Here is a 57,671-nt window from a genome sequence, read left to right as displayed (position 1 = left end):
GTGCTCGGCACCGGGGGGCCGATGCCAGGCAGCCGCCGCGGGTGCGGGAGAATCTGAGCGTGCAGATCATCCACGTGACCGACCCCGCCGACCCGCGCCTCGCCGACTACACGAACCTCACGGACGTCGAGCTCCGCTCGAAGAACGAGCCGGAGAAGGGCATGTACATCGCGGAGAGCACCACGGTGATCCACCGGGCGCTCGCGGCAGGGCACCGGCCCCGCTCCTTCCTCATGGCGGAGAAGTGGCTCCCCGGGCTCGAGGAGGCGATCTCCGCCGTCGGGCTGGACGACGGGCCCGGCGGGACGGGCGAACCCGTGCCCGTGTACGTCGCCGAACCCGCCGTCCTGGAGTCGATCACCGGCTTCAACCTGCACCGCGGCGCGCTCGCGGCCATGCACCGGCCGGTCCTGCCGAGCGTGCACGAGCTGCTCACGACCGCCCGTGACGGGCAGGGTGCGCGGCGCGTGGCGGTGCTGGAGGACATCGTCGACCACACGAACGTCGGCGCGATCTTCCGCGGGGCGGCCGGCCTCGGGGTGGACGCCGTGCTCGTGTCGCCGCGGTGCTCGGACCCGCTGTACCGGCGCAGCGTCCGCGTCTCGATGGGGACGGTGTTCCAGGTGCCGTGGACGCGGCTCGAGTCGTGGCCGGGCGGCGTCGAGGAGCTGCGCGAGCACGGGTTCACCGTCGCGGCGCTCGCGCTGTCGGACGACTCGCTCACCCTCGACGAGTACGTCGCGCGGGGCGACGAGAAGTCGGCGTTCGTGTTCGGGACCGAGGGGCACGGGCTGCACCGCTCGACGCTCGCGGCGGTCGACCACGTCGTGAAGATCCCGATGGCCGGGGGAGTGGACTCGCTCAACGTCGCGGCGAGCGCTGCGGTGGTGTTCTGGGCGACGCGGGCGTAGCCGTCCCCAGCGCGCAGTGGTCGACCGGCTGAACGACCGGCTGCCTCTCGACCCTCGAACGACCGACTTTGTGACGGAAAGCACAAAGTCGGAGCCCCGGCGCTCCGCACCAGACCAGCGCCCCGTTCTTCGGGCGAAACGACCCCTGCCCGCCGCCGCCCGCGCGCTTGCCGCAGCCCGCCGTCGGGCGCCCCGGGCCTCGCGGGCCACGGCCCGCCCGAGTTGATCCGCAACAACGCCCCGAACCTCCAAAGCAGCAGGTCAGCGGCCCTTCCTGGCCCGTGTCCCGGTTCGGGACCAACGTCGCTGCGACGGGACCTAGGTCCCGGTACGCACGAGTGAACTCGTCCATATGTTGTGGGTGCCCCAGCCCCACTTCTCGGACGGAGACACCCGGTGGTCACAGCCGACGTAGCCCCCAGACCAGCACACCAGGTGAGCACCGACGCGCGCCGCGACCTTCTCGACTGGGACCCCAACGACCCCCAGCGCTGGGACTCGAAGGTCGCCTGGAGCACGCTCTGGGTCACGACGTTCAACCTCATGCTCGCGTTCATCATCTGGTACCTGCCCGGGGCGCTCATCCCCACCCTCGGCACGGTCACCGGGTGGGACCTGAGCGAGAGCCAGTCCTACTGGCTGCTCGCCATGCCCGGCCTGACGGGCGGCCTGCTCCGCATCGTCTGGATGATGCTGCCGCCCATGCTCGGCACCCGCAAGATGCTCACGCTGTCCGCGCTCCTCATGATCATCCCGTTCGTCGGGTGGACCTGGGTCGTGATGCTCCCGACGCAGCCCTCGTACGCGCTGCTCGTCGCCCTGGCCCTCGCGGCCGGGCTCGGTGGTGGTGTCTTCTCGGGGTACATGCCCTCGACCTCGTACTTCTTCCCCAAGAGCAAGCAGGGCACGGCCCTGGGCCTGCAGGCCGGCATCGGGAACTTCGGCGTCTCGGTCGTCCAGTTCGTCGTGCCGTGGGCCATCGGGTTCGGGATGTTCGGCCTCGCGGGCCAGCTCGCGCACCCGCAGAACGCCGAACCCCGCCAGGTCTGGCTGCAGAACCCCGGGCTGATCTTCATCCCGTTCGCAGTCGTCGGCGTCGTGCTCGCCTGGACTCTGCTCAAGTCGGTGCCCGTCAAGGCCAACCTCAAGCAGCAGTTCGACATCTTCCAGAACAAGCACACCTGGCTCATGACCATGGAGTACGTCCTGACGTTCGGGATCTTCTCCGGCCTCGCGGGCACGTTCGGCATGCTGCTCAAGCAGCAGTTCGGCCCCGAGTACCTGACGTGGGTCTTCCTCGGCGCGCTCGTCGGCTCGCTCGCCCGCATGTGCTGGGGTCCGCTGTGCGACCGCTTCGGCGGCGGCGTGTGGACCGTGGTGTCCGGGATCGGCGTCGCGGCCTCGGCCGGTCTCGTCCTGTTCGGCCAGGTCACCGCGACCGACGGGGAGACGCCGAGCCTGCCGATCTTCATGACCGGGATGGTCCTGATCTTCTTCTTCTGCGGGATCGGCAACGCCGCGACGTTCAAGCAGATGCCCATGATCTTCCCGGCGCGTCAGGCAGGCGGAGTGATCGGCTGGACCGCCGCGATCGCCGCGTTCGGACCGTTCCTGTTCTCGATGCTGTTCAACTACCTGCCGAGGACGGCCGTGTTCGGCGGGATCATCGCCTACGCCCTGCTCTGCGCAGGCATCGCCTGGCACTTCTACGCACGCCCCGGCGCCGAGGCCAAGAGCTGATCATGAGATCGCCCGCAGCACCCGCCGCAGGCCCCCGGGCCCGACGCTCAGCAGGCGTCGGGCGCGGGGCCGGCGGCCCCGAGAACCCCCGGACCCGCGCCCCCCGGCGCCCCGGACACGACGATCGGGATCGGCGCGGCCTCGTCGTGACGCCCCCGGTCGACGGTCTCGAGCCGCGCGACGCAGTGGTGCTGACCGAAGTTCGGCACCAGGGCCGTGGCGCGCAGGTCCGAGCCGAGCTCGGCCAGGGTGCCGTTGATGAAGCCCGCGTGCAGGGAGCACACGACCTGCGGGGTGCTGCGGGCGGTCGCCACGAACGGGCAGTTGTTGAGCACGAGCGCGTCCATGCCCTTGCCGGGCGCGGAGACGTGCGCGGACGGCTCGCCGCGCGGGGTCGGCGCGAACCACAGCGCGTCGAGCTTGGACACGAGCAGGGTCGAGACCTCGTCCTCGGTGAGCACCTCGCCCGGGGCGGGGCAGTCGGCGAGCTTCTGCCCCCACGTGCGGCCCACGGTGTACGTGAGGGTCGCGGCCTCGGGCACGTTGGCGGCGACGGCGGTCGTGAGCGCCTCGGCCAGGAGCCGGTAGGCCTGCGCGCGCTCGTGCGTCTGGTTGGGCAGGGTGCCGCGGTAGAGCACCTTGGGCCGCCCGGGCGTCGTCCGGGTCTGCTGGGTGCGCTCGGCGAGCCCGGCGTCGACGAGCGACTCCAGGTGGAAGCGCGCGGTGTTCTGGTGGATGCCGACCTCGTCGGCGATGTCCTGGACGGACACCGGCGCCTTGGAGTCGCGCAGCAGCTGGATGATGTGCGTGCGCCTGCCGCCATGGTCGCTGCGACCCGTCGTGCCGTCGAACCCTCCGTAGACCTGCTGCCTGGGCACCTGCTCGCCCCACTTCTTCCCGCTCGTGGACCACTGACGTCGAGGCGTCCGGCTGCCCCCGGCCGACGTCCTCACCATGACAACCATCGCACGAACGCCCCCCACGCCGTTCCCGAGGAGCACTCGCCATGACCATCGACGACCCGGCGACGATGTCGCCCCTGATGAAGAAGCTGCTGAAGACGCGCAGCCACTTCCCGCAGACCGAGGTGTTCGACTCGGCGCACGCCATGATCGAGACGGACCCCTCCGAGTGGGACCGGTTCTACCGCGACCGGTGGGCGCACGACAAGGTCGTGCGCTCGACGCACGGCGTGAACTGCACGGGGTCGTGCGCGTGGGACGTGTACGTCAAGGACGGTCTCATCACGTGGGAGCACCAGGGCACGGACTACCCGACGACGGGGCTCGACAGCCCCGAGTACGAGCCGCGCGGCTGCCCGCGCGGGGCCTCGTTCTCCTGGTACACGTACTCGCCGTCGCGCGTGCGGTATCCCTATGTGCGCGGGGTCCTGCTCGAGATGTACCTCGACGCACGCTGCCGCCTGGGCGACCCGGTGCTCGCGTGGGCCGAGGTCGTCGAGAGCCCGCTCAAGGCGACGCTCTACAAGCGGGCCCGCGGCAAGGGCGGCCTGGTCCGCGCGGACTGGGAGCTCGCGACCGAGATCATGGCCGCGGCCCACGTCTACACGATCAAGGCGTACGGGCCGGACCGCTGCGTCGGGTTCACCCCGATCCCCGCAATGTCGATGGCGAGCTTCGGCGTCGGGACGCGCTTCCTGTCGATGATCGGCGGGACGCTGCTGAGCTTCTACGACTGGTACGCGGACCTTCCGCCCGCGAGCCCGCAGATCTGGGGTGACCAGACCGACGTCCCGGAGTCGGGCGACTGGTGGAACTCGAGCTACATCATGATGTGGGGCTCGAACGTCCCCGTGACGCGCACGCCCGACGCGCACTTCCTGGCCGAGGCCCGCTACAAGGGGACCAAGGTCGTCGCGGTCAGCCCCGACTACGCGGACAACGTGAAGTTCGCCGACGACTGGCTCGCCCCCGCCCCGGGCACGGACGGCGCGCTCGCGCAGGCCATGGGCCACGTGCTGCTCACCGAGTTCTACCGCGACCGCCAGGTGCCGTACTTCGAGGCGTACTCGCGCACGTACACGGATGCGCCGTTCCTCGTCACGCTCGACGAGTCCCCGGGGGCGCGTGCGACGGCGGAGGGCACAGTGCCCGACGGCGCCCCCGCCCCGGTCTTCCGGCCCGCCAAGTTCCTCACGGCAGCCGACCTGGACGGGCTGCCCGTCGCGGGGGCGACGGGGCAGCGCCCCGAGTTCCGCCCGGTCTTCCTCGACACGGCCGCCGACGCGCTCACGGTGCCGAACGGCACGCTGGCCGACCGGTGGACCGAGGACGGCGTGGGGCGCTGGAACCTCGACCTCGAGGACCACGACCCGGCGCTGAGCCTGCTGGGCCTGACGCACGCGGGAGCCGAGGCGCAGGGGGTCGTCGTCGAGCTGCCGCGCTTCGACGTGGGGGAGACCGAGGGCGGCTCCTCGGTCCTGCGCGGCGTCCCGGCGATCCGCGTGGGCGACCGCCTCGTGACCACCGTGTTCGACCTGCTCATGGCGCAGTACGGCGTGGGCCGCGACGGACTGCCCGGGACGTGGCCCACGGGCTACGACGACCCGACGTCGCCCGGGACGCCCGCGTGGCAGGAGTCCCTGACCGGGGTCCCGGCCGAGCAGTGCACCCGGATCGCGCGCGAGTTCACGCGCAACGCCGAGGTGAGCAAGGGCAGGTCCATGATCATCATGGGCGCGGGCACCAACCACTGGTACCACGCGGACACCATCTACCGGACGTTCATCGCGCTCCTGACCCTCACCGGGTGCCAGGGCGTCAACGGCGGCGGCTGGGCGCACTACGTGGGCCAGGAGAAGGCCCGGCCCGTGACGGGGCAGCAGCACATGGGCTTCGCGCTCGACTGGCAGCGCCCCACGCGTCACATGGCCGGCACGGCGTTCTGGTACACCGCGACGGACCAGTGGCGCTACGAGGGCTTCGGCGCGGACGAGCTCGCTTCGCCGACCGGTCCGGGCACGCTCAAGGACCGCAGCATGATGGACTGCCTGACCCAGGCGGCCCGCATGGGCTGGACGCCCTCGCACCCCGGGTTCGACCGCAACCCGCTCGACCTGTGCGACGAGGCCGCGGCCGCGGGCGTGCCGGTCGCGGACCACGTGGTCTCCGAGCTGCGCAGCGGTGCGCTCAAGTTCGCGGTCGAGGACCCCGACGACCCGCAGAACTTCCCGCGCGTCCTGACGGTCTGGCGGGCGAACCTCATCGGCAACTCGGCCAAGGGCAACGAGTACTTCCTCAAGCACCTGCTGGGCGCCGACTCGTCGCTGCGGGCGCACGAGACCCCGCCCGAGCGCCGCCCCGAGGAGGTCGTCTGGCGGGACGAGGCCCCCGAAGGCAAGCTCGACCTGCTGACCAACATCGACTTCCGCATGACCTCGACGTCGCTGTTCGCCGACGTGGTCCTGCCCGCGGCGACCTGGTACGAGAAGCAGGACATCTCGACCACGGACATGCACCCGTTCGTGCACGCCCTCAACGCGGCGATCGCACCACCGTGGCAGGCCAGGACCGACTACGACGCGTTCCTGGGGCTCGCCGACAAGGTCTCCGAGCTCGCCAAGATCCACCTGGGCACGCGCACCGACGTCATCGCTGCGCCGCTCACGCACGACACCCCGGACGAGATGGCCCAGCCCGGAGGCGTCGTCCTCGACTGGCGCAAGGGAGAGTGCGAGCCCGTCCCGGGCGTGACCATGCCCCGCCTCGTGGTGGTCGAGCGGGACTACACCCAGATCGCGGAGAAGATGCGCGCCGTCGGGCCGCTGATCTCGACGGTCGGGACCACGACCAAGGGCGTCACGGTCGTGCCCGAGCAGGCCGTCGAGTTCCTCGCGAAGGCCAACGGCGTGCGCAAGGACGGCGTCGCGAAGGGACGTCCGTCGCTCGAGACCGCGGCGCACTTCTGCGAGGCGATCCTCGCGCTGTCCGGCACGACCAACGGCGCCGTGTCGGTCGCGGGCTTCACGGCCCTCGAGAAGCGGGTCGGCAAGCCGCTCGCGGACCTGGCCGAGGAGAACCACGACCGCCAGGTCACGTTCGCCCAGACCCTGACCGGGCCGCAGAACGTCTTCACGAGCTACGAGTGGTCGGGCTCCGAGCAGGGCGGGCGGCGCTACTCGCCGTTCGTGGTCAACGTCGAGCGGCTCAAGCCGTGGCACACGCTCACGGGTCGCCAGCACTTCTTCGTCGACCACGACTGGATGACCGAGCTCGGCGAGCAGCTCCCGGTCTACCGGCCGCCGCTCGACATGGCACGCCACTTCGGCCACCAGGGCTTCAGCGAGCCCGGCTCGACCGAGGTCACGGTGCGCTACCTGACGCCGCACTCCAAGTGGTCCATGCACTCGCAGTTCCAGGACAACCCGTACATGCTCGCGCTCTCGCGCGGGGGCCCCACGATCTGGATCTCCGAGGGCGACGCGGCGACCGCGGGGATCGCGGACAACGACTGGATCGAGGCGGTCAACCGCAACGGCGTGGTCGTGGCCCGGGCCGTGGTCTCGCACCGCATGCCCACGGGCACGGTCTACATGTACCACTCGAAGGACCGCAACATCGACGTGCCCAAGGCCGAGGCGTCGGGCAAGCGAGGGGGCATCCACAACGCGCTGACGATGATCATGATGAAGCCCACGCACCTCCTGGGCGGGTACGGCCAGCTCACCTACGCCTTCAACTACTACGGGCCGACCGGCAACCAGCGCGACGAGTACACGGTCATCCGTCGGCGCAACCAGGAAGTGGAGTACTGAGATGCGGGTCATGTCGCAGGTCGCGATGGTCATGAACCTCGACAAGTGCATCGGGTGCCACACGTGCTCGGTCACGTGCAAGCAGACGTGGACCAACCGCGACGGCGTCGAGTACGTGTGGTTCAACAACGTCGAGACCAAGCCGGGAACGGGGTACCCGCGCGGGTACGAGGACCAGGACCGGTGGCACGGCGGCTGGGAGCTCGACCGCAAGGGACGGCTCCGGCTCCGCTCGGGCGGGCGGTTGCGCCGCCTCGCGTCGATCTTCGCGAACCCCGACCTCCCGGGGCTCGACGACTACTACGAGCCCGCGACGTACGACTTCGACCAGCTGATCTCCGCGCCGGCGAACTCGCCGCAGATCCCCGTGGCCCGGCCCAAGAGCGCGATCACGGGCAAGGACATGAAGATCACGTGGGGACCCAACTGGGACGACGACCTGGGCGGCTCGCCGCAGATCGCGTCGAAGGACCCCAACCTCGCGTCCATGGTCGACAAGGTCCAGCTCTCGTTCGAGCAGACGTTCATGTTCCACCTGCCCCGGATCTGCGAGCACTGCCTCAACCCGGCGTGCGTCTCGGCCTGCCCGTCGTCGGCCATGTACAAGCGCGTCGAGGACGGGATCGTGCTCGTGGACCAGGACGCGTGCCGCGGCTGGCGCATGTGCGTCTCGGCCTGCCCCTACAAGAAGGTCTACGTCAACCACCAGACGGGCAAGGCCGAGAAGTGCACGTTCTGCTTCCCGCGCATCGAGGCGGGGCAGCCGACCGTGTGCGCCGAGACGTGCGTGGGCCGCCTGCGGTACATCGGCCTCGTGCTCTACGACGCCGACGCGGTCGAGGCCGCGGCGTCCGTCGAGGACCCCCAGGACCTGCTCGACGCCCAGCGCTCGGTCTTCCTCGACCCCACGGACCCCGAGGTGATCGCGGCGGCACGGGCGGCCGGCATCGCCGAGGACTGGATCGGCGCGGCCCAGCGCTCGCCGATCTGGCAGCTCATCCAGAAGTTCAAGGTCGCCCTGCCGCTGCACCCCGAGTACCGGACCATGCCCATGGTCTGGTACGTGCCGCCGCTCTCGCCCGTCCTGGACGTGACGACCGAGCTCGGCAAGGACGACGCGGACGCCGACGACGTGTTCCACACCATCGCGTCGCTGCGCATCCCGCTCGAGTACCTCGCGAGCCTGTTCTCGGCCGGGGACGTCGACGTCGTCGCGGGGGTCCTCATGAAGCTCGCCGCGATGCGCAGCCACATGCGTCGGCGCACGCTGACGGGGGAGGTGGACGAGGCGTTGCTCGCCCAGGTCGGGTACTCGTCCGAGGACGTCGAGGAGCTCTACCGGCTCCTGGCCATCGCCAAGATGGAGGACCGCTACGTCATCCCCGCGGCGCACAAGGAGGACGCGGCCGAGATGGCCTCATGGGCCTCGGGCTGCTCGCTCGACAACCCGGGCGGCCCCGGCATGAGCGCGGCCTCCACGCGCGGCGGCCCCGTCTCCGTCCCCCTGCAGGTCCGGAGGCCGTCATGACGGCCCAGGCTCCGGCGTCGGGCAGGCGCGCGTTCGTCCCGCTCCTGCGGCGCTCGCGGCGCAAGGACCTCGTCGAGGTCCCCGCCCGGTCCGACGTCCTCGCGCTCGCCAGCATCCTGCTGGCCTACCCCGACGACGCCTGGTACGCCGACGCCGACGAGCTCGCCGCGGCCGTCGCAGCCCTGCCCGACTCGGCCCCGGCCGCGCACCTGCGCGCGTTCTGGGACCAGCACGCGCGGACGGAGCCGCGCGCCGCGCGGGCCCACTACGTCGAGACCTTCGACCTGCGCCGCAAGTCGTCGCTGTTCCTCAGCTACTACCTGCACGGCGACACGCGCCAGCGCGGCATGGCGCTCCTCGCGCTCAAGCAGCGCTACCGCGCGTGCGGGTTCGCGCCCGACGACGCCGAGCTGCCCGACTACCTGCCCATGGTGCTCGAGTTCGCCTCGCGCGCCGGGACCGGGGCGGGGGAGGCGCCGCTGCGGACCCACCGCGGCGGGATCGAGCTCATCCGCCGTTCGCTCGCGGACCGCGGCTCGCACTACCGCGAGATCCTCGAGGCCGTGAGCGACCTCCTGGGGCCCGTGTCCGAGCGCCAGCGCGGCGAGGTCGACCAGCTCGCGCTCACCGGCCCGCCCAGCGACGACGCGGGGCTCGAGATCGCCTCGATGCCCTACGGGGGAGCGAGCTGGACCGACACGCCCGGCGCGCCCTTCGGCCCCCCGGAATTCACCTGCGCCCCGGAAGGACGCTGACACATGGACACCCTTCTCTTCGTGGTGCTGCCGTACGTCTGCCTCGCGATCTTCGTCGTCGGGCACGTGTGGAGGTACCGCAACGACCAGTTCGGCTGGACGACCCGTACGAGCCAGGTGCTCGAGAAGCGCTGGCTCGCGTGGGGCTCGCCCCTGTTCCACTTCGGGGCGCTGTTCGCGATCCTCGGGCACGCCGCGGGGCTCCTGATCCCGACGTCGTGGACCCAGGCCCTCGGGATCTCCGACCACGCGTACCACGTGGTCGCGGTCGCGGCCGGGACCGTCGCGGGCGTCGTGCTGTGCGCGGGGCTCGTGATCCTGCTGCTGCGCCGGTTCTACGTCTCCGACCGCATCCGCGTCGTCACGACGCCCATGGACCGGGTCCTGTACCTCCTGCTCACGGTCGAGATCGGGGTCGGCATGTGGCAGACCGTCGCGATCAACGTGTTCGGCTCGGGCTACGAGTACCGCGGGACGGTCTCGGTCTGGTTCCGTCAGCTGTTCGTCCTCCAGCCCGACCCCTCGCTCATCACCGCGGCGCCCGCGGTCTACGGCTGGCACGCCGTCCTCGCGTGCCTGCTCCTCGCGATCTGGCCCTTCACGCGGCTCGTGCACGTCTGGTCGGTGCCCGTCGCGTACCTGGCCCGGCCGTACGTGGTCTACCGGCAGCGCTCCGCGGCGCCGGGGCGCGGCAAGGTGCGGGCATGAGTGCGGTCCCCGCCGTCCCCGCCCCGGTCGCCCGCGTCGTCCTCGCGGGCGTGGGGGAGACCGCCCTGGACGTGGCCGCGCACGAGCGCGCGGTGGCCTCCGTGCACGCCGGGGCCGTCGTGACCTTCGCGGGCGTCGTCCGCGACCACGACGGCGGGAGGTCCGTGGCCGCGCTCACCTACGAGGCCCACCCCGACGCGGACCGGATCATCCGCGAGATCGCGGCCCGCGTCGCGGCCCGCTCGGGCGAGGTCCGGGTAGCCGTCACGCACCGCGTGGGCGACCTCGCGATCGGCGACGTCGCGCTCGTCGCGGCAGTGTCCTCGGCCCACCGGGCTCAGGCCTTCGCGGCGTGCGGCGACCTCGTCGAGGAGGTCAAGGCCTCCCTGCCCGTGTGGAAGAGGCAGGTCTTCACCGACGGCACGCACGAGTGGGTCGGGGCGCTGTGAGCGTCGCGCCCACGCTCGAGCGCGCGCTCGTCGACCGGTTCGGACGGCGCCACCGCGACCTGCGCATCTCCCTGACCGACCGCTGCTCCCTGCGGTGCACCTACTGCATGCCCGCCGACGGCATGCCCTGGCTGCCCTCCGACGAGCTCCTCACGGTCGCCGAGATGACCCGCGTCGCGGCCGTCGCGGTCCGGCACGGCATCCAGGAGATCCGCCTCACGGGCGGCGAACCGCTCCTGCGCCCCGACATCGTCGAGATCGTGGCCGAGCTGGCCGCGCTCCCCGGCGCCCCCGAGGTGTCGATGACGACCAACGGACTGCGCCTGCCGGCGCTCGCGGTCCCGCTGCGCGACGCGGGGCTGAGCCGGCTCAACCTGTCGCTCGACACCCTGCGCCGCGACCGGTACGTGCGGTTGACGCGGCGCGACCGCATGGACCAGGCGCTCGACGGGCTCGCGGCCGCCGACCGGGCGGGCTTCACCGGGACCAAGCTCAACGCCGTCCTCGTACGCGGCGTCAACGACGACGAGACGGTCGACCTGCTCCGGTTCGCGCTCGACCGCGGATACGAGCTGCGGTTCATCGAGCAGATGCCGCTCGACGCGGGCCGGACGTGGACGCGCGAGGGCATGGTCACGGCCGACGAGGTGCTCGCGTCGCTCAGCGGATCGTTCGACCTGGTCCCCGTGCCGACGCGCGGCGCTGCCCCGGCCGAGCGATGGACGGTCGACGGAACCGACGCGGTCGTCGGGATCGTGGCCTCCGTGACGCGTCCCTTCTGCGGGGCGTGCGACCGGATCCGGCTCACGGCCGACGGGCAGCTCCGCAGCTGCTTGTTCGCGCGCGAGGAGACCGACCTGCGGACCCTCCTGCGCGCAGGAGCCGACGACGACCGGATCGCGGCAGCGCTCGGTCTCGCGGTCCGCACCAAGGCCGCCGGGCACACGATCGGCAGCCCCTCGTTCCGGCAACCCGACCGCGGCATGTCCGCGATCGGGGGATAGCCCCCACCCGAGACCGCACCGACCCCGTACGACAAGGAGTGACGAGATGCCCGCCATCACCCTGCGCTACTACGCCGCGGCCCGTGCCGCGGCGAACGGCCTCGACGAGGAGGTGATCGAGACCGAGAGCCCCGCGGCCGCGCTCCGCGTCAGCGCGCGGCGCCACGGCGAGCCGATGCGCCGCGTGCAGGTCGTCTGCTCCTACCTCCAGGACGGTCGCGCGCTGCGCCCCGAGGCGGCGACCGCCCCCGTCGCCGGTCCGGTGACGATCGACGTCCTCCCACCGTTCGCCGGCGGGTGAGCGACATGGCGAGGTTCCCGGTGAGAGAGGTCTACCCGCCCCTGGACGCGGACGAACCGTCCGGTGCCCCGGCCCGACGGCGCATGGCCGGGCTGCGCGGCCCCGTCACCAGCGGGTGGCTGCTGGTGGCGAGCGTGAGCCAGCTCGGCACCTTCATCGCCGTCCTCTGGTACGGGCTGCTGGCGTTCCCCGAGATGACGCTGCCCGAGGCCGCGTTGCTCGTCGGCGCCCTGCTCGTGGCGCACTGGCTCACCTCGCTCGCCGTGTTCGCGGTGGGACGCGCACGGTTCCGGTGCCTCGAACGCCGGTACGTCGCCTGGCTCGACGGGCTCTGCACCGAGGAGCGGGCGGAGCACTGCCGCCGCGCCCAGCGCAGGCTCGTGGAGCACCAGAAGACGCCGAGGCACTGGGTGGTGCCCGCCGACTGGTGACGGTGCTGCTGGTCCGGCGAGGACGGCGGGACCGAGGTCAGGAGAGCTCGGCGACGAGCCGGGCCGTGAGCGGCGCCGCGACCCCGTGGCGATCGGCGGCCCGCACGACCGCGCCGCCGATCGCGTCGACCTCGAGAAGCCGACCCGCCTCGGCGTCACGCTCCATCGAGGAACGGGCGCCGGCCGGGAAGCGGTCGTACAGGGCCAGCGACGCGGCCGGGTCCGACGGTGCGCCTGACGCCGTCGCGACCGCCGCGACCTCCGCGACCAGCGCCTCGAGCTCGCCCCGGTGGACCGTGCGCACCTCACCGATCGTCTCGCGGTACCGGGTCGTGAGCAGGGCCAGCGGCGCCAGGAAGGACAGCTTGGCCCACACCAGCGCGGCCTCGTCGGGCAGCACCCGTACCGTGATCCCGGCGTGCGCGAGGAGGTCGCGCACGGCGTCGACCGTGTCCGTCGGCACGTCGCCGGGGGCGAGGTCGATCTCCACGAACGGGCTGCCGTGCACGATCTCGCCCGGCGCGACGCGCGTCGACTCGACCCGGATCACCGCAGGGAGGACCCGCGCGGAGCCGTACCGTGCGCGCAGCACGTCCAGGTGCTCGACGCCGTTGAGCAGCGGCACGACCACGGCGTCCCCGAGGACCTCGGGGGCGACCCGGTCGAGCGCGTCCGCCAGGCCGGTGGCCTTGACGGCGACCAGCAGCACGTCGACCGGCTCGGTGAGGCGCGCCGTCGCCCGGACGGCGACCTCGACGTCACCGAGCTGCCCGCTGCGGACGTGCAGCCCGTGCTCACGCAGGGACGCCGCCGTCTCGTCGCGTGCCACGAAGGTCACCGTCGCCTCGTCGGCGCGGACGAGCAGGGCCCCGACGAGGCCACCGACCCCTCCGGCGCCGAGGACGGCGACCTCCCGTGGTGCGCCGTGCCCCGTCGTGGTCTTGTTCGTCCCGTCGCTCATGGCCTCAGGAGACCACACGTCCGGTCGGTGCCGGACGCGGACGTGCGTCCTGCGAGCGTGAGGGTGGTCACGGGCCGCGGGTCCCGCCGTGGGACGCCCCGGGGACGGCCGGCAGGTGTGCCCGTGGAACGAACCGGACAGGTGCCTCGTTGGTGACTCACGACAGCCCGTGAGCACGGCACCGGCATACCCGGCCGGTGGACGTCCGGGACGAACGAGCGTGCGGACGACGCACAGCAGGGACGACGCGATGCCGGTGCAGCAGACCGAGACCACCCGCCCATGGACGTTCGACGCACGCGCCGGTGCGGTCTACGGGCTCATGACGGCTGCCTGGTACGCCGTGCCCGACCTCGTCGAACGGCGCGGGACCCGGGCGCTCCTCAAGACGGCCTGCGGGGTCGCCGGCGCTGCGGTGCTGCTCCGGACCGGCGAGGGCCGCCAGGCGATCGACGGCGTCCGCAAGGTCCGCGACGCGATGCGGGAGACGTCGAGCACCGACGTCGCGGACCGGACCGCGGGGCCCTGGGAGCGGGCGTCCGACGACGGGCCGGACAACCCCCTGCACGGCCTCACCCCGGTCGAGATCGCGCCGGGCGGCAAGGTCGCGATCGCCGTCGGGGCGGCCGTCGTTCTCGGGGCCACGACCGCGTTCGCCGTCGTCGGGGAGAAGGGGGCGTACCGCTGGGGCGAGCGCATGCGCGCCCGCGGGGTGCGCGCGCCGCACCTGCGCGTGGGACTCGTCCTGGGCGCCGCGGCAGCGGTCCTGGGTGGCCTGCTCCCGGCTCCCGAGGACGACTGACGCCCACCGAGGACGACTGAGAAGGAGTCGCGGCGGCTGGCCGAGGTCCGGCCGCGCGTAGTCGAAGCGGTTGGCTGCCGGATCACCGTTCCACGAGATCGGGCTGGTTGTCCCATCCGGCGCGGCCGAGGCGACAACCAGCCCGATCTCGACGACAACCGGTCCGTCGACGTCCGCCGCGCGCGGCATCCCGAGCACGGTCGTCAGAGTGCGCCCGACGCCGCGGTCTCCTCGACGCCGCCCGCGCCGTCGAACGTCAGGAGCCGGTCGGCGACCTTGTCGATGAAGTAGCGGTCGTGGCTCACGACGACCACGGCGCCGGGGAAGTGCGCGAGCGCACGCTCCATGACCTGGGCGCTCGTGAGGTCGAGGTGGTTGGTCGGCTCGTCGAGCACGATCACCGAGGCACCCGACAGCAGGCACTGCGCGATCGCGACACGGGCACGCTGTCCGCCCGAGAGCGTGCCGATCTTCTGCTTGAGCTCCATCTCGGAGAACTGCAGCATCGTCAGGAAGCGGTTGACGTTCTTCTTGGTCGCCGAGTACGCGAGGGTCCCGGGGGCGGCGCTGACCGCGTGCGCGACCGTGTCGTCCAGGTCGAGGTCGGCCACGACCTGGTTGTAGGAGACGAACGTCGAGTTCTTCTTCCAGGTGATCTGCCCGGCGTCGGGCGGTGTGACCTCCGTGAGCACGTCGAGGAGCGTCGACTTGCCGGACCCGTTCGCACCGACGACGGCGACGCGGTCACCGCGGTGCAACGAGAACGTGAGGTCGCTGAACAGCGGGTCGCCGCCGAACCCCTTCGTGAGCCCCTCGACCTCGACCAGTCGTTCGCTCACGTGCAGGTCCGCGTAGATGGTCGTGATGATCTGGTCGACCGGACGCGGCGCCTGGCGCTTCTTGATGTCGGCGAGCTTGCGCTTGAGGCCCCGGCTCTTGTCCTTCGCGGCCTGCTTGCGGGCATCGCTCGCCTCGACCTCGTACGCGAGCAGCTCCTCCTCGTGCGCGAACTGGCGCTCGATCGTCTTGAGGCGCGACTGCTTGGCGTGCACGTAGTCGGAGTAGCCGCCCTCGTACTCGTGCAGGCGGCGGTTCTCGATCTCGACGATCCGGTTGACCGCGCCGTCGAGGAACTGGCGGTCGTGCGAGACCACGAGCACCGCTCCCGGGTACGTCTGGAGCCAGTTCTCGATCCAGCGCACGCCGTCGAGGTCGAGGAAGTTCGTGGGCTCGTCGAGCAGCAGCACGTCGGGGCGCTGCACCAGGATCCGGGCGAGCGCCGCACGGTTGCGCCAGCCGCCCGAGAGCTGGTCGACCGGGAGAGCGCGACGTGCGGCGTCGAACCCCAGCCGCGTGAGGACCGTGTCGATCGTGTTCTCGTACGACCACCCGTCGAGCGCGTCCATGCGCTCGAACAGGTCGGCCTGCTCGGTGAGAAGCCTGGTCATCTCGTCATCGCCGTCGACAGCACCGCCGTCGTCCATGAGGTCCGGCTCGGCGAGGCGCTCGCCGATCGCGTCGAGGCGCGCCTGCGTGGAGTGGACGTCGGCGAACAGCTCGCTGAGCTCCTCGGCCGCGCTGCGGTGCCCCGCGAGCTCGGAGAACTGCGAGAAGTACCCGATGCTCACGCCGAGGTTGACGTCGACCGTCCCCGACGTGGGCTCCTTGCGGCCCAGGATGAGCTCGAGGAACGTCGTCTTGCCCGTACCGTTGCGGCCCACGAGCCCGACACGCTCGCCCTCGCGGAGCTTGAGGAAGGCGTCGCGCAGCACGACCTTGTCGTCGAACTGCATGCTCACGGCGTTCAGGCGGATCAGGCTCACAGGGGTCCTCTCGGGCACCGTGCCGGAGGTCGGCACGACGGGAGAACACTACGCGGAGCGCCCGTCCGGACGGTCGTCGGTCACCGTTCGACGACCGTTCGTCGCACGGCGCCTACCGCTCGTCGCACACCTCGACCGTCCGTCGAGGTGACCTGGATCACGGCCTGCCGTCGTCCCTAGCCTTTCCCGGTCGGACGCAACGACGCGACCTTGGGAGAGAGAACCGATGACGACAGACATCCGATCGACGGCGGAGAACGCCTCGGACGACGGGCTCTCGCCCGATCCGACGCTCCCGCCCACCGCGGTCCCGGAGACCGCCCTCGCACCACGCTGGACCTGGCAGAAGGTCGCGCTCTGGACGGGCATCGCGCTGCTCGGCGGCGTTGCCTGGGTCATGCTCGCGCTGGTGCGCGGCGAGACCGTCAACGCGATCTGGTTCGTCTTCGCCGCAGTCTGCAGCTACCTCATCGGATACCGCTTCTACTCCAAGGTCATCGAGCGGTACATCACGCGCCCCGACGACCGGCGTGCGACCCCGGCCGAGGTGCGCTCGGACGGCAAGGACTACGTCCCGACCGACCGTCGGGTGCTGTTCGGGCACCACTTCGCCGCGATCGCGGGCGCCGGCCCGCTCGTGGGCCCGGTCCTGGCCGCGCAGATGGGCTACCTGCCCGGCACGGTCTGGATCATCGTCGGCGTCATCTTCGCGGGGGCCGTGCAGGACTATGTCGTCCTGTTCTTCTCGATGCGTCGCGGTGGTCGCACGATCGGCCAGATGGCCCGCCAGGAGCTCGGTCGCATCGGCGGCACGGCCGCGATCGTCGCCTCCCTGCTCATCATGCTGATCATCGTCGCGATCCTCGCGCTCGTCGTCGTGAACTCCCTGGGCGAGAGCCCGTGGGGCGTCTTCAGCGTCGCGATGACCATCCCGATCGCCCTCTTCATGGGCGTCTACCTGCGCTACCTGCGCCCCGGACGCATCACCGAGGTCTCGATCATCGGCTTCGTGCTGCTCATGGCCGCGATCGTGGGCGGCGGCTGGGTCGCGAACACCCCGTGGGGCGCGGACCTGTTCCACCTCGACCGCACGACCATCGCCATCGGCATCATCATCTACGGCTTCGTCGCGGCCGTCCTGCCCGTCTGGCTGCTCCTGGCCCCGCGCGACTACCTGTCGACGTTCATGAAGGTCGGCGTGATCGTGATGCTCGCAGGAGCGATCGTGATCGTGCGTCCCGAGATCTCGGTCCCCGCGGTCAGCGAGTTCGCGAGCGGCGAGACCGGTCCGGTGTTCTCCGGGTCCCTGTTCCCCTTCCTGTTCGTCACGATCGCGTGCGGCGCCCTGTCCGGCTTCCACGCCCTCATCGCGTCGGGCACCACGCCCAAGCTGCTCGAGAAGGAGCGCCAGACGCGCTTCATCGGGTACGGCGGCATGCTCATGGAGTCGTTCGTCGCGATCATGGCGCTCGTCGCCGCGATCTCGCTCGACCGCGGCATCTACTTCGCCATGAACGCCTCGGCCGCCGCGACGGGCGGCACCATCGAGGGAGCGGTCGCGTTCGTCAACTCGCTCGGCCTGGCCGGAGTGAACCTCACGCCCGACATGCTGTCCTCGACCGCGGCGGCCGTCGGCGAGGAGTCGATCGTGTCCCGCACGGGTGGCGCCCCGACCCTGGCGCTGGGCCTGGCGCACATCATGCAGCAGCTCTTCGGCGGCGCCGCGATGATGGGCTTCTGGTACCACTTCGCGATCATGTTCGAGGCGCTGTTCATCCTCACGGCCGTCGACGCCGGGACGCGCGTGGCGCGCTTCATGCTCCAGGACTCGCTCGGCAACGTCGCCCCGAAGTTCCGGGACGTGACCTGGCGACCCGGGGTGTGGTTCTGCACCCTGGTCATGGTCGCGGGGTGGGGGAGCATCCTCTACCTCGGCGTGACCGACCCCCTCGGCGGGATCAACACGTTCTTCCCGCTGTTCGGCATCGCCAACCAGCTCCTGGCGGCCATCGCGCTCGCGGTCGTCCTGGCGATCGTGGCCAAGCGCGGTCGCTCGTACTTCCGCTGGCTGTGGATCGTGGCCCTGCCGCTGGCCTTCACCGCGGTCGTGACGATCACGGCGTCGTTCGAGAAGATCTTCTCGCCCGTCCCCGCCGTCGGGTACTGGGCCAACCACAACGCGTTCAAGGAGGCACTGGCCGCGGGGGAGACCTCGTTCGGCACCGCGACGTCGGTCGAGGCCATGGAGGCGGTCGTGCGCAACACGTTCGTCCAGGGCACGCTGTCGATCATCTTCGTGGTCCTCGCGATCGTCGTGATGGTCGCGGCCCTCGTGACGACCGTGAAGGCGTTGCGGGCGGGGGGCGGCGAGAACCACGAGGACGAGCCCGTGGCCTCGCGCCGGTTCGCTCCCGCCGGGCTCCTGACGACCGCCACGGAGAAGGAGATCGAGGCCGAGTGGGCTCAGCTTCCGCCCGAGAAGCAGCCCGTCTCCTCGGGCGCGGGACACTGACGTGGGACCCGTGCGCGACGCGCTCGCCCGAGCGGCGAGGGGTGCGGCCTGGTACGTCCGCCAGCTCATGGGCGACGACGCCTACCGGGTGTACGTGGAGCACCGCCGCGCCGCGCACGGGCCCGACGTCGCCGTCCTGACCGAGCGCCAGTTCTGGCGCCAGCGCATGGACGACCAGGACCGCAACCCGGGCGCCCGCTGCTGCTGAACGTCGGCCGCCGAGGGTGACGCTCCCGGTCGCCCTCGGCGGTCAGGTCCGTCACCCTCGGCGTCGTCTCCCCGGAATAGGATCGCGACATGTCCGGACCCGTGTTCACCGGCGCCGCCGTCGGCCTGGTCGTCGGCGTCCTGCTCACCGCCGCGCTCGTCGCCGCGTGGCGGCTCGCACGCGGCACGCGCGAGCTCGGCAGCGACTCCGAGCGGGCGACGTTCAGCACGCTGCACCTCGCCTCCCGTGCGGCCAAGCACCTGCGGGACGGGCTCGACGGCGACGACGTCGGGCGCGCGGCCCGCCACCTGCGCACCCTGCTCGGCTGCGAGGCGCTCGCGGTCGTGACGGCCGACGGCGTCGTGGCCCTCGACGGCCCGGCCGCCCTCCGGGCCGAGGCGCAGCGCGTCGGCGCCCGGACGATCGAGACCGGCAGGCGGCAGGTCTACGCGGGGGCCGAGCCGTCGTCGGGCGGGCCCGAGGCCGTCGGGGCGCCCGTCCTCGCCGGCGGTGTCGTCGCCGGGGCCGTCGTCGCGTTCGCGACGCGCGTGCGCCCGCCGCTCGTGCGGGCCACGGGCGAGGTCGCGCAGTGGTGCTCCGCGCAGCTCGAGCTGGGCGAGCTCGAGGCCTCGCGCACCGCGCTCGCGCAGGCCGAGCTGCGTGCGCTGCGCGCCCAGATCAGCCCGCACTTCATCTACAACTCGCTCGGCGCGATCGCCTCCTTCATCAGCACCGACCCCGAGCGTGCGCGCGACCTCGTGCTCGACTTCGCGGACTTCACGCGCTACTCCTTCCGGGGCCGCGGCGACTTCACGACGCTCGCCGACGAGCTGGGCAGCGTCCACTCGTACGTCGAGCTCGAACGTGCGCGGTTCGGCGACCGGCTGACCGTGACGCTCCAGATCGCGCCCGAGTCGCTGTCGACCGTCATCCCGTTCCTCAGCGTCCAGCCGCTCGTCGAGAACGCCGTCCGGCACGGTCTCGAGCCGCGCGAGCGGGGAGGGCGCATCGTCATCAGCGCGCGCGACGAGGGCACCCAGACCGAGATCACGGTCGAGGACGACGGCGTCGGCATGTCTCCCGAGACGTTGCGGGCCCTGCTCGCGACGGGGTCGCGCGCGACGAACGTCGGGCTGCGCAACGTCGACACGCGCGTGCGCCAGCTCTACGGCGACCAGCACGCGCTCGAGATCGAGACGAACGAGGGCGCGGGTACCCTCGTGCGGATGCGCGTCCCGAAGTCCCAGCCCCAGCACGAGACCGAGGTGAGCCGGCCGTGAGCGACCACGCCCCCCGTCTCGCACCGCCCGCCGGTCCTGCCGACGAGGCCGGCGGGGTCGGCGGAGCCGCAGGCCCGCGTCCCGGCGTCGACGTCCTCGTGGCCGACGACGAGCGTCCGGCCCTCGACGAGCTGACCGCGCTCCTGCGCCGCGACCCGCACGTGCGCTCGGTGCACGCCGTCGCGTCGGGCGCCGAGGCCCTGCGCTGGCTGTCCGAGCACCCCGTGCACGTCGCGTTCCTCGACATCCACATGCCGGGGCTCACCGGGCTCGACCTCGCCCGCGCGCTGTCGCGGTTCTCGGTCCGGCCCGCGGTGGTGTTCGTGACGGCCGACGAGGCCCGGGCCACCGAGGCGTTCGACGTCGAGGCCGTCGACTACGTGCTCAAGCCCGTCCGGCGCGAGCGGCTTGCCCGCGCGGTCGAGCGCGCGGTCGCCGCCCAGTCCGGCCCGGCATCGCAGGTGTCCCGGGACGCGGACGGCACCGACACCCACGCCGCGGAGCGGCCCGCCCCGACCACGCAGGTCCCCCCGGCCGACGAGACCATCGCCGTGACGGTCGGCACGACGACGCGCGTCGTGCTGCGCTCGGCCGTGCGCTGGGTCCAGGCCCAGGGCGACTACTCACGCCTGGTCACGGACTCCGACAGCTACTTGGTGCGCGAGCCCCTCTCCGACCTCGAGGAGCGCTGGAGCCCCGCGGGCTTCCTGCGCGTGCACCGCTCGTACCTCGTCGACCGCGCCGCCGTGACGGCGGTCCGCCTCGGTGGTGCGCACCCGGTCGTGGTCGTCGCCGGGCAGGAGGTCCCGGTGAGCCGACGCATGGCGCCGTCCGTGCGCGACGCGCTCCTGCGCCGCCCAGGGGGCCGTCCGTGAGCTCGCAGGAGCTGCCGCCGCGGGTCGTCGTCCGCTCGACCGACCCCTTGCCGCCCGGCCCGTCCGACGCCCCACCCGGCGCGCCGGACGCGGGGGAGGAGGCGCCGTCGGGCGCGGTGCGCGAGGGCCCCGGGGACACGCCCGGGCCCGACGGCGGGAGCGAACCCGCGGCCGTGTACGCCCGCAGCCTCGCGCGGACCCAGCTGCGGCTCGCGCTCGCGTGCGTCGTGTCGTTCCTGGCCGTGGTCACGCTGCTCACGGTCACGATGAGCGCGGTGCCGACGCTGGGCGACGTGCACGTCCTCGGCGTGCCGCTGCCGTGGCTCCTGCACGCGTACGGCTTCTACCCGGTCATCGGGGCGTTCGCGCTCGTGTTCGCCCTGGCCGCGGCCCGCAACGAGCGACGCTTCCGCGCACTGGTGGACGACGAGTGAGCTCGGCCCTGCCGCTCGTCGCGGTCGGCCTGCTGCTGCTCGCGACCGGGCTCATCGGCTTCTACGGGCTGCGGATCTCGCGGACGACGAGCGACTTCTTCGTCGCGTCCCGGACGGTGCAGCCCGTGTGGAACGCGTCGGCGATCAGCGGCGAGTACCTGTCGGCGGGGACGTTCCTGGGGTTGTCCGGCCTCGTGCTGCTCTCGGGGGCCGAGGCGTTCTGGTTCCCCGTCGGGTATGCCGCGGGCTACCTGCTCGTGCTGCTGTTCGTCGCCGGGCCCCTGCGCCGCAGCGGGGCCTACACGATCCCCGACTTCGTCCAGGCACGCCTCGACTCGCTCTCCGCCCGGCGCGTCACGAGCGTCCTGGTGCTCGTCATCGGGTGGCTGTACGTCGTGCCGCAGCTCCACGGCGCCGCGCTCGTCATCACGACCGTGGCTCCCGTGCCGCCATGGGTCGGATCGGTCGGGGTGGCCGCGGTCGTGAGCGCCGTGGTCGCCGCGGGCGGCATGCGCTCGGTGACGTTCGTCCAGGCGTTCCAGTTCTGGGTCAAGCTCACGGCGCTCGCGGTCCCCGTGGTCTTCCTGTTGATCGTGCTCGGCGGGCAGGACCTGACGCTCGACCCCGCGCAGGTCTTCCCGCCCGAGGCCGGGCCGCGCGCGTACGACACCTACACGACGGCCTCGCTGCTGCTCGCGCTGCTGCTCGGCACGATCGGCCTGCCGCACGTCCTCGTGCGCTTCTACACGAGCCCCGACGGCGTCTCGGCCCGGTGGACGACCGTGGTCGTGATCGGCATGATCAGCGTCTTCTACATGGTCTCGAGCACCATGGGACTGATCGCCCGCGTCGTTGCCCCCGACCTCGCCGAGCCCGGCGTCGCGGACACCGTGGCGCTCGTGCTGCCGTCGCGGCTCGTGCCGGGCCTGGGCGGCGAGCTGCTCTCGGCGCTCGTGATCGCCGGGGCGTTCGCGGCGTTCCTCGGGACGTCCTCAGGACTCGTGGTCTCGCTCGCGGGGGTCGTGAGCCAGGACCTGTTCGGCGGCACGGTCCGCTCGTTCCGCTGGTCCGCGGTCGCGTGCACGATCGTGCCCCTCGCGTTCGCGCTCGTGACCATCCCGCAGGGGCTCGTGACGAGCGTCGGGACCGTGTTCGTGTTCGCGGCTTCCGCGCTGTCCCCGACGATCCTGCTGGGCGTGTGGTGGCGGCGCCTGACCGCGCGCGGGGCGATCGCGGGCATGGTCGTCGGCAGCGCGCTGTGCGCCGCGGCGCTCCTCGTGACCTCGGCGCTCGGCCAGGGAGACGGGCTCGCGCGCAGCCTCCTGGCCCAGCCCGCGGCCTGGACGATCCCGCTCGCGACCGCCACGACCGTCGTCGTGTCCCTGCGCGACCGGCGCGGGCCGCAGCCGCGCACGGACCGCTTCCTGCGGCGGCTCCACGTGCCGGAGCGCGCTCCCGAGCGCTGAGTGCGTGGTCCGGCCGCGACACGCCCGGCGAGTCGCGGCCGCACCCCGCAGTCGGGGGCCGCCCCGGAAATCCCCGCGACGCCCGGTCGGTCCGTGGGTATCGTCGGAGCCGGTGGACGTGAGGCGTGACGACCCTCGGCCCGGACCTCGCGCCGGGCGCACGACCCCCGCGCGTCCGGCGGACCGACGAGAGGCCGGGACCTCCCGGCGAAGGAGTGGTGGCACCGCGACCTAGCCCCCGCCCGCTCCTCCAGGGCCTTCGCCTGCTGGAGGAACCATGAGACCACCGACCCCGCCCACCGCCTCGACCGCACCCCGGACCCTCGCCGCCGACCTGCCGGCCCTCCCACCCGGCACGTCCGTCACGCTCCGTGGCTGGGTGCATCGGCGCCGCGCCCTCGCGACCGTGACCTTCCTCGTGCTGCGGGACCGGTCAGGGCTGGCGCAGGTCGTGGTGCGCGCGGGCGACGGGCAGGTCGTGCCGCCCGAGGAGACCGTGGTCGAGGTCACGGGCCTGACGACCGCGAACGCCCAGGGTCCGGGCGGGGTCGAGGTGACCTCGCCGACCGTCGTGCCGCTCACCGACCCGGCCGTGACCCCGCCCGTCGAGCTGTGGCGCCCGTCGCTCGACGTGGGGCTCTCCACGATGCTCGACCATGCCGCGGTCGCCTGGCGGCACCCCGCGCAGCGCGCGCGGTGGGAGGTCGCGGCCGCGTCGTTGCGCGGGTTCCGTGAGGCCCTCGACGCGCAGGGCTTCACCGAGGTGCAGTCGCCCAAGATCGTCGGGACCGCGACCGAGTCGGGGGCCGAGGTGTTCGCTCTCGACTACTTCGGTCGCCCGGCCTTCCTGGCGCAGAGCCCGCAGTTCTTCAAGCAGCAGCTCGTCGGGGTCTTCGAGCGCGTGTACGAGGTGGGGCCGGTCTTCCGGGCCGAGCCGCACGACACCGTGCGTCACCTCGCCGAGTACGTCTCGCTCGACGTCGAGCTCGGCTTCGTCCGCGACCACCGCGACGTGCTGGCCGTCCTGCGCGACGTCCTGGCCGGCATGGCTTCCGCCGTCCACCAGCACGCCGGGCGGGCGGTCGCCGCGTACGGCTTCGGGGTGCCGGTCGTGCCCGACGAGATCCCCGTGATCCACTTCGCCGAGGCCCTGGCCCTCGTCGGGGCCCCCGACGACGAGCCCGACCTGGCCCCCGAGCACGAGCGTGCGCTGGGGCGGTGGGCGCTCGCCGAGCACGGCAGCGACCTCCTCGCGGTCGAGGGCTACCCGATGGCGAAGCGTCCCTTCTACACGCACCCGCAGCCGGGCGACGCGCGGTGGAGCAACAGCTTCGACCTGCTCTTCCGTGGGGTCGAGCTCGTCACGGGCGGTCAGCGCCTGCACCGGTACGCGGACTACGTCGCGGCGATCACGGCCCGTGGTGAGGACCCGGCCGGGTACGCGACGTACCTCGAGGCGTTCGAGCACGGGATGCCGCCGCACGGCGGCTTCGCGATCGGCCTCGAACGCTGGACCGCGCGCCTGACGGGCGCGGCGAACGTCCGCGAGGTCGCGCTCTTCCCGCGCGACCTGCACCGCCTCGCGCCCTAGCGCAGGGGCGCCCCCGTCCGGTACGGGGGACAACCCCACCCCGTTCGGGGGACGGGCCGGATGGTCCGGTTCGTCCCCCGCTCGTTACGTTCGAGACTCACGCCACGACGGGGGTTTCGAGTTGAGGACAACCACGACCAGGCGGACCGCCGAGGCATCCACGAGGGATGCCCCGGCGGTCTCGCCGTACGCCCTGCAGGTCGCAGGGATCACCAAGACGTACGCCGCGGGCAAGCGGTCGGTGCACGCCCTGCGGGGCGTGTCCCTGGCGCTCCCGAGGGGCAGCTTCACGGCCGTGATGGGGCCGTCGGGCTCGGGCAAGAGCACGTTGCTGCACTGCGCCGCGGGTCTCGACCGGCCGACGGGCGGCTCGGTCCACCTGGGCGGGGTGGACCTGTCCACGCTGACCGAGGACGAGCTCACGGCGCTGCGCCGGGGCCGCATCGGGTTCGTCTTCCAGGCCTACAACCTCATGGGGTCGTTGACGGTCGCGGAGAACGTCGGGCTGCCGCTGCGGCTCGCGGGCGAGCGGGCCGACCCGGCGTGGTTGCGCGAGATCGCGGCCCGCGTCGGGATCGAGGACCGCCTCGACCACCGTCCGAGCGAGCTCTCGGGCGGTCAGCAGCAGCGCGTGGCGATCGCGCGGGCGCTCGTGACGCGCCCCGACGTCGTCGTCGCGGACGAGCCGACCGGGGCCCTCGACACGCGCACGAGCAAGCACGTGCTCGAGCTGCTGCGGTTCCTGGTCGACACGCTCGGCCAGAGCGTCTTCATGGTCACGCACGACCCGGTCGCGGCCTCGTTCGCGGACCGCGTCGTGTTCCTGGCCGACGGGCAGGTCGCGGGCGACCTCGTCCGCCCGACCCCCGAGCAGGTCGCCGACCGCATGACGCACCTCGGGGAGTGGTGAGCGTGCTGGGCCTCGCGCTGAGCACGCTGCGCGCGCGCCGCAAGAGCTTCGTCGGTCCGTTCGTCGCACTGTTCCTGAGCGCGATGCTCGTCGCGGCGTGCGGGCTGCTCATGGAGTCGGGCATCCGGCAGGGCATCGGTCCTGAGCGCTACGCGGGCGCCGACCTGGTCGTGACCGCGAAGCAGTCGCTCGCGGTCGACGTGGACTACGACGAGCCCTTCGGCGGCCGCGTCCGCCTGCCCGCGTCGGCGGTCGACGAGCTCGCCGCGATCCCCGGTGTCGGGCGCGCGGTGGGCGACGTCGAGGTGCGCCTCGGCGCCGTCGGGCCGTCGGGCGACCTGGCCGGTGCGGTCGACGGGCGCCCGCCCGTGGGCCACGGGTGGTCCTCGGCGACGCTCGGGCCGTTCGTCCTCGCGCAGGGCGACGGCCCGACGGCGCCGGGCCAGGTCGCGCTCGACGACGCACTGGCCGCGCGGCTCGCCGTGGGCGTGGGCGACGACGTCACCCTGGCCGTGGGGTCGACGCCGGGGGAGTACCGGGTGACCGGGATCGTCTCCCCGCCCGAGGGGACCGGTGCGCTGCGGCAGGGCGTGGCGTTCTTCACCGACGAGCAGGTCGCGGACCTCGCCGCAGGGGGCCCGGGCGCGCCCGGGCGACCCGGTGCGGCAGACACCCGAGGGGAGATCGACGCCGTCGGGATCCTGGCCGCGGACGGGACGGACGTCCGGGCGCTCGCCGCGGACGTGCGCGAGCGCACCGGGCTGACCGTGCGCACGGGCGACGCCCGCGGCTCGGTCGAGTTCGCCGACGCCTCGGGCTCGGCGACCACGCTGGTCGCGATCGCCGGCAGCTTCGGCGGGATCATGCTCGTCGTCGTCGTGTTCGTCGTCGCCAGCGCCCTGGGTCTCGTGGTGCAGCAGCGGCGCCGCGAGCTCGCGCTGCTCCGCGCGGTGGGTGCGACCCCGCGCCAGGTCCGGCGGATGATCTCTGCCGAGATGCTCGTGCTGTCCACGACGGCCGCGGTCCCGGGGGCTCTCCTGGGCATCGCCGCGGTCGGCGTGCTGCACGGCCTGTTCGTCCGGGCGGGGGTCGTCTCGGCGGACTACCCGGTCGCGGTGGGACCGCTGCCGGTCGTGGTCGCCGTGGTGCTCACCGTGGGTGTCGCGTGGCTCGCCGGGAGGATGTCGGCCCGGCGGGCGATCACGGTGAAGCCCGTCGAGGCGCTGGGCGAGGCCGCGGTGCAGACCCCGCGGCTGGGCGTCACGCGCACGGTGGTCGGCGGGGTCCTGGTCGTCGGCGGGGTGTTCCTGTCGATGCTGCCCGCGTTCGTCGCGGGCGAGGACGCGCTCGCGGGGGCCGCGCTCTCCGGCGTGGTGCTCGTGATCGCCGTCGCGCTCCTGGGGCCGCGGATCGTGCACGCCCTCGTGCTGCTGGTCGAGCCGTTCCTGCGGCGCAGCCCGCACGCGAGCACCTACCTCGCGGGCCGCAACACCCGAGCGAGCTCGCGACGGCTCGCGGGGGCCGTCGTGCCGCTCGTGCTCGCGATCACCATGACGGTCGTGCAGGTCTCGCTCGGGGCCGCGCAGGTGGCCGAGACCGAGCGTCAGGTGGCCGACGGGCTCCGCGCGGACCTCGTGCTCGCGAGCAGCGGTACGGGCCTCTCGCCCGACCTCGCGGGGCAGGTCGCGGGCGTCGCGGGCGTCGCCTCGGTGACCCCGACCGTGCGGAGCCAGGCCCTCGTACGCTTCGCCGAGTCGGACGGCACGCTCACGGCCGAGGCCCTGACCGTCCAGGGCGTCGACCCGGCGGACCTGGCCGCCGCGATCGACCTGGACGTGCGCGAGGGCTCGACCGACGACCTGCACGGCGAGTCGGTCGCCCTCAGCGTCACGGGAGCGAGCAAGGCACGGGCCGGGCTCGGGGACACCGTCGAGCTCCATCTCGCGGACGGCACGCGGGTCGACGCCGCCGTCGTCGCGATCTACGGGCGCGGCATGGGCTTCGGTGACGCCCTGCTCCCGCGGGACCTGGTCCTGCCCGCGTCGGGGGACCGGCTGGACGGCTCGCTGCTCGTGGTGGCCGAGGAGGAGACCGCCGTCGAGACGCTCGCGGAGGACCTCGGCCGGGCGACCGCCCCGTACCCGGGTGTCGTGCTCGCCGACCGGGCGTCGCTGGTCGCCGCCGAGAAGGCAGCGCTCGAGGCGAACACGTGGACGTCGATGATCCTGCTCGTGGTGCTGTTCGGGTACGTCGCCCTGAACGTCGCGAACGCCCTGGTCATGTCGACCGTCGACCGGCGGCGCGAGATCGCGCTGCTGCGCCTGGTCGGGACGCGGGACCGTCAGGTCCTGCGGATGATGCGGGTCGAGGCGGGCGTGGTGGTCGGCGTCGCCGTGCTGGTCGCGACGGTGATCCTGCTTCCTCCGCTGGCCGGCGTGAGCCTCGGGCTGAGCGAGGGGCAGCGGGCGGTGCCAGCACTCTCCCCGGTCGCGTACCTCGCGACGGTCGCGGGCGCGGGCGCCGTCGGGTACCTCTCGATGCTCCTGCCGACCCGTGCCGCGCTGCGGGCCCGACCGGTCGAGAGCATCGGGCTGCGGGAGTGACGTGAGTGCGTGATTCGGCTGCGACACGCCCGGCGCGTCGCAGCCGAACCACGCACCGGGCGGTGCCCCGCCCTCGCGCCGGGCCGCCGACGGGGTGACCATGGACGTATGTCCACCGTCGGACCGGTCGTGGTCGGCTATGACGGGTCGCCCTCCGCGACCTCCGCAGTGCGCTGGGCCGCGCGCGAGGCCCGACGGCGTGGCGCCCGTCTGGAGGTCGTCTTCGCCCGAGACGCGCACGACACGCACCTCGAACCCTCGTTGCCGGGGGGAGGCGAGAACGCGCAGGCCGGGGCGCGAGCGCTCGCCGAACGGGGCCGGGTCCAGGCGCTCGAGGTCGAGCCCGACGTCGAGGTCGAGGCGACCGTGGAGTACACGACCCCGGCCGCGACGCTCGTCGGGACGTCGCTCGACGCCTCGATCGTGGTCGTCGGGTCGGGGGACCACGGGCGGGTCCGCGGCGAGCTCGGCGGCTCGGTGGCGCTCGCGGTCGCCGCGCACGCGCACTGCCCGGTCGTCGTGGTCCACGGGGACGTCGAGGCGCTGCGGGACGTGAACCTGCCCGTGGTCGTGGGGGTCGACGGCTCGACGCACGCGACCGGTGCGCTCGACCACGCGGCCGAGGTCGCGGCCTCGCGCGGTGCGTCGCTGCGGGTCGTGGTCGCGTGGTGGACGCGCGCCTCGGCGCACCTCGAGAGCTACATGGCCGCGGAGTTCCCGCGCGAGCGCGCCGAGAACGGGGCCGAGCGACTGCTCGCGGCCGCGCTCGCCCAGGTGCACGAGGACTACCCGGACCTGGAGGTCGAGGGCTCGACCGTGGAGGCGCAGCCGGCTCCCGCGCTGGTCAGGGCCTCGGAGGGGGCCGAGCGCCTGGTCGTCGGGTCGCGCGGGCGGGGCGGGTTCGCGGCGCTCGTCCTGGGTTCGGTGAGCCACTCGCTCGTGCGTGAGGCGCACTGTCCCGTGACGATCGTGCGCTGAGCCTCGTTCCCGGTCGGAGACGTGATCCCGACCACATCTTCGGTGCTGATGCGGGTCCGGGGCTTTCACCCGGTCGGGATGTTTGGTTAGGCTCACCTCTGTGAGCCACACCTTATCCGGCGACGACAACGCTCCCACCGCCCAGGACGCCGCCCTCCCAGCCCTCGCCGGAACCGGGCTGAGCCTCGGGTACGACGGGACCGCCGTCGTGCACGACGCCTCCCTGCGCCTGCTCCCCGGACAGGTCACCGCGCTCATCGGTCCCAACGGGAGCGGCAAGTCCACGCTCCTGCGCTCGCTCGCCCGGCTCCACAAGCCCGTCGAGGGGACCGTGAGCCTGCCCGACGTCCCCGACGCGCTCGCGCTGCACCCCAAGGACTTCGCACGCCGCGTCACCCTGCTCTCGCAGAGCCGCCCCACGCCCAACGGCGTGAGCGTGCGCGACGTCGTCGGGTACGGGCGCCACCCGCACCGGGCGCGCTTCCGGTCCACGGACCCCGACGGCGCCCGCGCGATCGCCTGGGCCATGGACGTCACCGGCGTCGCGGCGATGGCGGGCCGCGGCGTCGACGAGCTGTCGGGCGGCGAGCTCCAGCGCGTGTGGCTCGCGACCTGCCTGGCCCAGGACACGGGCGTGCTGCTCCTCGACGAGCCCACGACCTACCTCGACCTGCGCTACCAGGTCGAGATCCTCGACCTGATGCGCGACCTCGCGGACGACCACGGCGTGGCCGTGGGCGTCGTGCTGCACGACCTCAACCAGGCGGCCGCGGTCGCGGACCACGTGGTCCTGCTCCAGCGCGGCGTCGTCCGTGCCGCGGGCGTGGCCGCCGACGTCCTGACCGCCGACGCGCTCAGCGAGACCTACGGCATCCGGATCGAGGTCACGCACGACCCGCTGACCGGCACGGTGCAGACCGCGCCCGTCGGGCGGCACACGACCCGCAGGCTCGTCGCCGTCCCCTGACGACCCGAGCCTCCCGACCGTGCTGCCGCGCACCCCGGTGCGGCAGCCCACCGAGCCCCGCCCCCCGGCGCGGGCAGCACCCTCAAGGACACAGGACCCCCATGCGAACGACCCTCCGGACCGGCCTGCCCGCCGTCCTGCTCGTGACAGCGCTCACCCTCGCCGCGTGCGGCACCACGGAGGAGGCGGACGCCGGCGGCGCGTCCAAGGCCCCCGCCTCCGACGCCGGCCCCGTCACGTTCACCGACGAGCGCGGTGAGCAGACGCTCGACGCCCCCGCGACCGAGGTCGTCTCGCTCGAGTGGGGCCTGACCGAGAACCTGCTGGCGCTCGGCGTGGACGTCGTGGGCCAGGCCGACGTCGAGGGCTACAACACGTGGGACACCTCGGTCGCGCTCGACGCGTCGACGCCCGACGTCGGGATGCGTGGCGAGCCCAGCCTCGACGCCATCTCCGCGCTCGAGCCCGAGCTCATCGCCGTCACCACGGACACCCCCGACAACGTGATCGACCAGCTCGCGGACATCGCGCCCGTCGTGACGCTGCGCGGCTCCGACGGCACCGACCCGATCGGGTACATGCGCCAGACGGTCGAGACCCTCGCGACCGCCACGGGCACCGAGGACAAGGGCACCGAGCTGCTCGAAGGGTTCGACGCGAAGGTCGCCGAGGGCAAGAAGGCACTCGAGGAGGCCGGCGTCGCGGGCGCCTCGTACGTCATGGCCGACGGCTGGGTCAACAACGGCACCGTCTCGGTGCGCATGTACACGCCCGGCTCGTTCCTCGGCGCGGTCGGCGCCGAGCTCGGCCTGGCGAACGCGTGGACCGGCGAGGGCGACCCCGACTACGGGCTCGCACAGACCGACGTCGAGGGCCTGACGGCGCTGAGCGACGTCCAGTTCGTCTACGCCGCGAGCGACTCCGAGGCCGACCCGTTCGCCGAGGGCCTGGCGGGCAACGCGATCTGGGAGCAGCTCCCGTTCGTCGTGGCCGGTGACGTGCACCGCATCCCCGACGGCATCTGGATGTTCGGCGGGCCCGCGTCCGCGAACGCCTACGTCGACGCGCTCGTCGCGGCTCTGACCCAGTGAGCACGAGCGCCCCGGGGGGACTCTCGACGGCCCGGCACGAGGTCCCGGACGACACCACCGGTCTCCTCGCCCCGCCGCTTCCCCCGGGGCGCTCGCGCCTCCGGTTCCGTCTGACGGTCGCCTCGGCGTTCGTCGTCGGGATCCTCGCAGTCCTGGTGCTGGCCGCGGTCCACCTCACGCAGGGGACGGCCGACGTCGGGCTCGGCGACCTGCTGCGCCTCGTGACCGGCGGCGACGCCGACGCCGACCGGACCGCCGCGGCCGTGCTGCTCGCCTCGCGCCTTCCGCGCCTGCTCGCGGGCCTCCTCGTGGGCGTCTCGCTCGGCGCGGCGGGCGCCGCGCTGCAGTCCGTGGCGCGCAACCCGCTCGCCTCGCCCGACACGCTCGCGGTCAACGCGGGCGCGTACGTCGCGGTCGTGGGGGCGGCCGTGATCGGCGTGACCCTGCCGTTCTACCTCTCGGGGACGCTCGCGCTCGTCGGCGGGCTCGCGGCCTCGGGCCTCGTGCTCGTCCTGGCCCGCGGCGGTGCCGCCGGGCCGACCCGGCTCATCCTCGCGGGCTCGGCCATCACGCTCGCGCTGCACTCCCTGACGACCGTGCTGCTCGTGCTGTTCCAGCAGGAGACCATGGGGCTGTTCGCGTGGGGGAGCGGCTCGATCGTCCAGTCCGGCACGTCGCAGGTCGTGCTCGCGGCCCCGCTCGTGGTCGTCGGCCTCGGCGGGCTGCTCCTCGTGGCCCACCGCCTGGACCTGCTGGCGCTCGGCGACGACACCGCGACGGTCCTCGGGATCGACGTGCGCGCGACGCGCGTCGTGACCATCCTGCTCGCTGTGCTGCTCTCCGCCACGGCCGTCACGGTCGCGGGCCCGGTCGGCTTCGTCGGCCTGTGCGCCCCCGTGGTCGTGCGCCTCGTGGCCCGCAAGGTCCCCGGGCTCAACCGGCACCGCGTGCTCATCCCGCTGGCGGGGATCGCGGGCATGATCGTGGTCCTCGGCGCCGACGTCCTGCTGCGCCTCGTCCTGCCCGGCACCTACGGCGTGGCCGTCCCGACGGGCGTCATCACGACCGTGTTCGGTGCCGTGGTGCTCGTGTGGCTCGCGCGCCGGCTCAAGGACTCCGGTCCCGCCGCCGGGACCCGCGCCGCGCACGTCCGGCCGCGCGGCGCACGCCGTGCCCTGGTCGTGGTGACCGTCCTCGTCGCGCTCCTGGTCGCGGCCACGGTCGCCGCGCTCCTGCTGGGCGACAGGCTGCTGCTCACGGGCGACGTCCTCAACTGGGCCGCCGACCGGGCGGGCAAGCAGGTGAGCTTCGTGCTCGACCAGCGCGTCCCGCGCGTGCTCGCCGCGATCCTCGCGGGGGCTGCGCTGGGCCTGGCCGGGACGGTCGTGCAGGCCGTGTGCCGCAACCCGCTGGCCGAGCCCGGCCTGCTCGGCGTGACGGCGGGCGCGGGGCTGGGCGCCGTCGGGGTCGTGCTGCTGGTTCCTGGCGTCGGCATCATGGGCATGTCCCTCGCCGCCGTCGTCGGCGCGCTGGGCACGTTCGCGATCGTCTATCGCCTCGCGTACCGGGGCGGGCTGAGCTCGGACCGGCTCGTGCTCATCGGCATCGGCATGAGCACGGGCGCCACGGCTCTGACGACGCTCGTGATCGTGGTCGTCGCGCCCTGGAACCTCAACGTCGCGCTCACCTGGTTGTCGGGGTCCACGTACGGACGGACCTTCGACCACCTGATCCCGGTCGTCCTGGCGCTGCTCGTGGTCGTGCCCGTCGCGGTGCTCCACCGGCGCGAGATGGACGTCCTGGCGCTCGACGAGGACACCCCGCGCGTCCTGGGCCTGCGCCTGGACCGCACGCGCCTGCTGCTCCTGGGGGCCAGCGCGTGCCTGACGGCCGCCGCGGTGTGCGCGGTCGGGGTCGTGGGGTTCGTGGGGCTCGTCGCCCCGCACGCGGCCCGCGCCCTCGTCGGTTCGCGCAACGGCCGGGTGATCCCGGTCGCGATGCTGCTCGGGGCCGTCCTCGTGAGCGTCGCCGACACCGTGGGGCGGACGGTCATCGCGCCCGCCCAGATCCCCGCGGGCCTGACGACCGCGCTCATCGGCGCGCCCTACTTCGTGTGGCTCCTGTGGCGCAGCCGCGGCCGCGAGGCGTGAGAGTGATCCCGACCACACGTTCGGCCTCAGGGGTTCACCCGGCCCCGATGTTTGGTTAGGCTCGCCTACGTGACTCAGACCAGTGTCGTGACCGCGCAGGAGATCTCCCCGTTCCGCATGTTCGACGTGCAGGTGCGACGGGTCGAGAAGCTCTCGCCGAGCTTCCTGCGCGTGACCTTCACGGGCCACGACCTCCACGAGTTCGCCGACAACGGCCTCGACCAGCGCATCAAGCTCGTCTTCCCCGCGCCCGACGGTGGCTACGAGCACCTCGTCCGCACGGGCGAGTGGTACTCGGCATGGCGCGCGCAGCCCGAGGAACGTCGCAACCCGCTGCGCACCTACACGGTGCGGGCCGTGCGCCCCGAGGCCTCCGAGGTCGACATCGACCTCGTCCTGCACGGCGACGCGGGGCCCGCGTCCCGGTGGGCTCTCGCCGCGCGCCCCGGCAGCGAGATCGTGCTGCTCGGCCCCAACGGCCTGTGGACGGGTGCGCACGGCGGCGTCGAGTTCTCCCGTCCCGTCCGCAGCCACGCGCTGCTCCTCGCAGGCGACGAGACCGCCGTCCCCGCGATCGCCTCGATCCTGGGCTCCCTGCCCGCCGACGAGGTCGGCGAGGTCTTCCTCGAGGTCCCGTACGAGGGCGACGTCCTGCCCGTCACGGCTCCGGCGGGCGTCAACGTCACGTGGCTCGCCCGTGAGGGGCGCGCGCACGGCGACCTGCTGGTCCCCGCGGTCCGCGAGGCCGCCGACCGCCTGCTCGAGCGCAACGTCTGCGGCGCGACGCACTCGCTCACGTGCGCGGCCCGCGGGCTCGTCCAGCGCCAGGGCGGGCTCGCCGAGGCGGCCGAGCTCGAGGACGTCGACATCGACACGGACATCCTCTGGGAGGTCCCCGTGGACGAGGACGGCACGCCGCTCGTCGCGTGCGCCGAGCTCTACGCGTGGCTCGCGGGGGAGGCGTCGGTCATCAAGACCCTGCGCCGCTACCTCGTGTCGGAGCGCGGCGTCGACCGCCGCTCGGTCGCGTTCATGGGCTACTGGCGCGAGGGCCGCGCCGAGGGCTGACGGCCGCGAGACCGCGCCGAGGGCTGACAGCCGCGAGACCGCGCCGGGAGGGTCGACGACCCGTCGCGCTCACCCCACCGGCACGCCCAGCCCGTCGACCAGCTCGACCCCGGGCAGCCGCGCGAGCAGCGCGCCCGGCAGCAGCAGCTTGGACCGGCGCAGCCCGCTCCCGACGAGCGCGGGCTCGCCGTCGGTCGCGACGCGCGCGTCGAGCAGGACGCGCCAGCCGTCCGGGAGCCCGATCGGGGTGATCCCGCCGTACTCCATGCCGGACTCGGCGACGGCCCGGTCCGTGGGCAGGAACGACGCCTTGCGCACGTCGAGCAGCGACCGCACGCGCGAGTTCACGTCGGCGCGGGTCGTGGCGCGCACGACCGCTGCCGCGATGCGTTCGTCGCCCCCGCGTCGTCCGGCGACCAGGACGCAGTTCGCCGAGGCTTCCGGGGGCAGGTCGTGCGCCGCGTTGAGCGTCGCGGTGTCCGCGAGGTCGGGGTCGATCTCCACGACCGCGACCTGCTGCGCGACGCCCGGGTCCAGCGCGGCCCAGCGGGCGAGGGCCTGCGCGACGGGCGGTGCGAGCAGGTCGAGCCTGTCCGTGGCCGGGACCCAGGCGAGGTCGCCCAGGGTCGGGAACGTCGCGGGTCCGCTCGTGCCGTGACTCATGCGGTGACCAGGACCTGGTAGGTCGGCGTGATGGTCGCGCGCGCGATCGTGTGGAACAGCGCGGCGATCGCGACGGCCGTCGGGGGCGTCGCGGGGGTCACGTCGAGCCGCTCGACGTCGAGCGCGTGCACCGCGAAGACGTATCGGTGCGGGCGGTCCCCGGGCGGCGGTGCGGCGCCCAGGTAGCCGGGGCCTCCGCCGTCGTGCCGGGTCTGGAACGCGCCCTGGGGCAGGTAGCCGCCACCGGGGGAGCCTGCGCCCTGCGCGAGGGTCACGGTGGCGACGGGCAGGTTGACGACGGTCCAGTGCCAGTACCCCGCCGGGGTCGGTGCGTCGGGGTCGAAGCAGTTGACCAGGAACGAGCGCGTGGCCGCGGGGAAGTGGTTCCACGCGAGCTCGGGCGAGCGGTTGTCGCCCTCGGCCGCGTGGGTGCGGGCCATGGGCTCCCCCTGCACGACGTCGTCGCTCGTCACCGTGAAGAGCGGCACCCGCGGCAGCAGCGAGTAGGGGTCGGGGGCGATCGGACGGTCGGCGAGGTTCATCGGTCCATCGTGCCCGGTGGGTCCGGGAGGGGCCAGAGGAGACGGGTGAGCGGTGCGGTGGTCTGTCGACGCGAGCCGTCAGGCCGCGCGGGAGCGGTTCCTGAGCAGCACGCCGGCCACACCGGCACCGAGGACGAGGCCTCCGACGGCGAGCAGGGACGCCACCGACGCCCCCGTCGACGCCAGGCGGCTGCTCGAGGGGGCCGACGAGCCCGGGACGGCCTGTCGGTCGCTCGGGATCGCGGCCGGTTCGGCGCCCGGGTTCAGCACGGTCGGGGTGAGGCCGGGGGACGTGTCGGTCGAAGGAGGCACGGGGGGCGCGAGCTCGCCGTAGACCTCGATGGTGACCGATGCCTCGGCCGTGCGGCCCCAGGCGTCACGAGCGCGGACGGTCAGCTGGTCCGGCCCCAGGTAGCCGAGGTCCGGGGAGTAGACGAGGGTGCTGCCCTCGCCCTGCGCGACGGTGCCGTGCTGGGGCGTGCCGACGGCGTCGAGCACCAGCTCGGGCTGGTAGGCGGCTTCGGAGGCAGGGAGGACCGGTTCGAAGGTGACCGCCGTGTTGCGCGGCGTGCGGTGGTGCTGGTCCGCGATCGCCGGTGCGCCGAGCACCCGGATCCGTACGGTGGCCTGCGCGGGCTGACCGTGGGCGTCGACCCCCTGGTAGGCGAACGAGTCCTCGCCGACGAACCCCTCGTGCGGGTGGTAGGTGCCCGTGGTGCCGCCCAGGTCCGCCGAACCGGCACGAGGTGCCTCGACGCCCGTGATCGTCAGGGTGTCGCCGAAGGAGGCGGTCAGCAGGTCGACCCCGACGGGGACGCCCGCGGGCGTCGTCAGTGCGTGGTCGGCCAGTGTGGGCAGGTTGTGGACGGTGACGCTGGCCTGCGCCTGCGACTCCTGCCCCAGGTCGTCGATCCAGGCGAAGGTGAAGGTGTCCGTCCCGGCGAAGGTCTCGCTGGCCGGGAATCCGTCGTCGGGCGTGTAGCGGACCTGGCCGTCGCCGGTCACCGAGACGCTGCCGTGCTGGGGAGCGTCTCGCAGGTCGAAGGTCGAGGCTGCCCAGGGCAGCGTGGCCGGAGTGCGGAGGTCCAGCGCCACCGCCTGCCCTGGGGTCGTCGACGCCGCGACGTCTGCCGCCTGCGGCGGCGCCTGGACGTCGATGTACATGGTGTTGTACCTGGCGTCGGTGGCGGGGCCCGTCGAGCCGCTGAACTTCCACGGGTTCACCAGGGTGTACGCCCAGGTGAACCGTGTCCCCACGGAGTCGTTCGAGGTCCCGACGAAGCCCGCGTTCGGCATCACGACGATGTCCTGCGCGTGCGCACCGGTGGTGAGGGTGCCGCGCCACGTGGTGATCGTCGAGGAGAAGTAGCCGTTGGTGAAGTTCGCGAAGCTGGTGCCTGCCACGATCTCCCGGAGGTCGACACGGGCGCTCTGGCCGATGCCCACCTTGGTGCGCAGGCTGGAGACGGCGGCCCGCTCGACCCAGCTCACGCCGGCCTTGTGGTGCACGCTGCGGCCCCACGTGTCGGTGAGCTCCAGGGTGACGACGTCGTTGCCGATGTAGTCCCGCGGGCTCGCCTGCAGCTCGATACCGCCAGGCATCGGTGCCGCCGTCGCGTGCTCCGCGTCGACCAGACCGGTGACGGTGACCCCGTGGCCCGGGACGGCGCTCTTGGTGGTGGCGCTGGTCTGCGGGTAGGTGCGCAGGTCGAGCTGGGTGAGGTTCGTGACCGCCTTCACGCCCGTGCTGGGGTCGTTGACGATCCACGAGCTGATCGTCGGGCTCACCGGCTTGCCGGCCACGGTGACGGTCAGCGTGGCGCCGGTGGTGTTGCCGTCCGTGTCCGTGACCGTGTACGGCACGGTGAACTCCGCGGTCTTGAAGACGCGAGCGGTGGACGAGTTCGGGTAGTCGGGGTTGTCGTTGGCGAAGGTGATGCGGAAGTCGTCCCCGACGTCGACGGTGGTGGCGTCGCCGCCGGTGACGGTGCCGACGTGCACGGAGGCCACCTCCCCGGCGACCTGGTCGTTCGTCAGCACGTCGATGGTGACCGGCACGCCCGAACCGGTGAGGGCGGTGTCGTCGGTCGCGGTGATGTCGCTCGCCTGGGCGGGTGAGGCACTCACACCCAGCGCGGTGGCGGCCAGGACGAGCGCACCGCAGGCGGCTACCGCCTGGTGGCGTCGGCGTGCGGGCCGGGTCGTGGGTGCGGGGTGCACAGCTTCTCCTTGGTCGGCCGACGGGACGTCGGAGCGTGATGGGGACGCTTCTCATCCTTCCTGCTTGTGAAGACTTTCACATGAGCAGGGCGGGGAGAGGGGGTGCAGGGTTGAGGTGAGGGTGTGGGCTCCGGGCAATTGGGGTGCTCTCGTCAGGAGTCGGTCGCGTGTCGAGGGTCCGCGCACCGCCTCCCGCAGCTGGTCCGAGGCAACCCATCGTTGATATCCCGCCCTTCCTGGCCCAACCATGAGGTGTCGCCTGAGGCTTCCGGAATGCCTGTATGCGGGGTTGATTGTTGCGCGATGGTGAAACTCTCAACCACGGGTCGACCCCTGGTGTCGACCGGGTGGGACGAGTTGACACCCCCTCGCGGAGCGCGTGTACTGGAAGTGTTCGAACACCTGTTCGAATGTCTTTCGAGCGTGCAGGAGGTGTCATGACCCTGGTCGACGACACCCTCCGGGAGGCACTGAGCGGCGTCGGCACCGCGACGGCCACCGCCTCGGCAGAGGCCGCCGGTCTCGTGCAGCCCGCCGGGTCCACGCACGCCCAGCGGGCGCTCCTGGCCCGGTCGGTGCTGCGCCGCGCGGAGCTCTCGGCCCGCCGCGCACCGGGGAGCACGGGGGAGGAGAAGCTCCTCCCGGTCCCCGACGAGCTGGCCGGCCTGCTCCCGTTCGGCGGTCTCCAGCGCGGCACCGCCGTGGTGGTCGACGGCTCGACCTCGCTCCTGCTCGCGCTGCTGTCCGAGGCCTCGCGCACGGGGGCCTGGACCGCCATGGTCGGCTTCCCGCGCCTCGGGGTCCTCGCGGCCGCCGAGGCAGGGATCGACCTGGGCCGCGTCGCCCTGGTCCCGTCCCCCGGGCCGGACGCCGCGGCAGCGGTCGCTGCCCTGCTCGACGGGATCGACGTCGTCGTGGTCGGGCCGCAGGCCGCGCTGACCGACGCCGACCGCCGTCGCCTGACCTCCCGGGCCCGCGAGCGCGGGAACCTCCTCGTCGCGGCGCAACCCTGGGCCGGGGCGCACGTGGTCCTCACGGTCCGCGAGGGCACCTGGTCGGGCACGGACCACGGCGCCGGGTACCTGCGCAGGCGCCGGCTCACGGTCCGGCGCAGCGGGCGGGCCGGCGCCGCGCGCGGCATCGAGCGCCAGGTCGAGCTGCCGCTGCGCGGAGGCGTCGTGAAGAACCCGCGGCAGGTCGAGAAGACCCCGCCCGGCCTCCGGCTCGTCGGATGAGCGCCGGGAGCACGGCCACCCGCACCGCGGTCCTGTGGGTGCCGGACTGGCCCGTCGTCGCCGCGATGGGCGCGGCCCAGGTCCCCGCGCACGTGCCCGCGGCCACGCACGACGGGCGCCGCGTCCTCGCGGTCTCGGCCACCGCGCGGGCGCAGGGCGTGCGCCGGGGGATGCGACGCCGTCGGGCGCAGGAGTGCTGCCCCGAGCTCGCGCTGCTCGACGCCGACGACGCGCGCGACGCACGCGAGTTCGAGCCCGTCGCGCTCGCCGCCGAGACCGTGGTCGCGGGCATCGAGGTCGCGCGCCCGGGCCTGCTGCTCCTGCCCTCGGGCGGCCCCGCGCGCTACCACGGCACCGAGGAGCGCCTCGCGCAGGTGCTCGTCGAACGGGTCGCTGCGGACACGGGCCACGAGAGCCAGGTCGGCGTCGCCGACGGGATCCTGGCCGCGGTGCTGGGCGCGCGGTCCTCGCTCGTCGTGCCCGCAGGGACCTCCCGGGCCTACCTGGCCCCGCGCCCGCTGGGCGAGCTCGCGCACGTCGTCGTGGGCGACGCCCAGCCCGTCGCGCAGCTCGTCGACCTCCTGGGCCGCCTCGGCGTGCGGACCTTCGCGGACCTCGCCGCGCTGCCCGCCCCGAGCGTCCTGTCGCGCTTCGGCGACCTGGGGGCCTGGGCGCAGCGCCTCGCGCAGGGCGAGGACCTGCGCCCGCCCGCGCGGCGCCGCATCGAGGCGGACGTCGCCGTCGAGTGCGAGCTCGACCCGCCCGCCGAGCGCGTCGACGTCGCGACCTTCGCGGCCCGCCGCCTCGCCGAGGACCTGCACGCCCAGCTCGTCGAGCGCTCGTCGTCGTGCGGGCGGCTGCGCATCACGGCCCGCACCGAGGACGGGCGCGAGCTCGAACGGACCTGGCGCTGCGACGACGGCGCCATGGGCGGCCTCACCGCGGCCCGCATCACCGACCGCGTGCGCTGGCAGCTCGAGGGGTGGCTCACGGCGTCGCGCGTCGCGCTGGGACAGCGGCAGCGGCAGGGTCGGAGGGTGCGCCGGGACGACCACGCACAGACCAGCCACGACGACCTGCCGGACCTCGCCGAGGACCGGCCCTCGCCGCTCGTGCGGCTCGCGATCACCGCGGAGGAGGTCGTGGCCGCGGGCGCCGAGCAGCCGCGGCTGTGGGGCGCGTCGAGCGGCGAGGACGCCCGCGCCCAGCGCGCCCTGGGCCGTGTCCAGGGCCTCCTGGGCGGGGACGGCGTGCTGAGCGTCGTCACGCAGGGCGGGCGCGACGTCCACGACCAGGTGCACCTCGCCCCGTGGGGGGACGCGGCCCCCGCGCCGCGGCGCGCGGACCTGCCGTGGCCGGGGCGCCTGCCCGAGCCCGCGCCCGCTCTCGTCCTGGACGTCCCGGAGGACGTCGCCGTCCTGGACGACGCCGGAGCCCCCGTCCGCGTCGACGTGCGCCTCGCGATGAGCGCACCACCCGCGACCGTGCGGTGGCTCGCGCCACGAGCCGGGGCGAGCCGGCGTGTGCTCGGCTGGGCCGGGCCGTGGCCGCTCGCCGAACGCTGGTGGAGCGAGACGCCGCGCCGTCGGGCATACCTCCAGGTCCTGCTCGACGACGGACGCGGCGTGCTGCTCGCGAGCGCCCAGGGGCGCTGGACCGTGGAGGCCGTCTATGACTAGGGCAGCCCCGCCGGGCGCCGGGGTGCGCAGACCGCCCCGCTACGCCGAGCTGCACGCGCACTCCGCGTTCAGCTTCCTCGACGGCGCGAGCCACCCCGAGGAGCTCGCGGCCGAGGCCGCGCACCTGGGCCTGTCCGCGCTCGCCGTGACGGACCACGACGGCCTGTACGGGGTCGTGCGCTTCGCGACCGCGGCGCGCGCGGTGTCCCTGCCGACCGTGTTCGGCGCCGAGCTGCACCTGCCCGTCGCGCCCGCCCCCGGCGCGGCCCCCGTCCTGGACGCGCCCACGGGCGTGCCCGACCCGCGCGCGTCCCACCTGCTCGTCCTGGCCCGCGGCCCGGACGGGTACCGCAACCTGTCGAGCGCGATCGCGACCGCGCACCTCGCGACGGGCACCAAGGGCGCGGCCGACTACCGGCTCGAACGGCTCGGTGAGCAGTCGGACGGCCAGTGGGTCGTCCTCACGGGCTGCCGCAAGGGCGCCGTGCGCTCGGCGCTGCTCACCGAGGGGCCGCGGGCCGCCCGGCGCGAGCTCGACCGGCTCGTGCAGGTCTTCGGCGCCGACAACGTGGCCGTGGAGATCACCGACGCGGGCGACCCCCGCGACAGCGACCTGTGCGACGCGCTCGCCGGGCTCGCCGCCGATGCGCACCTGCCGCTCGTCGCGACCGGCAACGTGCACTACGCGCGCCCCCGCGACGCGGCCCTCGCGGGGGCGCTCGCGGCCGTCCGTGCGCGCTCGTCGCTCGACGACATGGACGGCTGGCTGCCCGGTGCCCCCACCGCGCACCTGCGTTCGGCGGCCGAGATGGCGGACCGGCACCGCCGCCACCCGCAGGCCGTGGCGACCGCGGCCGAGCTGGGTGCCGAGTGCCAGTTCGACCTGCGCCTCGTGGCCCCCGAGCTGCCGCCGTACCCTGTCCCCGCCGGTCACGACGAGAGGTCGTGGCTGCGCGTGCTCGTGGAGCGCGGCGGCACCGACCGCTACGGCCCTCGCGAGGCCGAGCGCGAGCCCGGTGCGTGGCGGCAGATAGACCACGAGCTCGCGATCATCGAGCAGCTCGGCTTCCCGGGGTACTTCCTCATCGTGTACGACCTCGTCGAGTTCTGCCGCGCCCGCGGCATCCTCGCGCAGGGGCGCGGCTCGGCCGCGAACTCGGCCGTCTGCTACGCGCTCGGCATCACGGCCGTGGACGCCGTCAAGCACGGTCTGCTGTTCGAGCGCTTCCTCGCGCCCGAGCGCGACGGCCCCCCGGACATCGACGTCGACATCGAGTCGGTGCGTCGCGAGGAGGTCATCCAGTACGTGTACGAACGGTTCGGGCGCACGCACGCGGCGCAGGTCGCCAACGTCATCTCCTACCGGCCGAAGTCCGCGGTGCGCGACGCCGCACGGGCCCTGGGGCACGACGTCGGGCAGCAGGACGCGTGGAGCAAGTCGATCGAGCGCTGGGGGTCGCTGCGCGGGCCGGACCCGTCGAGCCCCGCGGCGGACCGGGCGGCCCGGGAACGGGCGATCGCCGCGCGCGGGGCGCACGCGTCGGTCCCTGGGACTGTCGGGCCCGCGGCGGCAGGGGCGTCTGCGGCAGGGGGCACGGCGCGCGCCGACGCGCCGCCCGCCGTCGTGACCCGCACCGCGGCCAAGGACGCCCGCGCGGTCGAGGTCTGGGGGACCGGTGCACCGCGGCAGCGCGAGCAGCGGCGCCGCCCCGACCGCCCGCACACGGGCCACGCCGACTGGACCCCGGACCTGTCGGGTCGCGTCGTCGACCCGCTGGCCGAGGACCAGGGCGACAGGCGCGGCAGGGACCAGGGCGCTGGCCCCACGCTGCGCTCCGACGACCCGCACGACGTCGTGCCCGCGCGCCGCCCGCCGTCGGCCGCCGAGGAGGGCGAGATCCCGGGCCCGGTGCTCGAGCTGGCCGAGCGCCTCCTGAGACTCCCGAGGCACCTCGGCATCCACTCGGGCGGCATGGTCATGTGCGACCGCCCCGTGATCGAGGTGTGCCCGGTCGAGTGGGCGCGTATGGAGGGGCGCACGGTCCTGCAGTGGGACAAGGAGGACTGCGCGGACGCGGGGCTCGTGAAGTTCGACCTGCTGGGCCTGGGGATGCTCACGGCGATCCGGGTCGCGTTCGAGCTGATCGCCGAGCACGAGGGCCTGGGCCTCGAGCTGCACTCGCTGCCCGACGACGACCCCGCGGTGTACGACCTGCTGTGCGCGGCGGACACGGTCGGGGTGTTCCAGGTCGAGTCGCGCGCCCAGATGGCGACGCTGCCGCGCCTGCAGCCTCGCACGTTCTACGACATCGTGATCGAGGTCGCGCTCATCCGCCCCGGCCCCATCCAGGGCGGCTCGGTGCACCCGTACATCAACCGGGCCCGGGGCCGGGAGAAGGTCGAGTACCTGCACCCGTTGCTCGAGAAGTCGCTCGCCAAGACGCTGGGCGTGCCGCTGTTCCAGGAGCAGCTCATGCAGATGGCGATCGACGTCGCGGGCTTCAGCGCGGCCGAGGCGGACCAGCTGCGCCGCGCGATGGGGTCCAAGCGGTCGGTCGAGCGCATGGAGGCGCTGCACGGGCGGCTCCTGGACGGCATGGCGAAGAACGGCGTCGCGCCCGACGTCGCCGAGCAGATCTTCGACAAGCTCAAGGCGTTCGCGGACTTCGGGTTCCCCGAGTCGCACGCCTACTCGTTCGCGTACCTCGTGTACGCGAGCGCATGGCTCAAGGTGCACCACCCGGCCGCGTTCTACGCAGGGCTGCTCGCGGCGCAGCCCATGGGGTTCTACTCGCCGCAGTCGCTCGTCGCGGACGCGCGCCGGCACGGGGTCACGGCGTTGCGCCCGGACGTCAACGCGTCGGGCGTCAAGGCGGGGGTCGAGCGGCTGCCCGCCTCGGCGAGCCGGGGGGCGAAGGAGGGGGCGCCGTCGGGCAGGGACGTGCGGCCGGGCCTCGCCGCGCCCCACCGGGGTCCCCTCACCCCGCGTGCCCCCGCCCCGCCCGACGGCGCCGCGCGCCCCGACCTGTCCCTCGCGGTGCGCATGGGGCTGGGCAGCGTGCGCGGGGTGGGGGACCCGGTCGCGGAGGCGGTCGTCGCGGCGCGCGCAGCCGGGCCCTTCACGGACCTGCGCGACCTGGTGCGGCGCGTCGACCTGACCACGACCCAGCTCGAGGCCCTCGCGACGGGCGGCGCGCTCGAGTCCTTGGGCGTGGCACGGCGTGAGGCGCTGTGGGCTGCGGGGGCGCTCGCCCAGGAGGGGCCGGACACGCTGCCGGGGGTCTCGGTCGGGGTCGAGGCGCCGACGCTGCCGGGCATGAGCGAGGTCGAGACCGCGGTCGCGGACGTGTGGGCCACGGGCGTCTCGACCGACTCCTACCCGACCCAGTACGTGCGCCCCGGGCTGCGCCGGGCAGGGGTCATCACGGTCGCCGAGGCGGTCGTGCACGAGGCCGGCCGGCGGGTCGCGGTCGGGGGAGTCGTGACCCACCGCCAGCGCCCCGGGACCGCCGGAGGTGTGACGTTCTTGTCGATCGAGGACGAGACGGGGCTGCTCAACGTCATCTGCACGCCCGGCCTGTGGCAGCGGTTCCGGCGGGTCGCGCGGTCCTCGCCCGCGCTCGTGGTGCGGGGCCGTCTCGAACGGGCAGACGGCGCCACGAACCTCCTCGCGGAGCACCTCGCGCCGCTGTCGCTGCAGGTCGCGTCGCGCTCGCGGGACTTCCAGTAGGGTCCCGCTGGAAGGCTCGGGCGGGCCGATCGAGGTGCGGCCGGCTGGGGTCCTCTCGCCGGAGGAACCCCAGCTGGCCGCATCTCGCGCTGGCCGTGTGCCCGCCTACCCCTGCTTGGCCCCGATCTCCAGGGCCCGGCCGTGGATGCCGCCCAGGACGTCTGCCCCGGCGAAGCCCTCCCAGACGGAGGTCGACACCTCGAGCGAGACCGCGAGGCCGAGCACGTAGTCCACGCCCCAGCTCTCGTCGACCACCTCGAAGCGCCAGGGGCGCGGGCGAGGGCCCGGCCACGGCGGAAGCTTGGGGCGGCGCGGGGGAGTCGGGCACCAGTCGTCGACGTCGATGTCGAACCCGACGTGCAGGTGGTGCGCCGTGAACGCGAGCTGGACGAGCGCGGCGCCCGCGTGGAACCCGGTGCGCATCCCGTCCGGAGGTCCGGGGGGCAGCGGCTGCGGGTTGAGGGAGACCTCGGCCCCTCGGGAACCGGTGAAGGGGCCGTACGGGTTGCCCAGCAGGTCGAAGATCGCTGGGTGCCGTCGGCCGATGAGTGTCAGCGCGCTGGTCGTGAGTGCCATGGTGCCCCCTCCTTCGGTGGGCGGGCGCGGATGCACCCGCTACCTGGAAGGAGACCGCCCGGACCGACGGTGATGCACCGCGAGGCGGTCAGACGAGCGGCTTGCGCATGCTGAAGTTGGTCAGCGACACGCCCCGGAGCACGGGCTGGCGTTCCTCGACCACGACGAACCCGTGCTTCTCGAAGAAGGGGCGGGCCGTGAGGCTCGCGTACGTGGTGAGCTCGACGGCGCCACGGCCGCGGGCGGTGCGTGTCACGTGGTCGAGCAGCGCCGAGGCGACGCCGCGTCGGGTCACCGCGGGATCGACGAACATCATGTCGATGTACCCGCGCTCGTCGACGTCGCTGAACCCGAGGACCTCGTCGCCCTCGACCGCGACGACCGTGTCGGTCTGCAGGCGCTTGACCGCCCAGACGTCGAGCGGGATGTCGTCCGACCCCCAGGCCGCGATCTGCTCGGGTGAGTAGTCCTTGCTCGCCGTGACCCGCACGGCTCGCAGGAACACCCGGAGCGTCGCTTCCGCGTCGGACTCGTCGTAGGCACGCAGGATCATGGCGTCGAGCCTAGTCCGGGACGGATGCGGGGCTCTCGGTCCGCCCCTGACCGTACCCCCGACCGTCTCACGCCCGGGTGACGACGTTGACCACTCGCGGTGCCCGCACGACCACGCGGACCACAGGGCGTCCGGCCACGGCGCGCCGGACCGCCTCGCGCCCCAGCGCGGTCTCCCGGAGCTCGTCCTCGCCGACCGACGCGTCCACCGTGACCCGGTCCCGCACGCGGCCGTCGACCTGCACCACGGCCTCGACCGTCGACTCGGCCAGCAGGGCGGGGTCGACCTGCGGCCATCCGGCCACCGCGACCGAGGGGTCGTGCCCGAGCGCGGCCCACATCTCCTCGGCCGTGTACGGGGCGAACAGGCTCAGCAGGATCGCGAGGGACTCGGCGGCCTCCCGCAGGGCGGGGTCGGCGGGCCCCGGTCCGGCGTCGATCGCCCGCCGTGCCGCGTTCGTGAGCTCCATGAGGCGCGCCACGGCCACGTTGAACCGGGACGTGTCGAGCAACCCGGTGACGTCGTGGACCGTCCGGTGCGTCACCCGGCGCAGCGCGGCGTCGCCGCCCGTCGCCGCGGGGCTGGCCGTCGACCATGCGTGGGCGACGGCCGGGCTCGTCACGTCCTGGGCCACGCGCAGCACCCGGCCCAGGAACCGCTGCATGCTCCCGGGGGACAGGTCCGCCCAGTCGACGTCGTCCTCGGGCGGCCCGGCGAAGACCATCGTGAGCCGCACCGCGTCGACCCCGTACGCGTCGAGCTGGGCCCCGAGGTCCACACCGTTGCCGAGCGACTTGCTCATGGCCCGGCCCCGGTTGATCACCTGCCCCTGGTTGAGCAGGGTGGCGAACGGTTCGACGACGTCGACCAGGCCCATGTCGTGCAGCACCTTGGTCACGAAGCGGCTGTAGAGCAGGTGCAGGACGGCGTGCTCGACGCCCCCGACGTACTGCGTCACGGGCATCCACCGGCGCACGGCCTCGGGGTCGAACGGCCCGTCGGTGTGTCCCGGGGAGCAGTAGCGCAGGAAGTACCAGGACGAGTCGACGAACGTGTCGAGCGTGTCGGTGTCCCGTCGGGCCTCGCGCCCGCAGCGCGGGCAGGTGGTGCGTACCCAGTCCTCGGCACCGGCCAGGGGCGAGACCCCGCGGGGGGCGAGGGCCTCGCCCCTCAGGTCGGGCAGGCGGACGGGCAGCTCGTCGTCGGGCACGGGGACCTCCCCGCACGCGGTGCAGTGCACGATCGGGACGGGGGCTCCCCAGAAGCGCTGGCGGGAGACCAGCCAGTCGCGCAGGCGGTGCACGACCTGCGGCCCGCCGCGCCCCTGGGCCGACAGCCAGGTCGTGGCGCGCGCGGCGGCCTCGGCGGGGGACAGGCCGTCGAGCGTCAGCCCCCCTCCGTCCGAGTGCACGACGACGTCGCGCGCCTGCGAGGTCTCCTCGCCCGGCGCGGTGGTCAGGACCGGGCGCACGGCCAGCCCGTGGCGTGCGGCGAAGGCCCGGTCGCGCTCGTCGTGCGCGGGGACTCCCATGACGATCCCCGACGCGTACCCGGGCAGCACGTGGTCGGCGGCCCACACGGGCAGTCGTTCGCCCGTCGCCGGGTGCTCCACCCAGGCCCCCAGGAAGAGACCGGTCCTCTCGCGCGAGGTGCCCTGGCGGTCGATGTCGCTCAGGGCCAGGCTCGCGGCGCGGTACGCCTCGAGCGCCTCGGCGTGCTCGGGTGCGCACAGCTCGCGGGCGACGTCGGCGTCGGGGGCCACGGCCAGGAACGTCACGCCGAACAGGGTCTCGGGCCGGGTGGTGAACGCCGACACGGTGCGCGGGCCCGCGTGCGGCGTCCGGGCACCGCGTGCGTCGGCCCCGTCGACGAGCGCGAAGTCGACCCGCGCCCCCGCGCTGCGCCCGATCCAGTGGCGTTGCATGGCCAGGACCTTCTCGGGCCAGTGCCCTTCGAGCGCGTCCATGTCGTCGACGAGCCGGTCGGCGTAGTCGGTGATGCGCAGGAACCACTGGGTCAGGTCGCGCCGGACGACCGGTGTGCCGCACCGTTCGCAGGCTCCGTCCACGACCTGCTCGTGCGCGAGCACGGTCCCGTCCTGCGGGCACCAGCTGACGGGGGCCGTGGCGCGGTACGCCAGCCCACGCTCGACCAGGCGCACGAACAGCCACTGCGTCCACCGCATGAACGCCGGGTCGGAGGTCTGCAGGCGGCGTGACCAGTCGAACGACACCCCGTAGCGCCGGATCGAGCGGGCCTGGGTCGCGATGTTGGTCTCGGTGAAGACCTCGGGGTGCTCGTCCCGGCGGATCGCGGCGTTCTCGGCGGGCAGCCCGAACGAGTCCCACCCGATGGGGTTCAGGACGTCGTGCCCGAGCTGGCGCCAGTAGCGCGCGACGACGTCCTCGAGCGCGAACACCTCGGCGTGACCCATGTGCAGGTCACCCGAGGGGTACGGGAACATCGTCAGCAGGTAGCGGCGCTCGCGGGCCCCGTCGTCGCGGGCGCGGAACACCCCGAGCGTCTCCCAGACCTCCTGCCAGTGCTCCTCGACCTCGGCGTGCCGGGCCCGGCCCGTGGTGGTCGGCGGGGTGGGCGCTGTCATCCGGGTGGTGTCCTGGTCCTGCGTCATGGCGTCTCCTCAGCGGTGCTCCGTCCTGTGCGTGGGCACAAAAAAGCCCCTCGGGGTACGAGGGGCTGCCGCGCTGGTCGTGCCGTGTCAGCGCGGCGGTGTAAGGAGGAGCGAGGAACGCATGGCGGGGAGCCTAGCAGCCGGCCCGTCTCACGCCAACGGGTCGACGGGCACGACGACGCAGATCTGGAACGTGTCGCGCCCGCGCCGCAGCAGGTAGCGGAAGCTCTCGGTGTCGGCCTCGGCCGCGTACTCGTCGCGGTAGCTCCAGCGCACGTCGGCCCACACGAGGCCCGCGCTCGTGGTCCCGAGCGAACGGATCTGCGCGACGGCCCCGACGAGGCCGCGCTCGCGGTAGCTCTCGGCAGCGCCCCGGAAGGACTCGCGCACGGTGTCGGGCTCGCTGATGAGCACCGACGCCTCGTCGGTCACGACGAGCGCGGGGAACGCGTACGTCTCGGCGATCGTGTCGAGGTCGCCGGCCGCGAGCGCCACGCCGTAGGAGTTGAGGAACCTCTGGACGTCGTCGTGGTCGTAGGCGGTCGCGTCGGGCGTGGGGGTGGTCATCCGTTCACGCTAGGCCGGTCACGCCGAGCCCGCACGAGATGCCGCCTCGACCGCTGCCTGGACCGCGGCCAGGAGCGCGACCGGCCCTACGAGCTGGGCGCGCGTGTCGGGGGCAACCGTCCCGGCGACCTGGTCGAGGAAGTGCGCGAGCACGGGCTCGAGGTAGTCCGGCCCGACGTCCAGGTCGCCCGCGACGGTCCCGCCCGTGGTGGTCACGGCCGCGTGGAACGGCTGGTTGGGGTGCAGGTGGGGGTCCACGAACCGCAGGCGCACGACGACGTCGCGCCCGCCGGTCGTCGCGGTCACGGTCGCGGTCACGGCGTCGTCCTCGTGCCCGACGGCGGGCTCCCCCCACGTGAGGTCGGCGTCGCCTCCGAGGAGCGAGCGGGCGGCCTCGACCAGGTGGATGCCGAGGAAGTGCAGGCCGTCGTGGGGCGAGCCCGGGTCGGCGGGACCGGACACGGTCAGCGTCGTGATCCTGCCGTGCGCGAGGGCGGCAGCCCGCAGCCGTGCGACGTCGGGCACGAAGCGCAGCGCCGAGCACGAGGACAGCACGGACCCGCTCGCGCGGGCCGCGGTCACGAGGTCCTCGGCGTCGGCGACCCCTGCGGTGAACGGCTTGTCGACCAGCACCGGCAGCCCGGCCCGCACGAAGGGCAGGGCTGCCGCGTGGTGGAGCCGGCCCGCGCGGTGGGCGACGACGACCGCGTCGACCGACGTGACGTCGTCGGGCCCGCCCGCCCGGACCGGGACGCCCGCCGCCTCGCTCCGGCCGGCGAGCTCCGCGACGCGCCCCGGGTCGCCGTCGGCGAGGACCGTGACCCGCACACCCGGAAAGCGCCGCTCGACGTTCAGCAGGCGCACGTGCTGGTCGGCGTGCGAGGAGTCGAGCCCGACGAGCGCGAGGCGGAGGGTCTGGGTCATCCGGTCATTCTTCCTGACCGGACCAGCTCACCACGCCTGCGCGATGAGCTCGGCGAACAGCTCGCCCTCGTCGACATCGAGCCCCCGGGAGCGGAACCACGCGCACATGGTCCGGCAGTCGCGCATCAGGAGGTCGGTGCCGTGGGGGTTCGCGACGAGGTCGAGGACCTGCGGCAGGTCGATGATCACGATGCGCTCGCCCTGGGCCAGCACGTTGTAGGGCGACAGGTCACCGTGCGCGTACCCGTGCGCGGCGAGGAGGCCCATGGCGTGCCGGAGCTGGTCCCAGTACGCCTCGACCGTGCCGGCGTCCGGTCGCACGCGGGCCAGGCGTGGCGCGGCGACCCGGCTCGCGGGCGACCCGTCGGCCTCGCCCGTGCTCGCGTGCTCCCCGACGAACTCCATGAGGATCTCCGTCCCGTCGATCTGGACCGGGTACGGGACGGGGGCCCCGGCGGACCACAGCATGGTCAGCGCCGCGAACTCGGCGTTGGCCCACTGCGCGGCCGCGGCCTCGCGCCCGTAGGAGGACTTGCGCTCGATCGCGCGCCGGTCGCGCGAGCGCCGGACCTGGCGGCCCTCGACGTACGCGGAGTCGCGGTGGAAGGCGCGGTGCTCGGAGCTGCGGTAGCGCTTGGCGGCGAGCAGCGAGAACTGGTCGGGGTCGTCGGGCACGGCGCGCTCGAGCAGGAAGACGTCGGCCTCCTTGCCCGTCTTGAGGACGCCGAGGTCGGTGTCGATCGCGGCGTCGGCCGTCACGACCCAGCCGGGACGGGGCTCGGGGCCGCGCATGCCCTTCTCGACGCTGGACCACGTGGACCAGCGCTGGTCCGGGTCGAGGGCCGCGTCGAGGTCGTACGCGTCGATGCCGGAAGCGTCGAACGCGTCGTCGGGGACGCCGGTGTGGCGGGGGAGTGCGGGAAGGTCGATGTGCTCGTGCACGGGTGGGGCTCCTCGGGTGAGGTGAGGAGCCGGCGTCAGCGGCCGGGGCTCCTCGGGAAGGTGGAGGCGTGGGGAACGACGACGACGGTCATCACGACACCTCTCCTTCTCGCAGCCCCAGGCTGCGCGCTCGCGCCGGACCTTCTCCGGCGGACGTGCCCACCCTCGCACCCGGCGGCGGGGGTGGGCAACGGAATTAACGACGCTCCCCGGCAGCGCTCCCCGGCAGCGCTCCCCGGGAGCCGGCCGGAGGGTGGGCGTCAGCCTCCGAACGAGGACACGAGCAGCGTGTACGTGCCGCTCGTGTCGAGGCCCATCTGGGTCAGCAGCGACCACACGACGCCCGCGACGGCGTACGCGGTGACCGGGATCAGGAAGAGCCACTCGCGCACGGACCCGGCGTTGCCCAGGACGGGCAGCGCGAAGTTGCCGCCCGGGCGCCAGATGTCGTTGAGCACGTTGGTCCTGCGCACCCAGCGCGGCGCCTTGAACGTGATCGGCCACAGCAGCGGGCACCCGCCCGTGGTCATGACGTCGCCGACGATGTGGACCGTGACGCCGAGCCCGACCGCGACGGGGAGCCAGTTCCACTCCTCGGGGGCCAGGAGCGCGACGAGGATCGCGATCGTGATCGACCCGATCCACGGTCCGAGCTTGCCGCCGCGCGTGAGCTTGAGGGCCTTGAGCGCGAACGCGACGAGCAGGATCGCGACGACGCCCGCCCCGACAGCGACGGTCCCGAACGTGTCCGACTCGTACGTCACGAGACCCGCGAGCCACGCGAGCGCGGTGAAGACCGCGATCCCGAGGATCGAGTGCGTCCCGCGGCGGTGCCCGCCGGAGATGGTCTCGACCAGGTTGGCGACCCCCTCGGAGACGGGCGGCAGCGAGTGCGCGATGGTGCCCGAGTGGTGGTCGGCGTCGGGCAGCAGGGCCGCGCCGGCGCACACGATCGCGCCCGTGACGACGCCCACGTCCGAGACGGGGTAGATACCGAGCGTGTACGGGGCGGTCGAGGTGACCGCCACCCATGCGGCCGCGCCGCAGGCGGCGTGGTGGCCACCCATCATGATGCGTTCGTCCCGTCGGTCGTGTTCGTCCAGCAAGTGTGGTTCGCGCGGTCTGTCCGCGCGACAGCACACCCTACCCGTCAGGGACCGACACCCGACCTCACGTCTTGTCGGACCCTGGCGTCTACAGTGCATGAGACACCACGACGAGCAGGCGACGACCAGGACGGGAGGCAGCGCCGTGTCGGATCTGCTGGACCGGCCCCAGGAGCCCGGGAGCCCCGCGTCCGAGCCAGGTACCCCCACGACCCAGGCCGGCCGGACGGTGCATCACGCGGTCTTCGACTCGCCGGTGGGCGAGCTCACCGCGGTCGGCACGGCCGACGGGCTGCGCGCGCTGTACTTCGACGCCCACAAGCGCCGCCCCACGGGCGAGACCTTCGGCGAGCGCGACGACGACGCGTTCGAGGAGGTCCGCGTCCAGGTCGGCGAGTACTTCGCGGGGGCGCGGCGCGACTTCGACCTGGACCTGGCCCCGGTCGGGGACGGCTTCCAGAAGAAGGTCTGGGCGTTGCTCGCCCAGATCCCGTACGGCGAGACGCGGACCTACGGCGACCTCGCGGTCGCGCTCGGCGACCGGAACCTGGCCCGCGCGGTCGGCGCGGCCAACGGCCAGAACCCGCTGAGCATCGTCGTGCCCTGCCACCGCGTCGTCGGGGCCGACGGCTCCCTGACGGGGTACGCGGGCGGGCTCGAGCGCAAGCGGTTCCTCCTGGCCCTCGAGGAGTCCGACGAGACGCGCGCGAGCAGGCTCTTCTGATGGTCGCCGTCGTGCGGCGTCGTCGGGCACCTCACGTTCTGCGCGCCCGGGCCGTCTACCCGACGTGAAGCCCTTCGAACGCGTCGTCGCCGAGCACGGCGCCACGGTCCTGCGGGTGTGCCGCGCGGTCCTCGGCCCCGTGGACGCCGAGGACGCGTGGTCCGAGACCTTCCTGTCGGCCCTCCAGGCGTACCCGCGCCTCGACGAGGGGGCCAACGTCGAGGCCTGGCTCGTGACGATCGCGCACCGCAAGGCGATCGACGTCACCCGCGTCCGTGCCCGGGCCCCGATCGCGGTGCCCGACGTCGCCGGGCTCACCCACGAGCCCAGCCGCGACGGGCTCCCCGAACGGGGCGTCGAGCAGCGCGACGACGACCTGTGGCGGGCGCTCGCAGCCCTGCCGCCCAAGCAGCGCCAGGCCGTGGCCTACCACCACGTCGCGGGGCTGCCCTACCAGGAGGTCGCCGCGATCCTCGGCGGCAGCGCCGAGGCCGCGCGCCGCGCCGCCTCGGACGGCATGGCGACGCTGCGGCGCACCTACCCGCCCGCCGGCCCCTCGGCCGAGCGCGCTCCCTCCTCCGTCCGCGCCTCGAAAGGAAGTGCCTCATGAGCGACACCTCGTTCGACGACGTCGCCTTCCTCGCGACCCTCGGTACCGCTCTCGACTCCCAGGCCACGCTCTCGCGGCTGCACGACCGTCTCTCGGAGGACGCAGCGTCGTCGGGCCTGCTGGACGTCGCCTACCGCACGCTCGACACCCCCGTGGGGACGCTGCTGCTCGCCGCGACCGACGCGGGCGTCGTGCGCATCGCGTTCGACGTCGAGGGGCACGACGCCGTCCTCGACCGCATCGCCCGCACCGTGAGCCCGCGCGTCCTGCGCGCCCCCGGGCGCCTCGACCGGCTCGCGACCGAGATCGACGAGTACTTCGCGGGCGAGCGCCGCGCGTTCGACCTGCCGCTCGACCTGACCATGGCCTCGGGGCCCTTCCGGCGCGAGGTCCTGACCCACCTGCGGGACATCGGCTACGGCCGCACCGCGTCCTACGCCCAGGTCGCGGCCGCCGCGGGCAGCCCGCGGGCCGTGCGGGCCGTGGGCACCGCGTGCGCCAAGAACCCGCTGCCGCTCGTGGTGCCGTGCCACCGGGTCGTGCGCTCGGACGGCACGAGCGGCAGCTACGCGGGCGGCGCGGAGGCCAAGCGCCTGCTGCTCGCCCTGGAGCGAGCCGCATGACCACCCTGCCCGACGGCGTCGCGACCGCCCCGGAGGCCGCCGCGCCCGAGGCGGGGGCCTGGTCGCGGCACGTGCCCGTGGTGCTGCCCTTCGACGCGGCCTCGGCCCTCGCCACGCTCGTCGCGCACGCCGTGCCGGGCGTCGACCGGGTCGACCGCTCCGGCGTCGGAAGGGGGGAGGTGACCCGCCTCGTCGAGACGGCCTCGGGCGCGGCGGCCGTGACGGTGCGGCTGGCGCCCGAGGAGGTCGAGGTGCGAGGGAGCGGCTCGGACGCGGACGAGACCTGCGCCCTGGTCGCCCGGTGGTTCGACACCGACGCCGACCTCGCGACCGTGCACGCCGTGCTCGGGGCCGACCCCGTGCTGGCCCCGCTGCTCGCCGCCCGCCCCGGCCTGCGGGTCGTCGGGCACCCGTCCGGGTTCGAGGCCGCGGTCACGACGGTCCTGGGACAACAGGTCTCGCTCGCCGCGTGCCGGACCTTCGCGGGGCGGCTCGCGGCCGCGTACGGGCGCCCGGCCGCTCGTGCCGGTGAGGAGGGCCTGCGGCTCTTCCCCGACCCGGGGACGCTCGCGGGCGCGCAGGCGGCGGACCTGCAGTCCGCCGTCGGGATCACGGGCGCCCGGGCCCGCACGCTGCTCGCGCTCGCGGAGGCCTGCGCCGACGGGTTGACGCTCGCGCCGGACACGGCAGGCGACCCGGTGGCGCTCGCGGACACGCGCGCCCGCCTGCTCGCGCTGCCGGGCGTCGGGCCCTGGACCGTGGACTACCTGTCGGTCAAGGTGCTGGGGGACCGCGACGGGTTCGTGCCCGGGGACCTCGTGCTGCGCAAGGCCCTCGGTGGGATCGACGCGCGCGCCGCGGCCGCGGCGGCGCTGGCGTGGTCCCCCGTGCGGGCGTACGCGCTGTTCCACCTCTGGACGCACACGGCCTACTGACGCCCCGTGCGGACGGCGCGATACTGGACGAAGGACCACCGACCGGAAGGGATGCCCCATGAGCACGGTGACGGCAGGGACGGACGGCACGGGCACCACGAGCGTGACGGGCGCCTCGGGCACGGACCCCGACGACGTGCGCGACCAGATCGAGGCCGGCGTCCTGTTCGCCAACGGTCGCCTCGCGGGGCGCCGCTTCGCCTCGCTCGCCGAGGCCCAGGCGTGGGCGCACCCCGAGCTCGGCGACCAGGTCGTCGAGTTCAACCCGGTGTGCGACTGCTCGGTCTGACGCCTCGCTCCGCCCAGCCCGAAGCCGCCGGGCGACCTAGGGTGGGAACGTGACCCGCGAGAGCGCGCCCGACGCCGCCCGCAGCACCGCTGCGCGCGTCGACGTGCCCGCGAGCCCTCCCGCCGACGCCGCCGCCGTCCAGCCCGCCGACGTAGCCCCCGGTCGGACCGGTCCGCCTGCCCCTCGCGGCCTGCGGCACCGGCTCGTCGAGCTGGGCGACGGGTTCTTCTTCGTCTTCGCGGGCCTCGCCGCCGTGTGGCTCGCGTGGCTCGTGCTGAGCGAGTCGATCCACCTCGGCTGGTTCGCGATCCTCTACGTCGTCGCCGTGTGGCTCGTCATCGCCTACCTCGCCCTGCCGCGGCTGCACCGGATCCTCACGACGCTCTACGTGCCCGAGTACTTCATCGGCCGCACGCGCACCGCCAACGGGTTGCTGGGCGACCCGGTCAACCTCGCGCTGCTGGGGGACGAGGCGCAGGTCCGGGCCGCGATGGAGGCCGCAGGGTGGACGCTCGCCGACGACGTCACGCTCGCCTCGAGCGGACGCATCGTCGCGGCCACGCTCGGCCGGCGCAGCTACGACCAGGCGCCCGTGAGTCCCCTGTTCCTGTTCGGGCGCCAGCAGGACTTCGCGTTCCAGCAGGAGGTCGAGGGGAACCCGTCTCGCCGCCACCACATCAGGTTCTGGCGCTGCCCGCCGGGCTGGCCGCTCCCGGGCGGACGTCGCGTCGACTGGCTCGCGGCCGGGACGTACGACCGGTCGGTGGGCTTCTCCCTGTTCACGCTCCAGGTGACGCACAAGATCGAGGCCGACACCGACGAGGAGCGCGACCACGTCGTGGCGACGCTGCTCGGGGCCGACGTCGGCGTCGAGGTCGAGGTCATCGAGGACTTCTCGACCGGGTACCACGCACGCAACGGCGGCGGCGACGCGATCCGCACCGACGGCGACCTCCCCGTCGCGGACGTCCGGGGCGTCGCGGTCCCGGCGACGTCCGCAGCGGGACCCGACGGTGCGAACGCCCCCACCGAGCGCCCGACGCGCCGACCCGCGGCCACCACGGTCGGTGCGCTGCTCGTCGTGCTGGGGGTCGTTGCCGACCTGGTGTGGCTCGCGAACCTCGCGCTGCACTGGGACCAGACGCTGCGCTCGCTCTTCCTGGGCGGCAGCGTGACCCAGGCCGACATCGACGAGGCGTCCGGCCCGCTGCTGGTCCTGGTGGTGGTGCTGCTCTCGCTCGTCGCGGTGTTCCAGCTCTTCCTGGCCTGGCGCGTCCTCAGAGGCCGCAACTGGGCGCGGGACCTCGTCATGGTGCTCGCCGCGATCAGCACGACGTCGTCGTTCGTGGGGTGGGCCGTGTCCGGGAACCAGATCACGCTGAGCACCACGCTGCTCACCGTGGCGCTCGACATCCTGATGCTGCTCACGCTCTCGAGCCGGGACGCCGCGGCGTACGCGCGGGACGCACGCACCGAGCGCCGGCTCCGGCGTGAGCGGCGCCGTGCCGGAGGGCGCGGCTAGTCGAAGTTCGGGTCGCCGTTGATGTTGAACGTGTCGGCGACCCACGGGAAGACCCAGGTGAACAGGACGGCCACGACCGCCGCCACCAGGACGAGCGACTGCAGCACCTGCCAGAAGCGGTTGCCCGGCAGGTGCCGGAAGATCCACCCGTACATCACTGCACCCCCGGGTCGTTGAGGACTTGCTCGGGCATACCGTCGGCGCGGTCCATCCAGCCGACGAACGTCGCGTAGGTGATCCACCGGTGGGAGTTGCCGAACTCCCCGAGCGTGGGGGAGTGGCACGTCGTGAGGGTCAGGATCCGCTCGGTCGGCTCGACGCCCGGCTGGTTGGGCACGGGGGCGAGGACCTCGACCTGGCTCGGCAGGACGATCTCGTGGCTCGTGACCTCGTACACGTACCAGGTCGTCGCGGTCTCGACGATGACCTGGTCACCCTCGACGAGCTCGTTGACGAACCGGAACGAGTTGCCGTACGTGCGCCGGTGCCCGGCGAGCGCGAAGTTGCCGACCTCACCGACCTGCTGGGTCTGCATGTAGTGCCCCGCGACGGCCTTGTTCAGCAGCGCGGTCGTGGTGCCCTGGACGATCGGCATGGTGTTGTCGGTCTTGCCGTACCAGGTGGGGACGATGAGCGCGCCGATCGTCTCGCCCTCGGCGACCGCCTCGGGGACCGGCGGGGCGTCGGTGCGCAGCTCGGCGGCGACCTCCGGAGCCGGCGGAAGCGTCTCCTGGAACTCGGTCATGATGGTCGACGCCGCCTGGCTCGACTGGACCGTGGTCCACCACAGCTGCCACACCACGAACAGGCCGACGACGATGCCGAGCGTGATCAGCAGCTCGCCCAGCACGCCGAACGTCGTGGAGACGGCGCCACCACCCGAGCGGCCGCGCGTGCGATGGCTGGTGTGCCTCACGAACCCTCTTCTCCCGATCGAGCCACGGCGACCCTGTCGGATCGACTTCACAGCCTAGTCGGTCGGGCCGCTCCCGGAGGCGCGCGCGGGAGGGGGAGTCGGGGCAGCAACAACGAAGCGGACCTGGTTTCCCTGGTCCGCTTCGCGGTTCGCTGTCTCAACGAGTGTCCGGAGGGGGACTTGAACCCCCACGCCCGATAAAGGGCACTAGCACCTCAAGCTAGCGCGTCTGCCATTCCGCCACCCGGACGGGTGTCCTGCTGCCGGTGTCGCCACCGGGTCTCGCACAACGAAGCGGACCTGGTTTCCCTGGTCCGCTTCGCGGTTCGCTGTCTCAACGAGTGTCCGGAGGGGGACTTGAAC

49 protein-coding genes and 1 tRNA gene are annotated in these 57,671 nt (G+C 73.6%); 34 read left to right on the top strand and 16 right to left on the bottom strand.

Annotation, left to right across the window (positions count from 1 at the left end):
* Positions 1-53: 53 nt before the first annotated feature.
* Together H9640_RS14210 and H9640_RS14205 are read left to right on the top strand one after the other, a co-directional pair.
* On the top strand, positions 54-911 hold the full coding sequence (locus tag H9640_RS14210) for a TrmH family RNA methyltransferase (protein WP_225227258.1): 858 nt from the start codon (positions 54-56) through the stop codon (positions 909-911).
* 435 nt (positions 912-1,346) lie between these two features.
* Entirely contained in the window at positions 1,347-2,651 is a 1,305-nt protein-coding gene (locus H9640_RS14205; protein WP_191791354.1) for an MFS transporter, read from the top strand.
* A gap of 47 nt (positions 2,652-2,698) precedes the next feature.
* On the opposite strand, the gene H9640_RS14200 is transcribed toward H9640_RS14205, so the two are convergent.
* On the bottom strand, positions 2,699-3,607 hold the full coding sequence (locus tag H9640_RS14200) for a helix-turn-helix transcriptional regulator (protein WP_191791353.1): 909 nt from the start codon (positions 3,605-3,607) through the stop codon (positions 2,699-2,701).
* A gap of 50 nt (positions 3,608-3,657) precedes the next feature.
* On the opposite strand from H9640_RS14200, the gene H9640_RS14195 reads away from it, so the two are divergent.
* The 8 genes from H9640_RS14195 to H9640_RS14160 are packed head-to-tail and all read left to right on the top strand — an operon-like array spanning position 3,658 to position 12,601.
* Positions 3,658-7,425 carry a nitrate reductase subunit alpha gene (locus H9640_RS14195; RefSeq protein WP_191791352.1) on the top strand — a complete coding sequence of 1,256 codons (3,768 nt, stop codon included), beginning with the start codon at positions 3,658-3,660 and terminating at the stop codon, positions 7,423-7,425.
* 1 nt (position 7,426) lies between these two features.
* Complete coding sequence (narH, locus tag H9640_RS14190; RefSeq protein WP_191791351.1) at positions 7,427-8,953, top strand: nitrate reductase subunit beta; 1,527 nt, start codon at positions 7,427-7,429, stop codon at positions 8,951-8,953.
* Positions 8,950-9,708, top strand: coding sequence for a nitrate reductase molybdenum cofactor assembly chaperone (gene narJ / locus H9640_RS14185; RefSeq protein ID WP_191791350.1), 759 nt, complete (start codon positions 8,950-8,952; stop codon positions 9,706-9,708). The genes narH and narJ overlap by 4 nt, the downstream gene beginning before the upstream one ends.
* Positions 9,709-9,711: 3 nt before the next feature.
* A complete protein-coding gene (gene narI / locus H9640_RS14180) occupies positions 9,712-10,416 on the top strand; it encodes a respiratory nitrate reductase subunit gamma (RefSeq protein ID WP_191791349.1) in 705 nt (234 codons plus the stop codon).
* Positions 10,413-10,865: a molybdenum cofactor biosynthesis protein MoaE gene (locus H9640_RS14175; RefSeq protein ID WP_191791348.1), complete on the top strand. Its 453-nt coding sequence runs from the start codon at positions 10,413-10,415 to the stop codon at positions 10,863-10,865. Before narI ends, H9640_RS14175 begins: the two co-directional genes overlap by 4 nt.
* A complete protein-coding gene (gene moaA, locus H9640_RS14170) occupies positions 10,862-11,869 on the top strand; it encodes a GTP 3',8-cyclase MoaA (protein ID WP_191791347.1) in 1,008 nt (335 codons plus the stop codon). Before H9640_RS14175 ends, moaA begins: the two co-directional genes overlap by 4 nt.
* 46 nt (positions 11,870-11,915) lie before the next feature.
* Complete coding sequence (locus tag H9640_RS14165) at positions 11,916-12,170, top strand: MoaD/ThiS family protein (protein ID WP_191791346.1); 255 nt, start codon at positions 11,916-11,918, stop codon at positions 12,168-12,170.
* A 20-nt stretch (positions 12,171-12,190) separates the two neighbouring features.
* Entirely contained in the window at positions 12,191-12,601 is a 411-nt protein-coding gene (locus H9640_RS14160; RefSeq protein ID WP_191791345.1) for a hypothetical protein, read from the top strand.
* A gap of 37 nt (positions 12,602-12,638) precedes the next feature.
* Here H9640_RS14160 and H9640_RS14155 read toward each other — a convergent pair whose 3' ends face one another.
* Positions 12,639-13,562 (bottom strand): ketopantoate reductase family protein, encoded by a 924-nt coding sequence (locus H9640_RS14155; protein WP_191791344.1) that lies wholly within the window; start codon positions 13,560-13,562, stop codon positions 12,639-12,641.
* A 250-nt stretch (positions 13,563-13,812) separates the two neighbouring features.
* Here H9640_RS14155 and H9640_RS14150 point away from each other — a divergent pair, with 250 nt between their 5' ends.
* A complete protein-coding gene (locus H9640_RS14150; RefSeq protein WP_225227227.1) occupies positions 13,813-14,364 on the top strand; it encodes a hypothetical protein in 552 nt (183 codons plus the stop codon).
* A gap of 203 nt (positions 14,365-14,567) precedes the next feature.
* Here the strand turns inward: H9640_RS14150 and H9640_RS14145 are convergent, their stop codons facing one another.
* Positions 14,568-16,187, bottom strand: coding sequence for an ABC-F family ATP-binding cassette domain-containing protein (locus H9640_RS14145; protein ID WP_191791342.1), 1,620 nt, complete (start codon positions 16,185-16,187; stop codon positions 14,568-14,570).
* Between the two features lie 226 nt (positions 16,188-16,413).
* Here H9640_RS14145 and H9640_RS14140 point away from each other — a divergent pair, with 226 nt between their 5' ends.
* From H9640_RS14140 to H9640_RS14075, 14 genes are all read left to right on the top strand, one after another.
* Positions 16,414-18,699: a carbon starvation CstA family protein gene (locus H9640_RS14140; protein ID WP_191791341.1), complete on the top strand. Its 2,286-nt coding sequence runs from the start codon at positions 16,414-16,416 to the stop codon at positions 18,697-18,699.
* Between the two features lie 10 nt (positions 18,700-18,709).
* On the top strand, positions 18,710-18,907 hold the full coding sequence (locus H9640_RS14135) for a YbdD/YjiX family protein (RefSeq protein ID WP_307824069.1): 198 nt from the start codon (positions 18,710-18,712) through the stop codon (positions 18,905-18,907).
* An 89-nt stretch (positions 18,908-18,996) separates the two neighbouring features.
* Entirely contained in the window at positions 18,997-20,187 is a 1,191-nt protein-coding gene (locus H9640_RS14130) for a sensor histidine kinase (protein ID WP_191791339.1), read from the top strand.
* A 98-nt stretch (positions 20,188-20,285) separates the two neighbouring features.
* Positions 20,286-21,062, top strand: coding sequence for a LytR/AlgR family response regulator transcription factor (locus H9640_RS14125; RefSeq protein ID WP_307824292.1), 777 nt, complete (start codon positions 20,286-20,288; stop codon positions 21,060-21,062).
* Positions 21,059-21,496 carry a heavy metal transporter gene (locus H9640_RS14120; protein WP_191791337.1) on the top strand — a complete coding sequence of 146 codons (438 nt, stop codon included), beginning with the start codon at positions 21,059-21,061 and terminating at the stop codon, positions 21,494-21,496. The genes H9640_RS14125 and H9640_RS14120 overlap by 4 nt, the downstream gene beginning before the upstream one ends.
* Positions 21,493-22,962 (top strand): sodium/solute symporter, encoded by a 1,470-nt coding sequence (locus H9640_RS14115; RefSeq protein WP_191791336.1) that lies wholly within the window; start codon positions 21,493-21,495, stop codon positions 22,960-22,962. Before H9640_RS14120 ends, H9640_RS14115 begins: the two co-directional genes overlap by 4 nt.
* Positions 22,963-23,239: 277 nt before the next feature.
* Positions 23,240-24,553 carry an aspartate--tRNA(Asn) ligase gene (gene aspS / locus H9640_RS14110; protein WP_191791335.1) on the top strand — a complete coding sequence of 438 codons (1,314 nt, stop codon included), beginning with the start codon at positions 23,240-23,242 and terminating at the stop codon, positions 24,551-24,553.
* Positions 24,554-24,674: 121 nt separating this feature from the next.
* Positions 24,675-25,463 carry an ABC transporter ATP-binding protein gene (locus tag H9640_RS14105; RefSeq protein WP_204808727.1) on the top strand — a complete coding sequence of 263 codons (789 nt, stop codon included), beginning with the start codon at positions 24,675-24,677 and terminating at the stop codon, positions 25,461-25,463.
* Entirely contained in the window at positions 25,460-28,066 is a 2,607-nt protein-coding gene (locus tag H9640_RS14100; protein ID WP_191791334.1) for an ABC transporter permease, read from the top strand. Before H9640_RS14105 ends, H9640_RS14100 begins: the two co-directional genes overlap by 4 nt.
* Before the next feature lie 108 nt (positions 28,067-28,174).
* Positions 28,175-29,044 carry a universal stress protein gene (locus tag H9640_RS14095; protein ID WP_191791333.1) on the top strand — a complete coding sequence of 290 codons (870 nt, stop codon included), beginning with the start codon at positions 28,175-28,177 and terminating at the stop codon, positions 29,042-29,044.
* A gap of 100 nt (positions 29,045-29,144) precedes the next feature.
* The gene (locus tag H9640_RS14090; protein WP_191791332.1) at positions 29,145-30,011 is read left to right on the top strand and encodes an ABC transporter ATP-binding protein; all 867 of its coding nucleotides are present in this window, start codon (positions 29,145-29,147) and stop codon (positions 30,009-30,011) included.
* Between the two features lie 101 nt (positions 30,012-30,112).
* Entirely contained in the window at positions 30,113-31,102 is a 990-nt protein-coding gene (locus tag H9640_RS14085) for an ABC transporter substrate-binding protein (protein ID WP_191791331.1), read from the top strand.
* Positions 31,099-33,252, top strand: a complete 2,154-nt coding sequence (locus H9640_RS14080; protein ID WP_318243780.1) for an iron ABC transporter permease — start codon at positions 31,099-31,101, stop codon at positions 33,250-33,252. The genes H9640_RS14085 and H9640_RS14080 overlap by 4 nt, the downstream gene beginning before the upstream one ends.
* Before the next feature lie 69 nt (positions 33,253-33,321).
* Positions 33,322-34,320, top strand: a complete 999-nt coding sequence (locus tag H9640_RS14075) for a siderophore-interacting protein (protein WP_307824071.1) — start codon at positions 33,322-33,324, stop codon at positions 34,318-34,320.
* A 69-nt stretch (positions 34,321-34,389) separates the two neighbouring features.
* On the opposite strand, the gene H9640_RS14070 is transcribed toward H9640_RS14075, so the two are convergent.
* From H9640_RS14070 to H9640_RS19715, 3 genes are all read right to left on the bottom strand, one after another.
* Entirely contained in the window at positions 34,390-34,983 is a 594-nt protein-coding gene (locus H9640_RS14070) for a YbaK/EbsC family protein (protein ID WP_191791330.1), read from the bottom strand.
* Positions 34,980-35,525 carry a YbhB/YbcL family Raf kinase inhibitor-like protein gene (locus H9640_RS14065; RefSeq protein WP_191791329.1) on the bottom strand — a complete coding sequence of 182 codons (546 nt, stop codon included), beginning with the start codon at positions 35,523-35,525 and terminating at the stop codon, positions 34,980-34,982. The genes H9640_RS14070 and H9640_RS14065 overlap by 4 nt, the downstream gene beginning before the upstream one ends.
* 78 nt (positions 35,526-35,603) lie before the next feature.
* Positions 35,604-37,745, bottom strand: a complete 2,142-nt coding sequence (locus H9640_RS19715; RefSeq protein ID WP_191791328.1) for an Ig-like domain-containing protein — start codon at positions 37,743-37,745, stop codon at positions 35,604-35,606.
* A 437-nt stretch (positions 37,746-38,182) separates the two neighbouring features.
* On the opposite strand from H9640_RS19715, the gene H9640_RS14055 reads away from it, so the two are divergent.
* Genes H9640_RS14055 through H9640_RS14045 form a run of 3 tightly spaced genes read left to right on the top strand, consistent with a single transcriptional unit; the run spans position 38,183 to position 44,389 of the window.
* Complete coding sequence (locus tag H9640_RS14055; protein WP_191791327.1) at positions 38,183-38,980, top strand: hypothetical protein; 798 nt, start codon at positions 38,183-38,185, stop codon at positions 38,978-38,980.
* Positions 38,977-40,659 (top strand): DNA polymerase Y family protein, encoded by a 1,683-nt coding sequence (locus H9640_RS14050; protein WP_191791326.1) that lies wholly within the window; start codon positions 38,977-38,979, stop codon positions 40,657-40,659. Before H9640_RS14055 ends, H9640_RS14050 begins: the two co-directional genes overlap by 4 nt.
* Positions 40,652-44,389, top strand: coding sequence for an error-prone DNA polymerase (locus tag H9640_RS14045; protein WP_191791325.1), 3,738 nt, complete (start codon positions 40,652-40,654; stop codon positions 44,387-44,389). The genes H9640_RS14050 and H9640_RS14045 overlap by 8 nt, the downstream gene beginning before the upstream one ends.
* Positions 44,390-44,494: 105 nt before the next feature.
* On the opposite strand, the gene H9640_RS14040 is transcribed toward H9640_RS14045, so the two are convergent.
* From H9640_RS14040 to H9640_RS14010, 7 genes are all read right to left on the bottom strand, one after another.
* Entirely contained in the window at positions 44,495-44,965 is a 471-nt protein-coding gene (locus H9640_RS14040; RefSeq protein ID WP_191791324.1) for a hypothetical protein, read from the bottom strand.
* Positions 44,966-45,053: 88 nt separating this feature from the next.
* A complete protein-coding gene (locus H9640_RS14035) occupies positions 45,054-45,518 on the bottom strand; it encodes a GNAT family N-acetyltransferase (RefSeq protein WP_191791323.1) in 465 nt (154 codons plus the stop codon).
* A 67-nt stretch (positions 45,519-45,585) separates the two neighbouring features.
* Positions 45,586-48,150: a leucine--tRNA ligase gene (gene leuS / locus H9640_RS14030; RefSeq protein ID WP_191791322.1), complete on the bottom strand. Its 2,565-nt coding sequence runs from the start codon at positions 48,148-48,150 to the stop codon at positions 45,586-45,588.
* 150 nt (positions 48,151-48,300) lie between these two features.
* On the bottom strand, positions 48,301-48,717 hold the full coding sequence (locus H9640_RS14025; protein WP_138824599.1) for a hypothetical protein: 417 nt from the start codon (positions 48,715-48,717) through the stop codon (positions 48,301-48,303).
* 18 nt (positions 48,718-48,735) lie between these two features.
* Positions 48,736-49,641, bottom strand: coding sequence for a Gfo/Idh/MocA family protein (locus H9640_RS14020; protein ID WP_191791321.1), 906 nt, complete (start codon positions 49,639-49,641; stop codon positions 48,736-48,738).
* 27 nt (positions 49,642-49,668) lie between these two features.
* A complete protein-coding gene (locus H9640_RS14015) occupies positions 49,669-50,583 on the bottom strand; it encodes a serine protein kinase RIO (RefSeq protein WP_318243779.1) in 915 nt (304 codons plus the stop codon).
* Between the two features lie 260 nt (positions 50,584-50,843).
* Positions 50,844-51,653, bottom strand: a complete 810-nt coding sequence (locus H9640_RS14010; protein ID WP_191791320.1) for a metal-dependent hydrolase — start codon at positions 51,651-51,653, stop codon at positions 50,844-50,846.
* A gap of 133 nt (positions 51,654-51,786) precedes the next feature.
* Here H9640_RS14010 and H9640_RS14005 point away from each other — a divergent pair, with 133 nt between their 5' ends.
* The 6 genes from H9640_RS14005 to H9640_RS13980 all read left to right on the top strand — a co-directional run bounded on the left by H9640_RS14005 (position 51,787) and on the right by H9640_RS13980 (position 56,392).
* Positions 51,787-52,413 carry a methylated-DNA--[protein]-cysteine S-methyltransferase gene (locus H9640_RS14005; protein WP_191791319.1) on the top strand — a complete coding sequence of 209 codons (627 nt, stop codon included), beginning with the start codon at positions 51,787-51,789 and terminating at the stop codon, positions 52,411-52,413.
* Positions 52,414-52,477: 64 nt separating this feature from the next.
* The gene (locus H9640_RS14000) at positions 52,478-53,023 is read left to right on the top strand and encodes an RNA polymerase sigma factor (protein ID WP_191791318.1); all 546 of its coding nucleotides are present in this window, start codon (positions 52,478-52,480) and stop codon (positions 53,021-53,023) included.
* Positions 53,020-53,646 carry a methylated-DNA--[protein]-cysteine S-methyltransferase gene (locus H9640_RS13995; protein ID WP_191791317.1) on the top strand — a complete coding sequence of 209 codons (627 nt, stop codon included), beginning with the start codon at positions 53,020-53,022 and terminating at the stop codon, positions 53,644-53,646. Before H9640_RS14000 ends, H9640_RS13995 begins: the two co-directional genes overlap by 4 nt.
* Positions 53,643-54,581: a DNA-3-methyladenine glycosylase family protein gene (locus H9640_RS13990; protein ID WP_191791316.1), complete on the top strand. Its 939-nt coding sequence runs from the start codon at positions 53,643-53,645 to the stop codon at positions 54,579-54,581. The genes H9640_RS13995 and H9640_RS13990 overlap by 4 nt, the downstream gene beginning before the upstream one ends.
* Before the next feature lie 58 nt (positions 54,582-54,639).
* The gene (locus tag H9640_RS13985; RefSeq protein ID WP_191791315.1) at positions 54,640-54,870 is read left to right on the top strand and encodes a hypothetical protein; all 231 of its coding nucleotides are present in this window, start codon (positions 54,640-54,642) and stop codon (positions 54,868-54,870) included.
* Positions 54,871-54,919: 49 nt separating this feature from the next.
* Positions 54,920-56,392: an LssY C-terminal domain-containing protein gene (locus H9640_RS13980; protein ID WP_318243778.1), complete on the top strand. Its 1,473-nt coding sequence runs from the start codon at positions 54,920-54,922 to the stop codon at positions 56,390-56,392.
* Here the strand turns inward: H9640_RS13980 and H9640_RS13975 are convergent.
* The 3 genes from H9640_RS13975 to H9640_RS13965 all read right to left on the bottom strand — a co-directional run bounded on the left by H9640_RS13975 (position 56,389) and on the right by H9640_RS13965 (position 57,558).
* Complete coding sequence (locus tag H9640_RS13975) at positions 56,389-56,547, bottom strand: hypothetical protein (RefSeq protein WP_191791314.1); 159 nt, start codon at positions 56,545-56,547, stop codon at positions 56,389-56,391. The genes H9640_RS13980 and H9640_RS13975 overlap by 4 nt on opposite strands.
* Positions 56,547-57,308: a class E sortase gene (locus H9640_RS13970; RefSeq protein WP_191791313.1), complete on the bottom strand. Its 762-nt coding sequence runs from the start codon at positions 57,306-57,308 to the stop codon at positions 56,547-56,549. Before H9640_RS13970 ends, H9640_RS13975 begins: the two co-directional genes overlap by 1 nt.
* 165 nt (positions 57,309-57,473) lie before the next feature.
* Positions 57,474-57,558: transfer RNA gene (locus H9640_RS13965), tRNA-Leu, on the bottom strand.
* Positions 57,559-57,671: the final 113 nt, after the last annotated feature.

Source organism: Oerskovia gallyi (genome assembly GCF_014836745.1).
Taxonomy (GTDB): Bacteria; Actinomycetota; Actinomycetes; order Actinomycetales; family Cellulomonadaceae; genus Oerskovia; species Oerskovia paurometabola.
The sequence above is the reverse complement of the archived record's forward strand: the minus strand, read 5'-3'. Positions and strand labels throughout refer to the sequence as shown.

What these genes read in the sequence shown, in the direction of transcription:
- H9640_RS14200 (WP_191791353.1), bottom strand. Translation starts at nt 3,607, where the DNA reads ATGGTGAGGACGTCGGCCGGGGGCAGCCGGACGCCTCGACGTCAGTGG.
- H9640_RS14195 (WP_191791352.1), top strand. Translation starts at nt 3,658, where the DNA reads ATGACCATCGACGACCCGGCGACGATGTCGCCCCTGATGAAGAAGCTG.
- narH (WP_191791351.1), top strand. Translation starts at nt 7,427, where the DNA reads ATGCGGGTCATGTCGCAGGTCGCGATGGTCATGAACCTCGACAAGTGC.
- narJ (WP_191791350.1), top strand. Translation starts at nt 8,950, where the DNA reads ATGACGGCCCAGGCTCCGGCGTCGGGCAGGCGCGCGTTCGTCCCGCTC.
- narI (WP_191791349.1), top strand. Translation starts at nt 9,712, where the DNA reads ATGGACACCCTTCTCTTCGTGGTGCTGCCGTACGTCTGCCTCGCGATC.
- H9640_RS14175 (WP_191791348.1), top strand. Translation starts at nt 10,413, where the DNA reads ATGAGTGCGGTCCCCGCCGTCCCCGCCCCGGTCGCCCGCGTCGTCCTC.
- H9640_RS14165 (WP_191791346.1), top strand. Translation starts at nt 11,916, where the DNA reads ATGCCCGCCATCACCCTGCGCTACTACGCCGCGGCCCGTGCCGCGGCG.
- H9640_RS14155 (WP_191791344.1), bottom strand. Translation starts at nt 13,562, where the DNA reads ATGAGCGACGGGACGAACAAGACCACGACGGGGCACGGCGCACCACGG.
- H9640_RS14150 (WP_225227227.1), top strand. Translation starts at nt 13,813, where the DNA reads ATGCCGGTGCAGCAGACCGAGACCACCCGCCCATGGACGTTCGACGCA.
- H9640_RS14140 (WP_191791341.1), top strand. Translation starts at nt 16,414, where the DNA reads ATGACGACAGACATCCGATCGACGGCGGAGAACGCCTCGGACGACGGG.
- H9640_RS14130 (WP_191791339.1), top strand. Translation starts at nt 18,997, where the DNA reads ATGTCCGGACCCGTGTTCACCGGCGCCGCCGTCGGCCTGGTCGTCGGC.
- aspS (WP_191791335.1), top strand. Translation starts at nt 23,240, where the DNA reads ATGAGACCACCGACCCCGCCCACCGCCTCGACCGCACCCCGGACCCTC.
- H9640_RS14095 (WP_191791333.1), top strand. Translation starts at nt 28,175, where the DNA reads ATGTCCACCGTCGGACCGGTCGTGGTCGGCTATGACGGGTCGCCCTCC.
- H9640_RS14085 (WP_191791331.1), top strand. Translation starts at nt 30,113, where the DNA reads ATGCGAACGACCCTCCGGACCGGCCTGCCCGCCGTCCTGCTCGTGACA.
- H9640_RS14070 (WP_191791330.1), bottom strand. Translation starts at nt 34,983, where the DNA reads ATGAGTCACGGCACGAGCGGACCCGCGACGTTCCCGACCCTGGGCGAC.
- H9640_RS14065 (WP_191791329.1), bottom strand. Translation starts at nt 35,525, where the DNA reads ATGAACCTCGCCGACCGTCCGATCGCCCCCGACCCCTACTCGCTGCTG.
- H9640_RS14055 (WP_191791327.1), top strand. Translation starts at nt 38,183, where the DNA reads ATGACCCTGGTCGACGACACCCTCCGGGAGGCACTGAGCGGCGTCGGC.
- H9640_RS14050 (WP_191791326.1), top strand. Translation starts at nt 38,977, where the DNA reads ATGAGCGCCGGGAGCACGGCCACCCGCACCGCGGTCCTGTGGGTGCCG.
- H9640_RS14045 (WP_191791325.1), top strand. Translation starts at nt 40,652, where the DNA reads ATGACTAGGGCAGCCCCGCCGGGCGCCGGGGTGCGCAGACCGCCCCGC.
- H9640_RS14040 (WP_191791324.1), bottom strand. Translation starts at nt 44,965, where the DNA reads ATGGCACTCACGACCAGCGCGCTGACACTCATCGGCCGACGGCACCCA.
- H9640_RS14035 (WP_191791323.1), bottom strand. Translation starts at nt 45,518, where the DNA reads ATGATCCTGCGTGCCTACGACGAGTCCGACGCGGAAGCGACGCTCCGG.
- leuS (WP_191791322.1), bottom strand. Translation starts at nt 48,150, where the DNA reads ATGACGCAGGACCAGGACACCACCCGGATGACAGCGCCCACCCCGCCG.
- H9640_RS14025 (WP_138824599.1), bottom strand. Translation starts at nt 48,717, where the DNA reads ATGACCACCCCCACGCCCGACGCGACCGCCTACGACCACGACGACGTC.
- H9640_RS14020 (WP_191791321.1), bottom strand. Translation starts at nt 49,641, where the DNA reads ATGACCCAGACCCTCCGCCTCGCGCTCGTCGGGCTCGACTCCTCGCAC.
- H9640_RS14010 (WP_191791320.1), bottom strand. Translation starts at nt 51,653, where the DNA reads ATGATGGGTGGCCACCACGCCGCCTGCGGCGCGGCCGCATGGGTGGCG.
- H9640_RS14005 (WP_191791319.1), top strand. Translation starts at nt 51,787, where the DNA reads ATGAGACACCACGACGAGCAGGCGACGACCAGGACGGGAGGCAGCGCC.
- H9640_RS13995 (WP_191791317.1), top strand. Translation starts at nt 53,020, where the DNA reads ATGAGCGACACCTCGTTCGACGACGTCGCCTTCCTCGCGACCCTCGGT.
- H9640_RS13990 (WP_191791316.1), top strand. Translation starts at nt 53,643, where the DNA reads ATGACCACCCTGCCCGACGGCGTCGCGACCGCCCCGGAGGCCGCCGCG.
- H9640_RS13985 (WP_191791315.1), top strand. Translation starts at nt 54,640, where the DNA reads ATGAGCACGGTGACGGCAGGGACGGACGGCACGGGCACCACGAGCGTG.
- H9640_RS13975 (WP_191791314.1), bottom strand. Translation starts at nt 56,547, where the DNA reads ATGTACGGGTGGATCTTCCGGCACCTGCCGGGCAACCGCTTCTGGCAG.